Source organism: Paenibacillus faecalis (genome assembly GCF_900289175.1).
Lineage (GTDB): Bacteria > Bacillota > Bacilli > Paenibacillales > Paenibacillaceae > Paenibacillus_AQ > Paenibacillus_AQ faecalis.
In genome coordinates this window covers 4,446,276-4,503,946 of record NZ_LT985747.1, presented here as the reverse complement: position 1 = coordinate 4,503,946, position 57,671 = coordinate 4,446,276, and the positions used below count along the sequence as shown (strand labels likewise).

Below are 57,671 nucleotides of genomic sequence, written 5' to 3'. Positions count from 1 at the left end.
GATCTTCAAATCAAAATGGCAGCTACTGAAAACAGTCCAGAAGTTGAACAAGTGCTTACGATGTTGAAGAACGCTGAGTTGACTTTAACTGGGGTGCATCAAGCTGAGCCCCAACAGACTGAAATGCAAATGGGGATTAATCTGAAGGGCGATATGGCCATGAGTTTCAACATTGATATGGTCATGACCCAAGACAAGATCTATATAAAGATTCCAAGTATCCCATTTCTTCCATTCCCTGAGGATATTGTAGGTAAATACCTTGAAATGGACTTGAAAGAACTTGCTGAAGAATCTGGGCAAACATTTAGTCCCGATGCTATGGATGTAGAGAAGTCCCAGAAATTCGCTGCTGAGGTGTTGAACGCTTTGATTGCTGAGTATGATCAAGCGAAATACTTCAAGGAAATCGAAGCGAAAGATGCAAACCTTCCCGAAGGTTTGGATGTGAAGCAAGTTGTACAATTCTATATCACTAATGATAACGTTAAAGAAGCATTGGATATCTTCGTGAATAAGTCTATGCCAAAGATTATGGATATTGCAGGCAAAGATGAGTACCGTGAATTGCTCGGTATGACGAAAGAAGAGATTGAGCAGGCGAAGAAAGAAATCAGCTCGTTGGATCAAGGTCAATTTAAGGAAGGTCTGGAAGAGCTCCAGAAATACCTGAAGATCAACACATTTAACATTACAACTGCAATTGACAAGAAAGATTTCCCTGTATATCAGGAGCTTGTTATGAATGTTGACTTCACAGATCCTGAAACGAATGACGTCGTGAAGCTGGCTATTAAAGGTGATACACAATACAGCAAGATCAACGAAAAGCAAACATTCAAGATTGGTATTCCTAAGGATGCAGACATTGTTACAATAGAGCAGCTTGAGGAAGCCTTCTACCAAATGGAATCTTACTAATTACTAAATTTCATGATTGAACATACCCGGCCGAAGCTATAATGGCCGGGTTATTTAAATTTTCGAAAGATGCTGCACAATAGCACAAGCGATTCTTATTTGCCTCTTAAACGGCGAAAAAATTGGGTTAAGAGGGCTGCGCACTCCTCTTGCAGCACACCGTGGATCACTTCGGTGCGATGGTTGAACCGGGAATCCTGGAGGAGGTTCATAAGCGTTCCAGCGCAGCCTGCTTTAGGGTCTGACGTGCCGTAAACAAGTTGAGGCACTCTGGACTGGACAATGGCCCCTGCACACATTGGACAAGGCTCCAGAGTAACGTACAGACGGCAATCCAGGAGGCGCCAGGCACCGAGACGCGAGCTAGCATCGCGGATGGCAACCATTTCTGCATGCGCTGTCGCATCAAAAGTCGTTTCACGCAGGTTATAGCCACGACCGATAATCTTGTCACCTTGAACAATAACAGCGCCAATCGGGACCTCGCCTAGCTGTTCTGCTTTGCGCGCTTCGCGAATGGCCTCCCGCATCCAATATTCATGATCGTAATTATCCACAGCGTGCGGATCGTTAAATGGTGAAGTCAATCCAATATCTCCTTTCAAACCGGGACTAAAGTATTGGTTATACAACGAACGTCCATTCGTTTGTTAACATGATGTGGACACTTTTGTGGATAAATAAAAAGTTATACACAGAGTTATACACATAATCCACATAAATCATGTGTATTTGTTAGCAAGCTGTGGACATTTTTGTGGAAGAGCACAAAGATTTGTTTCTTTATTGTAGATAAAGAACTCATCAAGATCAACGATATGAATGTTCTTTTCGTAAGTAAGGATGATGTATATTCAAAAAATCTTTTCAAACCATCTGACTCACGTTATCATAAATGTGACAGCTATACCCGTTTATTGCAAATGAAGTGCTGAAAGGTGTAGGTGCTTTTGTCTATTAAAACAAAATTATCGTTGATGATGTCCTTATCAGTGCTCTTTATATTGCTGCTTAACATTTCGCTTAATTATTATACAACGCAAGAAAATTTAAGGCAGGACAGTGAGAGCAAGATGGTTATGACCGCCACCCAGATCGCGATTACTCTGGAGCAGACCGATTTTAGTTCAAGATATGTGGATGGTGTATTTGGGGATCTGCTTCACGTCGCTGCGAAGAATGCTGCCAAAATGCTCGATCCTGACATTGCCAACATAACGAATGAAGAACTTGTTAAGCTTAGTGAAGAGCTTGGGGTGACCCATATTTCACTTTTGGTTGAAACGGACGACGATATTGTTGTTGCCCGTTCTACAGATGCTGAAGAAATTGGCTTGTCAACCCGGTCATGGGGATATTGGTATACGGCTCTCCAAGAGCTGCTTATGTATAACGAAGTGCGCTCGGTTAAACAAGGGCAGACGGAGAAGCATTTCTGGTCCGGGCCATTTGAATACTCAACGGCTAGACCGGAGTTTATTAGTAAATGGGGATATTATTATGATGGCAAGCGTAATTACATTATCGACCCTTATATCCGGAGCACAGACATTCAGGATTTTATTAAAATATCCAGTCCGGATATTGTCATAGAGCAGACGATTAAAACCAATCCTAACATATTGGAAGTAACAGGCATTAATCCGGATACTTTCGGCAATATGTTTATGGAGAAGGATGGAACGGATAGAGTCCATTTTAAACTGCGCAATCGTCCGATCAAATTCGGGACCTATAGCTATGGCCTTCTGGAGGAAGATCAGGCTGCCGTTAAAGAAACCGTGACAACGAATAAGAATGTCGTTTTTGTCAGCACGGTAAACGGAAAGAAAGTGATGAAAAGCTTTATTCCGATTAAAATTGAAAATAAGGCCCCTTATGTGATCAGCATCGTTTTGGATTATGATGCGATCTCTTCGGTGGTTCGGGAGCAGATGATCAGCCTGGCTGCGATTTCCCTTGTTTTGCTGGAAATCGTCATTTTCGGAAGCTACATTGTTGCTGCGTATTTTACTAAGCCTATTCAAGCTATACTGGGAACGGTAAATGAGGTTGCCGATGGAAACTTTGACAGGCGTCTTGAAGTGACTAGCCGGGATGAGCTGGGGCAGTTATCTGGACGAATTAATGCGATGACGAGCAATCTGGGGCATTATACAAGCCAGTTGAAACAGATGGTGGATGAAAACCAGTCGGTTAAGGAGTATCTCGAATCTGTTATCAATCAGACGGCCGATGCGATTCATACGACAGATATCCACGGTACGATTATCAGTGTTAACAAGGCGTTTGAACAGTTATACGGCTGGAAAAGTCATGAGGCCATCGGAAGAAGGCTGGAGCTGGTACCGGCCGAGTTAAAGGATGAGGAGAGGGAACGGTGGAGACGACTGAGGGCTGGAGAAAGGCTTGGATCGGTCGAGACCGTTCGGCTGCGTAAAGATGGGAGTATAATTGAAGTGAGCATCAGTACATCTCCAATCCAGGACAAAATGGGAAATATAACATCGATGGTCAGTGTATCAAGGGATGTGACAGAGCGTAACCGAATGGAAGAACTGTTGCGTCAATCTGAAAAGCTGACAACCGTTGGCCAGCTGGCTGCCGGTGTAGCTCATGAAATCCGCAATCCGCTGACAACGCTCCGCGGCTTCTTGCAACTTCAACAGCAGACTCATAAGGTTAATTCGGAACATATCAGCCTGATGCTGTCTGAATTGGATCGAATCAACCTGATCGTCAGTGAATTTCTCATATTGGCTAAACCGCAAGCGGTTTGTTTTCAGCAGAAAGACCTGCGTGATATTATGAATGACGTCATCTCCTTGCTGAGCAGTCAGGCACGCTTATATGATATTGAATTTAGCTTCCATTACATGAATGAACCGGCGCTAGTACACTGTGAGGAGAATCAACTGAAGCAGGTGTTTATCAATGTCATTAAAAATGCGGTAGAAGCTATGCCGGATGGCGGTTATGTTACGATCGAAATCGCTCCGCATTCGCCGCAGCAGGTGGCGGTCCGAATTATCGATCAGGGAGAGGGAATTCCGGAAGACTTGCTACCTCATGTAGGAGAACCGTTCATTACGAGTAAAGAGACCGGTACGGGCCTTGGGCTCATGGTGAGCCAGCGAATTATACAGGGTCATCAGGGCATATTGGAGATTGAGAGCGAGGAAGGGCTTGGTACGACGGTAACGATTTTGCTTCCGACTGCTGTTAAAAGTATAACGACATAGATCTTTTATATTACGTCTAGATGAAAAGGGTGACATCTTGAGAATTAATAAATTTATCAGTGAGACGGGGTTTTGTTCCCGTCGGGAAGCGGACAAGCTTGTAAAGAACGGCCAGGTCACGATTAATGGAGTGAAGGCTGAGCTGGGCAGTCAGGTGGAGGAGGGGGATGATGTTCGGGTAAATGGTCGCAAACTCAACGAAAAGAAGTCTCAGCACGTCTATATTGCCCTCAACAAGCCTGTAGGCATTACGAGTACTACAGAGTCCCACATCAAGGGGAATATCGTTGATTTTGTTGGTCATACTGAGCGCATCTTTCCGATAGGCCGTCTGGATAAAGATTCTGAAGGCTTAATTCTGCTAACAAGTGACGGAGATATTGTCAATAAAATATTACGTTCCGAAGGCAGACATGAGAAGGAGTATATCGTTACGGTCGACCGCCCGATCACAAATGCTTTTATTAAAGGCATGTCCAGCGGGGTAAAAATTTTAGGGGAGATGACGCTTCCTTGTACCATTACCCGAATGTCTGAGCGCGTGTTTCGTATCATTTTAACGGAAGGGAAGAACCGTCAAATTCGGCGGATGTGCAGCGCTTTCGGCTATAGTGTGAGAAGGTTGCAGCGTATTCGAATTATGAATATACGTTTAGGCGGTCAGAAGACAGGAACTTGGCGTGATCTTACAGAGCAGGAAAAAGAGGAGCTCGGAAAGCTCCTCGATTATAAACTCATTTAATGATCTTAGCAAGAAAACAACCGGTTTCTTAGGGATACGCCCTGAGAACCGGTTGTTTGTTAGTCAGATGAGTTAGACGAGTTAGACGACTTATCTTGTGATTTGCTTACATTTGTATACGTATTATGGCTCGAATATTTTCGGATAATGGATACTTCTACCCGCCGGTTTTTCGCCTTGCCTTCAGGTGTCTTGTTGCTTGCGATCGGATGGTACTCTCCATAACCGACCGACATAAACCGTTTCGGATCCAGCGCCTCATTTTGTAGGAGGATCTTCATAAATTGCATCGCCCGATCAGCGCTAAGCTCCCAGTTGGACGGGTATTTGCTGCTGTTCTCCGGAAAGTCGTCCGTATGACCGGATACAATGACATCGTAGTCCGGGAATTCCTGAAGCAGGTTCGATATTTCTTTGGCCAATGCACGAGCTTCGGGCTTGACCGTCGCTTCACCTGGTGCAAACAGCGCATTATCCCGAATTGTAATCATCAGCTGTGAGTGATTCAGCTGGGTGCTTAATTCGGTACTTAAACCATTGTTCTTAATATAAGAGTCCAGCTGTTTCTTCAGTTTTTCCATATCTTCCTGTTCTTGCTTCATCAGCTCAGCACGCTTCTTTTCTTCGGTTTTCGAAGCCGGGATATTCAGTGCCTCATTACTACCTGAACGGTTGCTATTGCTTGGTTCTATTTTGTTATATTCAAGAACGCCCGTACCTCCGGTCAGGACAACATTGAACGCATCGCTCATTTCCTGAAACTTCTTGGCGTCAGTTGAACTCATCGCGTATAAGACTAGAAACAAGGCCAGCAGTAGAGTCAGCAGGTCTGCATACGGAAGGAGCCAGGATTCGTCAGCATGTTCTTCGTGGGGCTCGTGTCTAGTCTTTCTGCTCACTAGAACCAGCCTCCCTTTCGATTATCTTACCACGCTCAGAAGGAGTCAGGAATACAGACAATTTTTGGCTGATTGCAATTGTTGATACACCCGATTGAATGGAAAGCAAACCTTCCACCATCATGAGCCGGATTTCCATTTCACGTTTGGACAAGCGTTTTAATTTGTTGGCCAAAGGGTGACAGATGACATAACCGGTAAAAATACCAAGCATGGTGGCGATAAAAGCAGAACCAATCGCATGAGCAAGGGCGGTCATGTCTTCCATTTCGGCTAGGGCAGCAATCAAGCCAATAACGGCACCGAGTACCCCCAGAGACGGAGCATACATCCCGGCCTGGGAAAAAATAAGGGCACCCGCACGGTGGCGTTCTTCTGTAGCGTGAATGTCCTCCATCAACACATCACTAACAAACTCCTGATCGTTACCGTCTATAATCATGCGCATTCCGTTACGGAGAAAAGGATCGTTGATTTCATCAACTTTTGACTCCAGCGCCAGCAAACCTTCGCGGCGGGTTATGGAGGCAAATTCCATAAAGAGGGCGATCAAGTCAGCTTTATCCATCAGTTTTTGTTTTGAGAAAGCTATTTTGATAAGCTTGGGAAATTTTTTGAGCTCCGACATCGGGAAGCCTATGAACAATGTAGCTGCGGTTCCGCCAATGATAATGACATATGCAGCAGAGTTAGCTAAGGCAGTCAGCGAAGCTCCCTTTAAAAACATTCCCAAAAGTACAGATATAACTCCAAAGACCAAACCAATAATTGTAGAAATTTCCATAATACACCTCATCCATGAGAAATAATTAACGAATCCTTTCGTTTTGCCCCCCTTTGGGTAGACATCATTGTGTAAACGAGCGCATTAAACTATTTATCGTCAGGTTAGCCTTTTTTTTTTAGCCGTAATTTCCGGTATAATAGAAGGAGAAGAACTTGCAGGTATAAGGGACAGAAGGGAGTGAAAGTGGTTGGGAGTTCGACATGGGCGTGATTACGGTGAAATTTTGACAGAATTAACCGCAGCGGTTGGGCGAATTGCGGACAGCTATATATTTTTTGAAATGGACCCGAAGGAATGGAACAACCTTGATGATTCAGAGAAAAATGAGGTTCATGAAGCGCTGGCGGAGGATTTATTTTATGCTCTAGGGACAGAGCCTGTCATATCTGTTGGGAGCGGGGTTGTTATTCATGATCAGACAAACTATCGGATCAATATTTTAATCGGGGAAGAAGAATTGGCGTTTGTAGCTCTCGTCTAGCTTAAGTAATGAAACTGAGATCCATGGAATACAATTAGATGAATCATTGGTCCCGCACTGGTGGGAGAGGTTTTTTTGGGGAGGAAGATAAGATGCTGTATACACAGCAGGAAGTTGAAACACATCTGGAAAGACTGGAAGGCTGGGAATTGGAGCAGGGGCGGTGGATTATCCGCAAATACACGTTTCCTGCGTTTATGAAAGGAATTGCTTTTGTGGATGAAGTCGCTGCGATTTCGGAGGCATTCGGTCACCATCCCTACATTACGATCGACTACAAAACCGTGACACTGCGACTGACTTCATGGGACGAGGGCGGTATTACGGCTATAGATATCAAAGAGGCACAGCAGTTTAATGAGGCATACGAAAAAAGCCGTTCCAAAGACAGTAAGGAGCTGCAGTAAGCCGTTTGTTTTTTTACAAAAGATAAGAATTATAAAAACACGCTTGAAGCAGGACATCCCTGTTCAGGCGTGTTTTGTGTTTTCTTTGGAGAAACGTCGCCGCCCTTAAAAAAGGACGACGAGGGTATTTCTCCGTAAAATTTAAGAAAGTAGCTACTGTATTATTTCTTCTCGGATAGATAAAGTGCAAGATTGGCTATTTCCTCTGGACTCAATTGATCTTTAAAGGGAGGCATGCCATTACGGCCTTTCGAAATTACGTTGAACAATGCTTGAGTATCCATCTGTCCGCCTACTTGCTGGAGAGCTGGCGCTGCTCCGCCTTGAAGCTGGTCACCGTGACAAGTAATACAGCTGGCTTTCAAAGTAGCTTCAGCTGCAGCAGGGTCCAAGGTTACTTCAGGCATCGAAGGTTTTGCTTCTTCAGCTACTTGTTGTTTCCCTGGAAGCGTAAACATTAGTACGAGGGCTAACCCGCATGCGACGAAGAACAAACCGCTCATCACCCATTTTTGCATCGTCATATCGTCCTTTCTTATGTATACTGCAATTGCTTCTATTATAAACGAACATATAAAGACATCATAGCAGTTATGACAAAAAAAGCCAATAAAAATAACGTTTTTTAAAAATAAAATATATAGTTGATATCGTACACTGTTTTCTAAACATTGGGGAGCGGCTTATAGACCATGCAATAAAATAGATCTTTACCCGTTGGGGTCATCTTTTCGTAAGTATCCGTAATCTCAAATCCGGCTTTAACGTATGTACGGATCGCACGTTTATTCCACGTTAGAACTTCCAAGTCAATTTCGTCATCTGGGCGGCGCCGTCTGGCTTCAGTCACAATAGACTCTACAAATTGTTTGCCCATGCCAAGTCCGCACCATTCGGGCCGCATACCAAGGCCGAGACGTGTAACGCCCTCTAAAGGGAATAACTGCGCAAATCCCCACAGCCGTTGCTTTTCATCGAGAATGGACAAATACTGCTGCTTCCGAATTTCGGGATCGCCAAATTCAATGGCCAGCTCTTTCATTTGCTCCCAGGGCAGCCAGCCGTAGATATTGTATGGAGGTGGGTAAGTCCAGCTGCAAATTTCAGCTGCATGGTTCGAATTCATAGGAACGGCATATAGCCGGTGGGCCTTAGGAAGCATTATAAGTTCTCCTTACATCATATGATTTACTTCTGAATTACTGCTCATTATTTGCAAAATTGATGTTTTTCACATCTTTAGATGGGGTAATTGATATTAAGGTGCTGCAAGAGAGGCAAGTAATGAACTGAAATTATTTTTTTAATTTCTTTTTCGTAAAAGTAAAAACTTTTTTATCGGTCTATGCGTTATAACAGTATAAAGAAAAAGCCGCGAAAGAGATAGAAAGAAATCTCACTCGGGCTTAGGTCAATTACATTTATGAAATTCGTTTAATTGTAGTTCACTGTGACATCTTTATATTTGCTCGGGCTCATAACCCGCTTGGCCCCAATATAACGCTTGCCGAAATAGCTTGAGTTTACCGGGGTAATCGTGACACCTTTAGAGGTTGAGGAATGTGCGAATTTTCCGCCGCCTACGTAAATCCCTACATGGGAGACACCTCTGCCTGACGTATTAAAGAATACAAGATCGCCTGGTTTCAGCTGGCTTTTTGGCACGGGAGTCCCAACTTTATATTGGGCTGCCGATGAGCGCGGCAAAGTCATTCCAAGTTGCTTGAACACATAGCTTGTAAATCCGGAGCAATCAAATCCTTTGGTTGTCGTTCCACCCGCTTTATAAGAGACGCCGATGACTGGTTTGATTGTCTGATGTAGCTTGGAGTCTGCGAAAGCGCTTCCGGTACCTAATGTAAGAGCGATGGCCAGGCCAAGAGAGACGGCAGTTAACTTCTTTTTCAAGGGATAATCTCCTTCCATACCTGCGAGGTTAGCTTAAGGGTTCGGTTGAAGGTTAGCCTATGATCCCTCTGTTGCGAGATCAATTCACCCAAAGACGGTTCCCCCGCTTCCCGATTACAACGGGAATTCGGCTTTTAAAATTGAGTTTATAAGTCATACGATTATGAATTCTTATGAATTAGTTACAGTAAAGATGACAAAGTTGTTACTAACACACTGGTTATTTTAACAGAGGATTAACTATTTGGCAAACGAGGAAAGAATATTTGAACCAAAAAATCCCGTTCTTCCTTGGAATGAACGGGATTTTTTTATTTTTTGACTGGATATATTCATTGTTTATAGCTTGACAGTATGAAATGCTATATGATTTCGAGGGTATAATTGTCTTTTTTTGATGGAAACAAGGGATACAATTTGATAGTGAGAAGGTTTTTTTATGGATATGTGAACACTTTTTAACTTTGATGTTGATGAGTATGCCATACATGATATTGGGCGGTAACGCCCCACAGCTGAAATAAACTGCTGATAAAGTAAGAAGCTTGTTGGATGATCAGTCCGATCAGACCAGCCCAAAGTAAAGAAAGACCACTAAGCAGAAGGAGAACGAGCATCGCGGTTCCGCCGATCATAACCGACATGTGTACCGCCTTTTTCATATGACGGATGCAGATGGTTAGAGCGGACAACATACTTATACCGGCCGTTTTTCCGAACTGCATGTAAAGAAGAAACAGGTGAATAAGATATGCATACAACAGCCAGCAGAACAGATAAGGAGCGAGCTTTAATAAAGCTGACGGGTCACGGATGGCATCTATAAGTAAAGGCAGCATTTTCGGGATCAGCCAGTATGCAGGAGCAAAAGTTAAAATGGTTTCAGCGAAATAAAATAAAGTTACAGGTTTCCACAGTTTGCGAATCCCTTTGAAAAAGAACAGACCTCGCTCGCCTCTTGCTTCTTGATGAAGATTGTAAAATATACCGGCATGAATCAGAGGAGTTAAAATCATACGGACCATCAGCATGCCGAGCAGTAACCAGGCATAGGTATGAACGTCGTTGCTTTGGGCCAGGGCCATTTCGCCCTCGTAAAAATACAGCAGCTTGCTAAGCTCATTTGGAGCAGGGTCCGGAAATCGCAGCAGAAGGGGGATAACGGCTGATTTTACGAGCCGATATAGAAAGTATCCCCACAGCAGACGATACAAAAACAGAAGTATAATAACGTAAAATTGATCTTTTACACTGGTCCAGCCTTGGCCTGCGTAGCTTTTCATGTGCTCCCTCCTTACCATGATAGGCTGCCGAACAGTGTTTCCACCAGCTTGGTGACGCTCAGGTTCCAGCGTGTGGCAACTTTCGGGTCCATTCCCGCCTTCATATAGTTATTGATATGTTTGTTCTCAAGCACGATGGAGTACTTCGGATCAACCATTACCCAGAGCAACGGAGATTTATGCTGGATTTCATACTTGGTTTTTCCGTTTTTGCCATCCCACACCTTCTCGATCTTCTTCCCGTTTTCAAATGCAAACCTGATCGGGATATCGGAGACATCGCCCCCTTTGCTGACGATGTTCACTACTGTTTTATAGGCGGGTGCTTCCGAGGTTCCGGTATTTTGGGTATGGATGCTCTCTACAGCAACATCAGCCATTTGGTTACCGTATATATACTGATCAAAATAAGCTTGCCATGGCTGCTTGGTTACTTGCTCTACAACCTGTTGAAAGTTTTTGGTTGTCGGGTGTTTAAATCGGTATTTCTTGGCATAAGTCATCATGATTTTGTCCATGGTCTGCTTGCCGACGATTCGTTCAATGTCTAGCAGCACCAGTTTACCGCGTGTGTAGACGTTTAAAGCATATTTTTCATGAGAGCCGAATTTCCACGATTCCTGTGTCAACGGCTGAGGCGAGGTGATGGCTGCAGCTTGTGCAGCTGTATTTGGAATCAATCCATATTCTTGCTCCATAACCCGATCCTCTGCATAGGAGGTGAAGCCCTCGTCAAGCCAAGCTTCCTCAAACTCATTGCTTGCAATCATTCCGTAGAAATATTGATGACCAATTTCATGAATGATCGTACGTTCCAGCTCGTACCCCGGTGAATCGTCCTTGGCTCCAAACGCAGTCACCAAAGTCGGGTATTCCATACCGCCTGCTCCGTTACCAGCATCTGGAGGTACTACAATCGATAAAGTGGAGTATGGATAAGAGCCATACCATTTTCCGAAAGAGGCTAGAGCCGTTCGAGCAGCGTCAAAATATCGGTCTTTTAAATCTTTATGCACTGGATCGAGGTAAAGCTTAATGCGGACGCCGGGTACACCGGGTGCTGAGAAGGCTTCTTCCGCTACGACAAAATCAGGCGAGGCCGCCCAGGCGAAATCATGAACATCGTCTGCATAGAAGTGGTAGACCTTCTCTCCGTTTTCTTTTACAGCTGGCTTGGTCGGAAAGCCGGTAGCCGCGACAATATAGTTTTCCGGTACCCGGATACGTACACTATAGATACCGAAATTGGCATAAAACTCGGAATTCCCATGGTATTGGTGAAGGTTCCAGCCTTCCTCAGTACGTTCACGTACGCCAACAGGCTCGTATACACTGATCTTCGGAAACCATTGTCCTGCCATCACAAAATCCCCTGCTGTACCCATACGCGCAAAAATTTTGGGCATATCCACTTCAAATTCCATATTCAGCGAAATGCTTTCGCCGCCTTTAACAGGGCGCGGCAATCGCAGCTTTACCAAGCTTTGATCTTTCACATTCCCGTCGTCAGGCTGAACAAATTGAAGGCGGTGGAGCAGAGACACCCCTTGGGTCGTTTTGATTCCTGTAATTTTCATTGAACCGTAGCCGTTCTCCGGCATCCGATCCGATCGAAGCCGTCCGTCTGATTCCTTCATAAATGTAGTGTCTTTAGAGGAAAAAGCGTTAGGGTACAGATGAAAATAAAGCTCGTTTACAGCTTTTTTACCAGGATGAGTCCAGGTTAACGTCTGTTTTCCCTTCAATTTGTTTTCGCTCGGCTCAAACCTGACATCCATGTGATATTCAACCAGTCTGTTGCTCAGTGCGGGAGCGGGTACATCGTACTGAGCTTTAGGTGGAGATAAAGGAGCTTTCTCCACAACAGGCTTGCCCATATTTGGAGCGAGAACAGATTCTGAAGCACGGCTCCCCTGCAAAAGAAACAGCATTGACCCTCCAAGAAGAGCAAGGGCGAGCAGGGATGAAAGAAAGACTTTGGCGCGTGGTGGGACCATATCGAACAACCTCCCGTTGACAAGCATCTACAGCATGTATATGTTTGCTTTTAGATGATTATTAGTTAAAATGAAATTATTGAGGTCAGTTGTAAGAAGAATGAACTAGGCGGGGCTTTTTTCCGTCCTTATATAGGAGGTTTACCGTAATGGAGAATCAGGAGAAGAAGAGCAAGAAGCCGATTGCCCTTAACATTATAAACAGCAAGAGCAAGCATAAAGGGTTCGGCGCAGGTTCCATTGATCTGAACAGTATTTCTCCGGTCATCATTGATGGCGGGGAGGCGAGAATCGAGATCGGTGCGATGCACGCGAAGAGCAAGGTAGAGCGCGGCATCCGATTTTCTACGAACCGGGAAGATGTACCAAACGGTCGCCAAGTGTGGATTGTATGGGTGTGTGTGGATCGCACGGCCGAGGGACAGCGTTATGTTGGTATGACGGCGTGCGAGATGCTGATCGATAAGGAAGCACGGCGGGGGTGGAAAATTCTCGCGGACCATGTAAATAAGATGGACTTGGCAATGAAAGGGAAAGTTATTCTTGATGGATTAGGTAATGTGGAGAAGCAAGCGCTGAAGGATTTGTTAATCTCCAAAAATGAAGAATGGTGGAATGCCTCTTCCGATGAAATCAAGAAGGCGCTCGATATAGAATCGTAATCATAAATATTTAAAGGCCCGATGCGGAGTTTTTCGCATCGGGCTCTTTTTTGGGGAATGATAGAATCGTTTTTTTGTTAAAAAGGAAGCTTGTACGTAAACGTCTTCCCTTTGTCCACGAATGGGTGACTCCATTTGAAGGTTAACATCTGATTTTTATATCCGGTATATGTGAGTCCATCGCCAACATAGCCGGCTTCAGTATAAGGATACTCTTCAATTAACTTTTTTGCTTCATCATCTAACGGAAGTTTTTTGTAGATCTGAATGGATTTTTTCGCTGTAGGATGAACAATAAAGAGCGTTGCGTCTTTATAAGGACGAACTAGCAGAAATTCCGGTTCGATCGCCTCCACCGAGAAATCATCTTCTACACCGGTAATTTTGGCCAGATCATATGTTTTGACAACTTTCCCGGTAGGATGAACAAGCTGCAGGACACTGCCATTCATGATCGCTACGTTTCCTTTGTAGCCGTTGATGTCCGGATTTACACTGCGACCGCTAAAATTAGAGTAATTGGTGGTACCCTGTTTCACGATTTTACCCTGATGGATGAGGACGCGCGTACGGGACTCATGAATATGCGGTTCCCCGTGAACATTGTTAATATCCACTACATAGCTGGAAGGATTAATTTTACGAGGTGTAATATGAAGCCGGTCAACATTTTGGATCGAAACCTTCCCAGCCTTTCTTGGGACACTACCGGCATGGCCCGTCAGCAGCGTTCCGTCCTTAGTGTTTAACCAGAAAATCTTGCCTCCGGCAGCTCCAGAAGCATATTCCTTGCTTCCTTGAAGCGAAACCGTGGATTTCCCCTTCCATTTGATCGGGATACCAAAACCCTTGTTCAGCAGTGAAACAGGCACATAAGTGACGCCGCGTTTTACAACTGGGGCAGCTCCAAGCGATAGGACGGTTCCTTTAGAGTTGATTGCAGTTGACTGTCCAGGCTTGATGCGGATTGACTCTCGCGGACTGCTAACATATAGATATTTCTTGTTCGGCGTGAATGTAACGATAAGATCCAAATATTCCGTCATTTCCTTGATTGGAACAAACACAACGCCGTTCTTTTTAAACGGGGCATTTTGTAATTCCAGTTCCCAGAATGTAGAGGGTTCTTGTTGGGAAGCTTTGGCGGACGCCGTCTGCTGCCATCCTGGAACAAAACCGGATAAGGGTGTGAAACCAATGGTCAGGGCCAGCGTCACTGCGCCAGCTATTTTGTATGGTTTTATTTTTTTCATAAAATACCACCTCCTCAGATTTAGACGCTCAACGATTGGAAAAAGTTTCAAGTTTATTCATTCCGAATGTTCACATGAACGGTATCTGGGGTGGTAGGTAACACGCTGCCGCCTTTAGGTTCGATACTTACAGCAATATGCTCGATTTCCTGGGGGATCTCCCCATTGACATAGAGATACGCTTTATCACGGTTATACTTGAGCAGGCCGATATTTGAGCGTTTGTCATTCGTTATGGCCCATACTTGATAATCATGATTCAGTGATGGTCTAATTCCATTGAGCAGGAATAGTAATTCATCGGAATTACCTTTAATCCATACAAAACCATCTACGTTTAATTGCGTATGCTGATCGATACGGTAAGCGACGGTTTGCGGATCGGATATAAGTGAACTGCCTTCGATATGGGTTACATCCTCCACCCAATCCGGCTGTGAAGCGGTCATAACCGAGCCTTTGGAATCCAACATATTGATAAGTAGGAATAATGCCAAACAAGCGGCAATCGAAACAGAAAAGATTGGACGCCGTCCGAGGATCTTCAATTTATGAAAAAGTGCATGAGCTAAAAGCTTTATTCTTATACGACTTGAGGGCATCAGAGATGTGTCATTTGGCTGAAGTTCGGAATCGAGCTGATGACCGGCATCATTCGGAGCCAGTGTTTGTCGCCATATCTGTATTTCATTGCTGCACGAATGACAACTTTGGAGATGAAGGGCTAATTGCTCGGATTTGGAATCGTCAAGTTTGTCCAATACGAAATCGATAAGCTCTTCTTCGTTCCAGCCACAATTTGTGTTAGTCATGTCGTATCACCTTCTTTTTCTTATCTATCCACCCTAAACTGGTCAACTGTTTGTGCAAATTATTCAGGCCGTAACGAACGAGCGATTTAACGGTACCTAATGGTATTTGCCGTTCGGCGGATACTTCCCGATGAGTTCTGGAGCCAAAGTAGACTTCAGTCACGACTTCGCTCTGTTTTTTAGGAATGAGCTGCAACGCTTCACGAATCGCTTCGTTTTGCAGATTCGCTAATACGGATTCTTCAACCAGCGCACCGCTTGACCTGTAGCTGATTGCGGATTCAACGGATTCTGAAAGCTCATCTGCAGTTGTTCTTTGTTTCTTTCGCAGTCGATCCATACAGCGGCTACGTGTCATTACAGCCAGCCATGCTTCCAGACTTCCTCGGGATGGATTGTACTGATCCGCTTTTCTCAATATTTCTAAAAAAACATCGTGACAAACATCCTCTGCTTCCATCTGGTCTTTCATCGTTCGAAGGGCGATTTGCAGTACAAAAGGTGCATACCTGATATAGAATCGATCGAAAGCTGTAATGGAGCCATTCTTCATCTCTTCTAACAGGCATAATATTTCGTTATCTGATTTGGACACAAATTCTTCCCTCCCATCGAAGATCTATATTTAAATACCAAAATGATAAGGTCAGCATACTTGGCCTCTATTTCTCGCAGAAACCCTGTTACCCTTCAAGAGGAATAACGAAATGTCTCTACTTAAATATGTACCAAATATTTTTGGTGATGTGAATATAAATCCATCGGGTCTCAATCGATTTAATGTTATTTTAAGGTTGTTTTAAGCAAATTTTTATCTAATACGATAAATCCAAAGTGGCCCTCTCGTTCGTAACTTTATTGTATAACATTTTAAGGAGGGTCATTATTATATGTTACGAGCAAGTAAGAAAAGAGTTGCATTACTGCTCAGCTTTATGCTGGCGATCGGGATTTTGGGGGCGATCCCAGGAATGAGCAATCAGGTGAGCGCTGCAAGTGGGGTGTCTTTATATACGCCTTATACAAGCCTCATTGCGCCGCCTGGAGAATCTATTAATTATTCCATCGATGTTATTAATAACACCGGTCAGATTCAGGATGTAGCGTTAAGCGTGGATACGGGAAAAAGTAAATGGAATTATGAGTTAACCTCCAACGGGCATAAAATTCAAAGAATCGCTGTCAAACCTAATGAGTCGCAAAATATAAATCTCCAATTGGATGTTCCTCTTGAAGTAGATAAGGGAGAATATGCTATCAAAGTGAACACCAATCTGGGCAGCGTGCTTAATCTGAAAGTTCAGGTTTCCGAACAGGGAACGTATAAAACAGAGCTTAGATCAGAGCAGCCTAGCATTCAGGGTCATGCTGAGACAACCTTTGACTTCAGTGCTACCCTTCGGAATCGCACCGCTGAGAAACAGCTTTATGCATTAAGAGCCAAGGCTCCTGCAGGTTGGGATGTTAAGTTTTCGGTTGGAGGCACGGATGTAGCTTCCGTGAATGTAGAGCCGAATGCTTCTGAGGAAATCACCATTTCAGCTGTTCCACCTAAACAGATCAAAGCAGGTTCATATAAAATTCCGATTGAAGCAACAACCAATTCCACTTCGGCTGAAACTGAGTTTGAAGTGGTGATTACAGGGACGTATGCGATGGAGCTGACTACGCCAAATGAGCTGTTAAGTACGTCCGTAACTTCCGGTTCATCCAAAAAGCTGGATCTGGTTGTCAAAAACACCGGTACTAGCCCATTAAATGATATTAACTTGAGCTCAACCGCACCAACTGACTGGGAAGTGACGTTTGAGCCCCAAACGATAGACAGTTTGGAGCCTGGTAAAACGGCAAATGTACAGGCTACCATCAAAGCTGATGAGAAAGCAATCGCAGGGGACTATGTAGTAAATATGTCAGCGCAGACGGCAGAGAAAACCGCAGATGCTCAATTCCGGGTTGCCGTAAAGACTTCCATGCTGTGGGGGTGGCTCGGAGTATTGATCATTTTGGCCGTTGCGGGTGGAGTCTACTATCTTTTCCGTACCTACGGGAGGAGGTAAACGGTGGGACAATCGATTATTGAACTAACAGGTCTGACCAAAAAATATGGTGAGTTGACAGCTGTCAATCAACTGAATTTATCGATTCAGGCGGGCGAAATATACGGACTTCTGGGGCCGAACGGAGCAGGGAAATCGACAACCATTTTGATGATGCTCGGCCTGGCTGAACCTACTTCAGGGTCTGTTCGTGTCTGCGGATACAATTCAACAAGACAACCGCTGGAGGTAAAGCGGCGAGTCGGCTATATGCCTGACGATGTTGGCTTTTATGAGGATCGTACACCTCTGGAGAATTTGATTTATACCGCAAGGTTGAATCGTATACCGCTGAAGGATGCCAAGGAGCGTGCCGAGAAACTCATTGACCGCGTCGGATTAACCGATGCGATTTCGAAAAAGGTAGGTACGTTCTCACGCGGGATGCGGCAGCGTCTGGGCCTTGCTGATGTGCTTATTAAAGAGCCTGAAGTTATCATTCTGGATGAGCCTACACTGGGGATTGATCCTGTAGGGGTACGCGATTTACTTCAACTTATACAAAGGTTAAGGGATGATGAAGGGATTACCATTGTACTGTGCTCACATCATCTGCATCAGGTACAGCAAATTTGTGACCGTGTCGGTCTATTTGTTAAGGGACAATTGCTGGCAGAAGGTGATGTGCCAAGCTTATCGGCAAAATTATTTGCCGGTGAACCGGTACGCATTCATGTTAAAGCCGACCCGATCTCTCCATCTTTATTCGAGTCGTTATGGGATCTGGATGGAGTATTGAACGTCAAGCAAACGAAAGAAGACCAGCTTGAGATCGATTGCCAGGGCAATCTGGCTGGTGTTATCGCCGGCATGATCATACAATCCGGTGCCGTGCTGACACATATTAGCACTAAAGAGTACGGGCTGGATGAAATCTATCACCGTTATTTTGAAGGAGGCGAATCCGGTGAATCAAATGCTGCACAAGCTAAAGCTGAAGCGACGAACCGAACGTGATTCCGTTCCTCATCCATTCTGGATAATGGTGCAAAAGGAAATGACCGATCACATCCGAAGCTGGCGATATATTATATTACTGGCTTTGATTGCGTTGACTTGTATCGGCTCGATCTATACGGCCGTTACGGCACTGAGCGGCACTGCTGGATCAGAGGAAGCGGAGACATCCTTTTTATTTCTTAAAATTTTTACCGCATCGGACGGGACACTTCCTTCGTTCGTTACTTTTGTCAGCTTCCTGGGTCCGCTGATCGGTATTGCGCTTGGTTTTGATGCCGTGAACTCGGAACGTAACAAAGGAACTTTAAGCCGGGTGATGTCTCAACCGATTCATCGCGACTATTTTATCAATTCCAAGTTTGTTGCCGCCCTGATCATGATTGCCATTATATTTTTTGCACTTGGGTTTCTTGTGATGGGCTTTGGCATGTTTACGATTGGTTATCCACCAACAGCTGAAGAATTTTTGAGGGTTATTCTGTACTTGTTTATGACGGTAGTTTACGTCGGATTTTGGCTAAATCTCTCCATTCTTTTCTCGATCTGGTTTCGTCAGGCCGCAACATCAGCGCTATTGTCTATCGCAACGTGGCTGTTCTTTTCGGTGTTTTTCGGGCTGATTCTTAATTTGATCGCCGGAATGATCGCACCGCCTCAAACAGCAGGGGTTGATCAAATTCTAAGCTATCAAAGTTCACTTCAGTTCATATCCCGATTATCGCCGGCACAGCTGTTTAGCGAAGCGACGATGACCTTGCTTATGCCGAATATCCGTGCGCTCGGACCGCTAACGATGCAGCAGCTTGTTGGAGCGATTCCGGACAGTCCGCTGCCGCTCGGTCAGAGTATACTGCTTGTTTGGCCGCAGCTGACGGCGCTGATTGCACAAACGGTTATTTGCTTCGGGCTTTCATATGCTTTATTTATGAAGCAGGAAATTCGCTCGCGCGCATAAGTCTAGAAGGGGAAGAAGATTGTTAGTAATCGGAGGATTTGATTCGTAACTTGAGCGTCTTTCATCAGACAAAAAGGGATGTCTTTTTGAGGCATCCCTTTTTATTTCTATATTTAAACGTATAAACAGACTCAGGCTATCTAGGTATGGTGAAAGGAGCAGCCTGCTTGTTAACCACCGAAACATACGGATTGCCTTGGATGTAAAAGCGCCACGGTACAAATGCATACTCTTCAGCATAAGGGATGTTAATACGAGATGCCTGAACGATAGAAAGATCGGTGATATCTGCGCCAGCCTCAAGATATAAAGGGCCATCCATTTGATTTAACAGGCAGCCGTTTAAGCTTTTGTCGATGGACAGAGCACGGCATAGCTTACCGGGCCCATTGCTAAGATTGGCAGGTTTCCCGGCAGGAAGCTTCCCGCGATATATCCGCATGAGTTCCGCGTCCCGAGGCGTTAAAGGTTCCACAGCCCGAATAAGGACGGCTTGCGGATCATCTTTGTCTCCCGTGACCACATTAAGACAGTGATACATGCCGTAAATCAAATAGATGTAACATGCACCGCCTTCTTGAAACATCGTCTCCGTTCGGGCTGTACGTCTGGCCCCATATGCGTGTGACCCTTTATCTTCTATACCTCCGTAGCTTTCTGTTTCAACGATTTTACACCGGATGTCGCCGTCTTCCGTGCGTCGTACCAGCGTCTGACCGAGAAGTTTTGGTGCGGCTTCAAGCGCGGTGACCTTGTAAATCGAGGGCGGCAGAGGTCGGACGTCATGATATATGTTATCTTTTTTATTTGAATTCATCAGAAAAATACCTTTCCTTGTAAATGATTAATCTTATATAAGATTCTTATATATAGTACACAGCAAATCAAGTATACTTCTTTGAACGCGCCTAGTTGTCGACAAGAAATTACTTCCATTCGCATAACACTCCATCTATACTAGTACCTGATATAGTGCTAGACCTCATATACGAAGATGTAAGGGCAATGTAGACTTAGGGCGGATATAGCATGTTCATATATTGGATTTTCTAAACAACTGATTGCTTAACCGAAATGTGCTGTACTCGCTTCATGCTTTCTACGAATGAACTATGGTGTAATTGAATAGGGAGGTAAGATCATGAACTGTAAAATCTGTGGTCACAAGAACACGGACGCTTCATTTTGTGAAAAATGTGGGACAAGGCTTGCATCCGAGGTGGTGGAGAGGAAGCCGGATCAGCCGGAGGTTTATCCAGAGTCAAATCAGTCAGAGGACAAGATGCCAACATCGAACATAACAAAAGGGCCTTTAGAGGAAACAGAGACGGTTCGGTACCAGGTTCCCATGAACAATATGTACACGGCTCCCAAGGCTTCCATGCCGCAAGACCGTTCCACGCCACACGAGCATTCCACACCTGGAACAGCGGGAAATGAACCTTCGCAGATTAAACCGTATTTGGAAAGTGCCAAGAAAAATTCAAAGATTTATTTTAAATATTTTGTGAACAGTTTAAAGAGTCCGCTTGCTGTCGCACAGAAAACAGGCAGTGAACAGTTATTAAACGGAATTATATCGTTGGCTATATTCTCGATTTTGCTTCCGCTCATGATTTACTTCTCTTTTCCTGGAAAAAGCTTGATGAGCAGTCCATTTGTGGACATTGTACTCAAGCCGGTGTTCTGGATAGCCCTGTTTATGTTTTTAATCGCTGTTTACACATTCGGGGCGGTAAAGTTGTCCACGAATCCAAAGGTAAGTTTAAAGGAAATTATAGCTCGTTTCGGTACACTGCTTGTACCGTTTATCGTTATTTTTTTAGCTGCTTTCTTCTTGTTGGTTATCGGAATCGGAATGGGGGGTCTGCTTCTGACTATCGCGATGATCGGCTCGATGTTTTCAATTCCGGTGTTGATTACGCTCAGCTACAAGCGGGAAGTTAACGGTGCGATGGATACGATGTATGCTATTTTGCTCGTTTATTTGGCTATATTTATTACGTTTTTTATTTTAGGGGATACGATAAGTTCATTGATGAGGCCTGGTAATTATTTTGGTTTCTAAAATAATGAGAGGAAATCTATGATATGAGTTTTTGTAAGGAATGCGGTTCTTCATTAACGGATCAAGCGCTATTCTGTAGGGAGTGCGGGACCACGGTGAGCCTGACTCATGTAGAAAATCAGTCTGGCAACTTCCCGGAGGGCAGAAGTTCGAAAAAGAATGCTGCCAAAACCGAAATCGCATCGAATTCGTTCGGCGGCACAGACAATGGCTCTGGATTAAAACATGAAGTAGATGTCCTTACACATGGAAGATTTTCTTTGGCTGCGGCTGAGAAAGAAAGTGCGGTTTCTGCCCCCGCTAAAGCATCTTCTGGATTAATCCGGGAAGAGGGAATGGCCGTTATGCCAGTACGGATGGGTCAGAGACAGAGAGTTTTGATTTTATCGATTGTATTTTTGCTGGCAGCTCTAGTTGTTGGGTATATAGCTGGAGCGTATTTTACATCCCCGGAACGGTTGATCAGCCGGTTTGAAAAAGCACTGGAGTCGAGCGATCATAAAGCCGTTGCCCAGCTATTGTCTTTTAGCAACAAAAATTTAGTTATTAATGAGCAGTCGATCATCGGGTTTATGAATTATATGGAGCAGAATCCCGGTCAAAAGGAACAGGTTATCTCTGTGCTGAAGGAACAGGCAGCGGCAGCAGAATCAAACTCCTCGGTTGCTGCTTCAACAACAGATGGTTTCAGAGGTGATGACCTAAGTGGCATCGTTAACATGGAGAAGGATGGGAAGTATCTTTTTTATAATCATTACATACTTACGGTCGATCCCGTATACCTCAATGTAAAGACAAATTATGCAGGTACAGTGTTGTATGTGAACGGACAGCAGGCGGCGGTGGCTAACATACCAAACTATGAAACCAAACTTGGTCCTTACATCCCTGGTTTATACGAGTTGGAGGCCAGATTCAAGAATGAGTTAATCGATCTGAAAGAAAGCACAGGGGTAGAACTGCTTGATCCGAATGATTCATACAGCATGTATTTGAAGCTGAACGGTCAGGTGGTTCGGTGGGATACTCGTTTTTCAGAGCGGCCGGATTTAAACGGTCAATTGTATATTAACGGTAAGAAAGTTGAAGTAAATCCTTTTCAGAATTCGGAGTTTGGACCGGTTACGATGGATGGGACCATGACCATTGCCGCCGAGGCTGACTTTCCGTGGGGGACCCTGAAAAGCGCTGAAGTTCCTATTGACAATGATTATATTCATTTCGACTTTACGGTGCAGGAGAGCTTTCAGCGAATGATAAAGGATACGGTCATAAAGCATGCAAAGGAGAACCTGGATGCATTTGGTTCGGGGGATATCGGCAAACTTACAGTTTCAACCGATAAATATAAGAATATGCTTCAGGATTTCATTTATCAATTCAAAGGAAGCGGTTACGCCTATAAGTCCAACTATGTTGGTATGGTCATAGATATGGGCTCTTTTGATCTGGATCATCGGAATGGAAAATGGTATTTGACACTGGTCACCAAGCCGTTGATTGAGGCAGCAACTTATGTTGAAGGCGAATCACCCTCTCTTTTCATGCAGGAAGCTTATAGTGAAACTGGTTTGTTATATGATGAGGATGAGGGTTTATGGAAAGTGGATTTCATCCATGACACCTGGGGGTTCCAAACAGATAACCTCAAGGAATATAAGGAAGACAAACCCGTTTCCTTTTAGTACGGAAGCTTGCTCATATTCGACGAAATGATGATAGGATTCCGTGTAGGCTATCATGGAGCATAGGGGCTGTACGGAATTGAGCCGGATCTCACATGCCTTGGCAAAGTGATTGGCGGCGGACTTCCAGTTGCCGTATACGGCGGTAAACAGGGTCGGCTCGCTGCTTTCTCCTTTTTTTACGGAACATGAGGTAGTGGATTATGATACAGCCAAATTATCCGCAGACCGATAACAGACAACGTGACATTTGGATAGGTACGGTGAAATTCGATAACTGTTGGTGGGAGCAAGTAATTGACAACAGTCAAAAGAACGCCAATTTTTAAGTTGCCTCTTTTTAAACCTTGTATCTCATTAATCGCGGCGTGTGCCTTGAGAGAGCTCATAAAACACATTGAAGCCGTAATCTTCTTGGGAGATATGGATACCCAGGATGGGGACTACAAAAGAATCATATACAGACCTCATGAGAAGCGAGAAGATTAAGATTTCATGGGAGGCAGGAAAAATCATGGAAAACTTATTAAGTAACATAACTTGGATGGAATCCAATGAGATCGTTGAATTGCTTAAAGCAAGTGACCTTCACATTACTGCATTGCCTTCTGGGCTTGAAGCTGACGTGTACAAAATAAGTGTTCATGATCGTAGTTTCGTTTTAAAAATATGGAACAAAGATTCAAAACCAGATATTCGGTATCAGTATAAATTGTTAGAAATCTTTTATAATCGAGGAATTGAAGTTTCAAAGCCTGCAGGCTGGGGAGTGGATAAACACAATCATCAGGTTTTGTTGATGAGCTTTGATGGTTCCCCTATTACGAAGATTAATAAAGATAAACTCAATGAACTTGCTAGGATATTAACAAGCATTCATAAAATTCCATTACATGCTATTGATGAAATAACCGTTCAAAAGCGTGATTTTATTGCCTATTTCTATCCAAGAATTGAGGAGCACGAAGACATTAAAAGCCTCTTATATCAACTCGTTGGGAGCGCTGAATATAGACCAGATTGTATCATTCATGGTGACTATAATTTAGGCAATATTCTGGAATCGGATCGCAATAAATTGACGATTATTGATTGGACCAATGCTCAGCTTGGAGACCCGAGATATGATATTGCTTGGTCCACCGTATTAATTCAAATTTATGTCGGGCAAAGATACGGTTCTTTATATAGAGCTGCCTTTTTATCGAAGGGGAAGTATTCAGATAATGAAATAGAATTATTTGAAGGCATCGCTTGCTTGCGTTGGGTGTTACTTAATCGGTTCGCAAATCTACCAAAGAACAAGAATACGATTGGTAATGTTCAACGCATATTGCATGCAAATAAATACTTACATGAAAATCTATTCATTTAATTTGGACAAAATTGAATTGAGAAATTGCGCGCGAGAACGAAAGACTCTTATTCAAAAAAAGCATTCGATCAAGTACAGCAGCTCATCAGCTTGGAATAAAGACATGCCCTGCGGCGGATTTTTCAGTTCCGGCAGGGCTTTTATGTTTTTACAGATGTCTTTTTTTATTCCAGCCACCAGCGCTTGAAGTCCGACCACCATGAACGTTCCTCTTGTTTCACAGCTTCCTCAGGCTTCACCTTTTTTGGCTTACCGCCATGATCGTCACAATATTGTTCAGGCTCTGTGCCCTTAATGAAGACTTCAAGTGATTTTTCGGGACAGTCCGCATCAGCCCGTCTTCCCGTCTCCGGGTCAATATAAACGCTAATGACGTTGTCCGGGATGGGGAAAATTTTAGGAGGGACATTTTCCAGCGCCTTTTCCGTGAATTGTGCGAAAATAGGGGCCGCCCGTCTTGATTCACTTGAACTGATCTTCCTTCCTTTGTCATATCCTACCCATACTGCGGTGGATAGTTCTGGCGTGTAGCCAACAAGCCATGCATCGGTGTCGGTTGTTCCGGTTTTGCCGGCAACCGGACGCTTCATGAGTGAAGATACTCTTCTGCCAGTACCTCCCGTCTCGAAAACGTCTTCCATCATGCGGGTCAGAACGTAAGCTGCGGCAGGATCTACGACTTGCTCGCCTTTAGTCTCTGGCGCGTTATAAACCGTTCTTCCGATCGCATCTGTAATACGAAGCACGGCGATGGGAGGAATACGCTGCCCGTTGTTTGCAAGGACCGCAAAGGCGGATGCCATCTCCAGCGGACTGATGGGTGAAGTCCCAAGCGCGAGTGACGGTACCGGCTCGAGAGGACTTGTGATGCCCATTTTTTCGGCCATCTTCACCACTTCTTCAGCTCCGATCTGCAAGATCGTATTGACCGCATAGATATTATCGGAAGCAGCAATCGCCTGGCGCATGTTGATTTCACCGAAATATTTGTCTCCAAAATTGCTGGGCTTGTACGTTTTTCGGTTGTTATCGTAATGAAAGAGAGTCGGCTGACTGTTAAACGTGGATATCCCCGTCAATTGGCCGGAGTCGAGCGCTGTTAAATACATGATCGGTTTAAACGCAGAGCCTGGCTGCCGTGTCTTGGCAAGGGCATGATTGTACTGGTTTTTGCGATAGTCCTTTCCTCCAACCATGGCTTTGATGTGCCCGTTGCGCGGATCTATGGATACGAGCGCTGTTTCCAGCTCGCTTTTGCTGTCCATTTCTTTTTCCACGATTTCTTCTGCTGCTTTTTGGGCTTGAGGATCAACAGTCGTATAGATATCCAGCCCGCCTTGTTCAAGCTGTTGCTCTGTAATATTGAACTCATTGATAAGAATTCCGCGCACATAATCACGGAAAAAAGATGCGATTCCCTTATTCTGCTGCCGATCTTTCGGCTGCAGGGCGATCTTTTCGGAGGCGGCCTTGTCGGCTTCTGAGCGTGTAATAAACCCGGTTTCCACCATGGCATGAAGCACGATTTTTTGTCGCTGAACCGCATTGTTCATATGGTTATACGGTGAATAGTAGGTTGGACCCTTAGGAATTCCAGCCAGCATGGCACTTTCAGCGAGGGTCAGGTCTTTTGCCGACTTATCAAAATACAGCTGTGCGGCAGACTCTATTCCGTAGGCTCCATGTCCATAATAAATTTCGTTTAGGTACATCTCAAGAATTTCATCTTTATCATATTTCATCTCAAGCTGGATCGCGAATTTGGCTTCTTTCAGTTTTCTAACCAGTGTTTTTTCATGGGACAGATACAGATTGCGGGCGAGCTGTTGGGTAAGTGTGCTTGCTCCTTGCTTGCTATCCATATGTTTCAGATTAACGAGCAGTGCCCGGGCCATGCCTCTAAGGTCAAACCCTGGATGGTCGTAAAATTTTCGATCCTCTATAGCCAGCGTGGCGTTGATAAGGAGCGGCGAGATATCTTCCAGCTGAATCTGTTCCGAAGTGTGACCATTAGAGGAGAAGGTAGCTATCACATTGCCACGGTTGTCCATCAGCCGGGAATAGCGCTGAGTTTCCGCCATCGGCAGCGGGGTAATATATAAATACGCCAACAAAATACCGCCAATGATAAGAAAGACTCCTAGAAGTCCGAATAGAGACATGGCGAGCCGATAGAGCATTTTTTTGCGTTTGTATGGTTTATGATGCTGTCCCGCCATAGAAGCACTCCTCTCGTCCTTTTGCTATACATTATGGGGTTCTGTAAGAAAGGATATTCATAGCGTGAGAATGCTTTTTTGCAGTTGGAACAAGAGTGCCGGATAATTTGATTGCAATTTGAGCTTGATTTAATATAATACATTTGTTTGGTACAATAGAAAAAGATGTGAAACTCACGGTTTTTCCCGGTTTGTTTTACGGCTTGGATCTGGATGGCTAAACATATATTCTAGCGGAAAGAAGGTAGAGACGATGGAATTATGGTTTACAGAGAAACAAACGCCGGCTTTCGGCATTACAGCGAAAATTCGGGAAACGTTTGTGCATGAGAAGACGGATTTTCAACAGCTGGATATGATCGATACCGAAGAATTTGGGCGTATGCTCGTCCTGGACGGCATGGTTATGACTACGATTAAGGACGAATTCGTCTATCATGAGATGGTCGCTCACCCCGCACTGAACACGCATCCGAATCCGAAGAAAGTGCTCGTAGTGGGCGGTGGAGACGGAGGTGTCATTCGTGAAGTGATTAAACATCCGGAAGTGGAAAAGGCTGTACTTGTTGAAATCGACGGGAAAGTGATTGAATACTCCAAGAAATATCTACCGGAGATTGCCGGCAAGCTTGACGATCCGAAGGTAGAAGTGATTGTTAACGATGGATATATGCACATTTTGAATAGCAAGAATGAATACGATGTGATCATGGTTGACTCTACAGAGCCTGTGGGCCCGGCTGCTCCTTTGTTTGAGCACGGTTTTTATCAAGGCATCTATGAGGCACTGAAGGAAGATGGTATCTTTGTTGCACAGACCGACAACCCTTGGTTCAAAGCAGACCTGATTCAGAAGGTGAACAAAGATGTGAAGCAGATCTTTCCGATAGTACGTGTATATGCGGCTAATGTTCCAACATACCCAAGCGGATTGTGGACTTTTACGATAGGCAGCAAAAAGCATGATCCGCTCGAAGTGGATGAGTCGGCTATTCAGGAGATGGATACGAAGTACTACTCACCTCGCCTGCATAAAGCAGCTTTCGTGCTTCCTAAGTTTGTAGAAGATTTGGTGAAGTAAGGGGAGTGTTTGCACATATGAAACTGGATCAGGCTTATTCCGGTAATGTATTTATTTGCAGCTCTGACGATTATGAGAAGTCGAAAGCTGTTATTTACGGTATGCCGATGGATTTTACGGTCAGCTTCCGACCTGGATCGCGTTTTGGTCCTTCCCGGATTCGTCAGGCATCCGTTGGATTAGAGGAATACAGTCCATATCTGGACAAAAGTATTGAGGATATCACCTACTTTGACGCTGGTGATTTATTGCTGCCGTTCGGTAACGCAGGGCGCAGCCTGGATATTATCGGGGATTATGTAGGCCAGCTGCTGGACGATGGCAAATTTCCGCTTGGTCTCGGCGGTGAGCATTTGGTCACTTGGCCGATTATCCAGAAGATGCATGAGAAGTATCCTGACCTGCTGCTTATTCATATTGATGCGCATGCTGACTTGCGTGAGCAATATGAGGGTGAGCCATTGTCTCACTCCACACCGGTCCGCAAAGCGGCTGAAATTATGGGCGGGAAGAACATTTATCAGTTCGGTATTCGTTCTGGCTCCCGTGAAGAATTTCAATATGGACATAAGAATATTCATTTCTACCCGTTTGAGGTGGCAGCGCCATTGAAAGAGGCTTTGCCGGGAATGGGGCGTCGTCCGGTATACGTCACGATTGATATTGATGTCCTGGACCCTTCGGCGGCACCAGGTACGGGTACGGCTGAAGCTGGTGGCATTACATCCAAGGAACTGCTTGAAGCTGTACATCTGATTGCAAATTCCGATGTGAATGTTGTCGGCTGTGATCTGGTGGAAGTGGCGCCGATCTATGATCCGACCGAGCAGACCCAGATCGTTGCAGCAAAGCTCATCCGTGAGATGCTGCTTGGGTTTGTAAAATAGCTTAGCCTAATCATTCCTTCCTTGCGTCCTTGCGTTTTTTTCGTTGAGAGTTCTCAACTTTACCAGGTATGGGTACGGCTGAAGCTGGCGAAGGACTTTTTGAAGGACCTCAATGGATTCGGCCTTTTGAACAGCCTTAGTTTATGCTTGCTGGAATCGCGGCCTAATGGGGGCTGGTCATGAGCTCTCAAGCGTGTGGTGTGAGTCGCATGGCACGGTACTCAATCGCATGGTGGATATGAGCTAAGGTAGCGTTCTTGTTCGGCTACTTCTCAAGGGCGATCCTTCGGGTATCGGGTTCGCCCTTGAGTAGCCTTTCGTGCGAGAGCTGGCCTTTTCGTTGCATTGGTTATGCGAAACTGTGTACGAGGAAAATGGTTGCTGTACAAATAATCCTTACACTTCGTACGCGCTTATGTGTGGATGTCTTGGCAAACTTGGTTTGTATAAACATCCCTTCCGCGTTAATTAGCCAGGTCTGTCAAAACTGTCCGCCTTAAAGTAAAAGTATTTCTTAAGTGCAAAAGTACATATTCCCGTCTTCTCCTCTCTTTAGTGCAAAAATACATTTAGTATCATCATATTTCCGCATTCTCACCTCGTTAAATGCAAAAGTACATTTAGTTTATCTAAAAATCGAGTTTACCGCCAAAAAGGTTGTTTTTACCTGCACTTTCTCCACGGCCCCCTAATTGAATTGGAGTCCACCCCAACAATATATTATTGTATTTCTAGGGGGGATGAACAGGATGAGACGGTCAAGCAAGTTGTACGAGGAAGTGCGTCTCGAGGTGGTGCGCGAAGCCATGTCCGGGATCAAAGTGGGGGTACTCGCCCGAAAGTACAACCTCCACCCGGAAACGATTCGTACCTGGATTCGAACGTATCGGGATCAAGTAGATATTCACGAACTGCCGCCAGCGGATCATCAGTTGCAAGAACTGAAGCGGCTTCAGGTCGTGGAAGAGAAGTACGAAAAAGCGGTGAAGATGCTTGGCGAAAAGGAACTTGAAATTGAAATTCTGCGTGAATTGCTAAAAAAGAAGAACCCTGCTTATCCGAAAAATTCGAAATAGCCGACCACTTTATTAAGCAGGGAAATGCAGCAGTCCTTGTGCTGGGTATCTTAGGCCTGGCAGAATCCACTTACTATGAACGCCTCAAACGCTCGAAGCAGCCCGCAGAGGCTGCTGGTACCATCAGAAGAGGACGTCCTTGTCCCGGGTACTCCCTTACGCTGCAAGGTCACAAGGTAAGTGACGAGCAGATCAAGGAGTGGCTGCTGGAGCTTGTGGAAGGCGAAGAGCACATCTACGGCTACAAGTTGCTGGCTCAGTGTTTGCGCAATGAGCATGACTTGATACTCGGTAAGTCGAAAGCATATCGTCTCTGCAAGGAGTTAGGCATCCTTCAGCAGCAGCGAAAGCCAACGTCCAAGCACCCGAGGAGACTGGCTCGAAACCGACTCGTCACCGGTCCGAATCAGCTGTGGCAAGCGGACATTAAGTATGGATATGTTGCCGGCCGCGACCGCTTCTTTTTCGTTTTCAGCGTGATCGATGTGTTCGACCGCGTCATTGTCGCCTACTACAGAGGCGCCGTTTGCGAGGCCAAGCATGTGTGTCAGGCTTTAGGACGGGCGATAGAGAGTCGATGGCGACCGGGGAAGGAGATGCCCGCGATCCGCACCGACAACGGTCCTCAGTTTGTGAGTGTGCTGTTCGGCGATACTTGTGAAAGCTGGGGAATGCTCCATGAGCGTATCCCGCCGAAGACACCAAACATGAATGCCTACATCGAGTCGTTCCATAGTTTGATGGAGCGCGACCTATTGACCAAGGAAACATTTGAGACCATGGATGATGCGTATGCCGCCGTTGATCGTTACATGGATTTTTACAACAACCGTAGAATGCATGGCAGTTTGAAACGCAAGGCGCCCATAGTATTCAGCAGTTGGGTGATGCAACAGAAGGAAGAAGATCGGGCCAAGTTCCATCGAACGTTGTAAGAATTTGAAAAAATGAGTGTTCATACGACAAACATTATTTTTACGGTGTAGACTCCGGAATTAGGGGGCCTAGCCGCTCTTGCAGTTAAACACTAAATTTCAGACTGAATTTGTAACTTTAAATGCACTTTCGCTGTTCACCCAGATCGTGAAATGCTTTATGCAAATCCGCCAGCCTAACATTTATATTGTACAAAGTTTATATCAAAACCTATGGCAGCGACGCTAGCAATCGGGCTGCCTCGGTGTACCAATCCTGCATATCTCTGGACCCATGACCGATAATATCCCCATGGTCGTAGGAATCCATAAGGCCGAGATCATTCCATTCCCCACGATTCGGTGTCCCGTCGTAGGGTACGATCAAATCGGTCGATCCCCGTTCGGGGCCGTCCATTGAGATCGTGTTGACGACGCCGTCATTTTGCCACCATTGACTGTCTATGAACTCGTCGTTCGTATAGGAACCAAGAAACAGACTGGTCATACTAAAGAGCGGATTCATCCACAACTCAGGGACCTCATAATCGGTTAAGGCAGAGCGATACGTCTGCTCTGTGCTTACCGAGAAATAATATACCTCCGGCTGCGCCCGCACCCATCCGTTCAGCTCCTGCGCTCCGGCGGGACTTAAATCCCACTGCGCAGTATCTTTGCTTGTTTGCCATATTGGGCTATTATACACCCTTTCCTTGTAGCTGCTGAATGATTCCCCAGGCTGTCTTTTTAATCCCCAATGGTCTAACTTAAAGTCATAGACATCAATCTCCGAAATCCCGGTCGCGGCAGCAGCCAACCCGAGAATTTGCTGCGAATAGGGAATGATTCCCTCTACAAGCTCAGTGAGTGAAGTGCCGTCATGAGGTGTAGATATTGTCAGCACACTGTGCACCATCCCTTTGCCGTTTCCTTGAAACAGCGGCGACAATTCACTTGCCGGTGTCTGATCCCGTTCAGCAGCGCTTCCCTGCGACAGCAGCTCGATCAATACACGTGCCGTCTGACCTCCCTGGCTATGGGCGATGAGGTGAATGCGGTTTTGCTGTCCGTTGTTCTCGTTCACCTCACCCCATTGCGGATAAAGCCCGGGATACGACTTGCCGTAGCGCTCATGACCATGCTGTTGAGAGTGGACAGCTCCATAATCGACGACTCCGCCTTTAATTTGCGCATACAACTCACAAGCCCGATCCCAGTTGCTGGATATAGGACCAACTGAGGCAGTATATGTTTGATATCCCTCCTGACGCAAAGAGCTTTCAATGTCGTCAAAACCGCCCCAATACTTATACCCGAACATTTCCTCCCTTCCCCAGCCGCTGAATCCGTGAACCAGCACGAACGGGTGGTCGTTCTGCCGCTCTCCTTGCATAAGGACCGGAAATGATTGTACCTCCTCCGAGCCACTGTTCTCCGCTACATCCGCGTAAGCTGTCTGCCCCGCTCCAATCGGCCCTAGACTGGCCACCAGCCATAATAAACAAATAAGCAATGAAAATTTTCTTTTCACAACAGACGCCTCCTATTTTCAATTGATAGCGCTTACAATAACACTTGAAAATACAGAACCACGCTGCTACTGCTTACTGCAATTTAAAGCTACATCTGAAAAAATGTGTTAATTTATTAAGCTCAATCCTACCATAGACTCACCCCCGTCCTTTATGCTCATCTATTACTTCGACACGAGCTTGCTAAATTACTTCAAAAAAACAAAAAATCTCCCGAAAGTTCAGGGAGACTGAAGTAGAACGGATCAACATCTATTTTTTCAAATCTTTTACCAAATAAATGACCAAATCATCATCCACTTGCACCGTTGCACCGGGATCGACGCGAACGTTGTTATAATAGATGCCGTTACCGTCAAGCATATATCCTCGCTTGCAGTACATCATCTGGGCTTTACCATAATCCTGGTATAGTCCGACACCAACACCGATACGCCCGGTGCGAGAAGAGGCAATCGCTTCAAACTCATCAAACAGCCTGCTTGCAATACCCATTCGCTGAAATTCCGGGAACACGTGCAAGTCATTGATTTCAGGAATGCCCTGCTCTTGAAACGGCGGGTAATCAGACTTCATCTTTAAATGTGAGCATCCGGCCACTTGTCCGTTTACATAACCTATGAAGGTAAAACGGGACTCATATTCATTTTCGTGAAAACACTTCTCGAAATAGCCTTTCGGCCGTTGGATACCTCTGCTCCCATATGCATCATAAAGCTGCTGAATCTGCACTTCCTCGCGAAATGGTAGGATCGTAATCGTGGCGTTCATATCGTCTCTACTCCGTTCTTCTTTTTTACATTAAACCGAGATGCTTCAAATAAAAGAGAATGCAGCGGAAATAGTATCCGACCGAGTCTATTGGACCACGGATCGTCTGATAAGCGGCAAACGGTTGGATACATTCCACTTCGAATTCTGAGTCAATTATGAATCTAGTCCGTACTGCTTCATCTTATAATATAATGCCCCTCTGGAAATACCCAGCTGTCGTGCCGCCTTCGCTTTGTTGCCCTTCGTTCGCTGCAGCGTCTCAAAAATGAGCGAACGCTCCATTTCCTCAGAATGAGCGCTGAGCGGCAGTTCGGGCTGCGTCAATTCAGTGAGTGTCGTCAGCCTCGCATATTCGGGAAGCTCCCGCGCCGTAATCTTGCCCGTACCTTGCGCTGCAATGACCGCGTATTCCATCGCGTTGCGCAGCTGAGGCAAATTGCCGGGCCATTCGAACGCGGTCAGCGCAGCCAGCGCGTCGGAAGCAAGCGTGGGAGCCGGAATTCCTGCTTTCTGCGATGCAGCCGCCAGGAATTGGCGACAAAGCTCAGGCACATCCTGCTTTCTCTCCCGAAGCGGCTGCAGACGCTGAATCTGGAATGTATAATACAATTCCTCGATCAGCCCTGCATGCGGCTCCTGCATAGCCGCTTCCGGAATGGAGGCAAAAATGCGGCACTGGAGCGGAATGAAAGCAGTTCCGCCCTGACGGCAGTAACGGCGTTCGTGGGCAGCATTCGCCAGCTTCTCCTGCAACCGCTTCGGAAGCGCATGAATATCTTTCAAATAGATGCTTCCATCCTGCGCCAGGTCCAGCTTGCCCGGGCGCTCCTCATCTCCGTGATAGCCGAACAATTCCGCCTCAAGCAATCCATCCGGCACAGCGCTGCAGTTAATGTATACGAAATGACCTTCGCAGCGTTCACATCGGTGCAGCCACTCAGCCAACGACTTCTTCCCGACGCCCGGTTCTCCGAGCAACAGAATCGGGCTCGCCATACGGCTTACAGTCGCCAAATGCTTCCATTGCTCCGGTTTCAGTGAGAACACAGCCAAAGACAGCTCCCGTTCCCCGACCCTGCTGTACATCTCAGCGCTCAGCTTCACATATTGTGTCACATCACGCTCAATGGAGATCGCGCCGATGAGGGTGTTATCCCTATTCCGCACCGGCTGCGCCGTAATCATCACATGCATACCTGGACGCGGCTCATGATAGACTTCGCGAACGGCACGCCCGCTTTCCATAACGTGAAACAGCATAATGGACTCCCGCTGAAAAAAATCTCCTATTTTCCTGCCGATAATATCATTCCCGCTAATTCCGTAAGTCATCTCTGCTGCCTCATTCCAATAAAGAACGGTCCCCTCCGTATCAATGATCGTGACCGCGTCGTTCGTCGTTTGCAGCAAACATTCGAGAAATGCCTGTATCTCCTGTAGTAAAATCATTCGAACCACCGATTTTCGTAGAGTTGAATTGAAACATATCCTTCTTTCATGATCGTTTATTTTCTTAAATTATGGCAAACCGATTCTGTAAAAGCAATGAAAAAGCGAATGCAAGATCTCAAACAAGATAATTACCATATCATCAAAAGAAAGTGTTTACAATTCCAATTATATATGATTATAATTAATCAAAAAACGAATATGTGTATATTTTTTGAACACTTTTGAGACGCCGGAAGGGAGCATCACGGACATGGAAAGCCTGATGAGAAATGTATTCCTATTTCTGTCGAAAAATCGGATAGCCAACCGGACCGCAAAAAAATATGGACTGCGGTTCGGAGCTAAGCGATTCGTTGCCGGGGAGCAAATTGCGGAAGCGATTACAGTCGTTCGAGAGTTGAACGAGCGCGGCATCGTAGCGACACTCGACCATTTGGGGGAGTTTATCTACACCAAGGAAGAGGCGACGGAAGCAGCCGAATATTGCATCGCCACCTTAAATGCGATCGCTGAGAGTCAGGTTAAGGCCAATCTGTCACTCAAGCTGACGCAGCTCGGCTTGGACATTTCGCGTGACCTATGCTTGAACAACATGCGTTCCATTCTAGAAGTGGCTTCGCGCCATAATATCTTTGTGCGCATCGATATGGAAGATTACGCGCACAACGAAGCCTCCATCGCGCTGTTCTGCCAGCTTCGCGAAGAGTTCGGCAGCACGATCGGAATCGTCATTCAAGCATACCTGTATAAGAGCGAAGAGGATATCACCAATCTTCATCGGTATCGGCCGAATTTGCGCTTAGTAAAGGGAGCATATAAGGAGCCACCCGAAGTCGCTTTTCCGAAAAAGGAAGACGTGGACAACAATTTCATCCGCATCATCGAACAGCATCTCAGAAACGGCGATTACGCAGCCGTTGCCACCCACGACGATCTCATCATCAACCACGTCAAGGCATTCGCCAAAGAACATAACATCCCTACATCCCAGTTCGAATTCCAAATGCTATACGGCATCCGTACCCAAGCGCAGCAGCAGCTTGCGGACGAAGGCTATACCATGCGCGTCTATGTTCCATACGGTAACGACTGGTACGGTTATTTCATGCGCAGGCTGGCTGAACGCCCGGCGAATGTCGGATTTGTCGTCAAGTCTATGTTTAAATCCTAAGTTATTATCCATTTTTAAATTCGAATGAAGGAGGCTTTTTCATGACTTTAGTACAATTCCGCAATGAACCGTTTACTGACTTTACGCAAGAGGACAATCGTCAAGCCATGCTGCAATCGCTCGAGCGCGTTGGACAGCAGCTTGGCCGCACTTACCCGCTCGTTATTAATGGCGAGCGCATCACGACAGAGAAGCTAGGCACATCGATTAATCCCGGCAACGTCGATCAAGTGATCGGGCTGATGTCTCAGGCAGATGAGGCTCTGGCTGAACAGGCCATTGCTTCGGCAGATGCCGCATTCAAAACATGGGCTTATGTGAGCCCTGACACCCGCGCCGGCTATCTGTTCAAAGCCGCAGCCGTTATGCGCCGCCGCAAATTCGATTACTGCGCATGGCTTGTGTATGAAGTCGGCAAGAACTGGGCCGAAGCGGATGCCGATGTGGCCGAGGCGATTGATTTCCTCGAGTTCTACGGTCGAGAAATGCTGCGGCTGAGCGGTCCACAGCCGTTGACGCCTCTTCCAGGGGAGGATAACCGGCTGACCTATATTCCGCTTGGCGTCGGCGTGGTCATACCGCCGTGGAACTTCCCGCTCGCCATTATGGCTGGCATGACGTGCGCCGCCCTCGTCGCAGGTAATACCGTCGTGCTGAAGCCAGCCTCCGCATCCCCGGTCATCGCAGCCAAGTTCGTCGAGTTGATGGAAGAAGTCGGCCTGCCGGCAGGCGTGATCAACTTCATTCCAGGCTCCGGCAGCGAAATCGGTGATTACATCGTCGATCATCCACGCACCCGGTTCGTGTCCTTCACAGGCTCGCGCGATGTCGGACTGCGCATTAACGAGCGTATTGCGAAGACACAGCCTGGGCAAATATGGATGAAGCGCTTTATCGCAGAAATGGGCGGCAAGGACGGCATCGTCGTCGATAAAAGCGCGAATCTGGAAGAAGCCGCGGCCGCGATCGTGCAGTCGGCCTTCGGATTCCAAGGCCAGAAGTGCAGCGCCGGCTCGCGCGCGATTATCCATCAGGACGTCTATGACGACGTACTGGAGCTTATTATCGCGAAAACCAAGCTGCTGCAAGTTGGTGCGGCTGACAAGAACGCTGCCATCGGGCCGGTCATCGATACGAATGCGTACGGAAAGATTCGCGAATATATCGAAATCGGTAAATCGGAAGGCCGACTCGTTGCCGGCGGCGATATCGCGGAAGGCAATGGATACTTTATTCAGCCGACCGTCTTTGCCGATGTCAGCCCGACCGCTCGCATCATGCTCGAAGAAATTTTCGGGCCGGTGCTTGCGGTATGCAAGGCAGACAGCTTCGAGCACGCTCTCGATATCTTCAACAATACAGAGTACGGCCTGACAGGTGCAGTATTCAGCCATGACCGCGAGCATCTGGAAAACGCCAGACAGCGCATGCATTGCGGCAACCTGTACTTTAACCGTAAATGTACAGGGGCACTCGTCGGCGTCCATCCATTCGGCGGCTTCAACATGTCCGGTACGGATTCCAAGGCAGGCGGACGCGACTATTTGCTTCTGTTCACGCAAGCGAAGCTCGTTTCCGAGAAGTGGTAAAGGATTCTAGCCCTGCAAACGCGTAGAATGGTCTGCGCACCCAGTATGGAAAGCCCGTTAGCAATCGGCTATAATTCAATTATCTTATGACGAAGAACGTCCCTTTCTATCAGCAGATGGAGTGGGGCGTTTTTTTTGTTTTTCAATTGAAAGAGAGGTGCTAGAAAGATGGAATTTGAAGCTACTCATGCGAGGTGGATCGACGCTCATCTCGCTCAAAGGACTGGAGAACGAAAAGGTCGGCTTGAGCGGGGGCATCAACATGGAGAAACGCTGTTTTTACGCAACGTATGGTGGCCGCTTGTCGGGAATTTCGACCAACTTCATCCCGAATATGAAGTGTTGGACTGGAGAGGGCGATCCTATTTTGCCGATTTCGCCTGGCTGCCGGGGCATGTGAAGATGATCTGGGAGATTAAAGGATATGGCCCGCATGTGAGGGATATGGATCGCAAAAAATACTGCAACGAATTGAATCGGGAAATATTTTTGCAAAGTCTAGGATTTCGCGTTGTATCTTTCGCCTATGACGATGTAAATCAGCGCCCTGAGCTTTGCATCACCTTACTCCGGATGCTGTTGAGCCGTTACCAGCCTCGCCATGCTCCAGTGCAAATGGAGTCTGTAATACAAAAGGAAATCATTCTATTGGCATTCAGCTTAGCCCGACCGCTTCGGCCAATAGATGTTCAGACGCATTTAAGCATTAACCATCGAACAGCCGTGCGCCATTTGCAATCGCTGTGTGCAGTAGGTTGGTTTAAACCGCTGAATCGCCAAGGGACCAGAGTGCGTCAATATGTTCTTACGCGGTCTGCAATCGATCATTTCGAATGGTAAATAAAGAACTTGTCCAAGTTAACAGCGGTGTGAGATGTCTAACTGCAAAAGTGCACCTAACATTCGAGAAATCGCGGTAATGAGTCTGCTTAGCTGCAAAAGCGGCTAGGCCCCCTAATTCCGGAGTCTACACCGTAAAAATAATGTTTGTCGTATGAACACTCATTTTTTCAAATTCTTACAACGTTCGATGGAACTTGGCCCGATCTTCTTCCTTCTGTTGCATCACCCAACTGCTGAATACAATGGGCGCCTTGCGTTTCAAACTGCCATGCATTCTACGGTTGTTGTAAAAATCCATGTAACGATCAACGGCGGCATACGCATCATCCATGGTCTCAAATGTTTCCTTGGTCAATAGGTCGCGCTCCATCAAACTATGGAACGACTCGATGTAGGCATTCATGTTTGGTGTCTTCGGCGGGATACGCTCATGGAGCATTCCCCAGCTTTCACAAGTATCGCCGAACAGCACACTCACAAACTGAGGACCGTTGTCGGTGCGGATCGCGGGCATCTCCTTCCCCGGTCGCCATCGACTCTCTATCGCCCGTCCTAAAGCCTGACACACATGCTTGGCCTCGCAAACGGCGCCTCTGTAGTAGGCGACAATGACGCGGTCGAACACATCGATCACGCTGAAAACGAAGAAGAAGCGGTCGCGGCCGGCAACATATCCATACTTAATGTCCGCTTGCCACAGCTGATTCGGACCGGTGACGAGTCGGTTTCGAGCCAGTCTCCTCGGGTGCTTGGACGTTGGCTTTCGCTGCTGCTGAAGGATGCCTAACTCCTTGCAGAGACGATATGCTTTTGACTTACCGAGTATCAAGTCATGCTCATTGCGCAAACACTGAGCCAGCAACTTGTAGCCGTAGATGTGCTCTTCGCCTTCCACAAGCTCCAGCAGCCACTCCTTGATCTGCTCGTCACTTACCTTGTGACCTTGCAGCGTAAGGGAGTACCCGGGACAAGGACGTCCTCTTCTGATGGTACCAGCAGTCTCTGCGGGCTGCTTCGAGCGTTTGAGGCGTTCATAGTAAGTGGATTCTGCCAGGCCTAAGATGCCCAGCACAAGGACTGCTGCATTTCCCTGCTTAATAAAGTGGTCGGCTATTTCGAATTTTTCGGATAAGCAGGGTTCTTCTTTTTTAGCAATTCACGCAGAATTTCAATTTCAAGTTCCTTTTCGCCAAGCATCTTCATCGCTTTTTCGTACTTCTCTTCCACGACCTGAAGCCGCTTCAGTTCTTGCAACTGATGATCCGCCGGTGGCAGTTCGTGAATATCTACTTGATCCCGATACGTTCGAATCCAGGTACGAATTGTTTCCGGGTGGAGGTTGTACTTTCGGGCGAGTACCCCCACTTTGATCCCGGACATGGCTTCGCGCACCACCTCGAGACGCACTTCCTCGTACAACTTGCTTGACCGTCTCATCCTGTTCATCCCCCCTAGAAATACAATAATATATTGTTGGGGTGGACTCCAATTTAATTAGGGGGCCGTGGAGCTTTTGCTTTTATTTACTTTAATTTTTGCTTACTTGCTTGATTAAGCCCGAGTTTTTAGAAATAATACCCTCAAACTTTCCTTCATTAAATTTACATAATCTAAGTAAGGGTGTTATGGATAACTATCCGTAAGTTTATGGCTTGAGTAAGGCTGGATCAAGCAACGATAGTGCAGCAAGAAACGGTAGTTTCCCTGCCATAATAAAACAGATAAAAGCTTGATCCTTTGGATTAAGCTTTTTCTAATTTCCCCCATTTGATAATTATCTACAAAACTACAAGATCTAATGCTATATATAGATTTACCAGCTGTTTTAGTTCAATATATGGTTAGTCTATTGTATTTCTATGAAAATTTGCAGAAATCCTCAATTGAATTGCCGTGTCATACTGGATATAGTTATACAATAGGTAAGAAAAAAGGAGCGTATTATGTCACACCGCAAACAGGCAACGATCTGTATTCAGAGCCTTCATGAAGGTGAGAATACGGTACAGCAGCTTCCGGCAGAGGTATTTGCCAAAGGGAGTGCTCTATATGTGCGTTATGAAGAACCAAAGACGGGGCCGCACCAAGGAGAAACTCGCACGACTGTGAAACTAACTGCGGACGAGCTAAAGATTATACGTCATGGTGAAGTACAATCGGAGCAGGCTTTCGGACTTGGACGGAAATTACCGGGCTTTTACCGTTCCCCCTTTACTTCTTTTCATTTATCTACGCACACGCAGTATCTGAACATCGATCTCAACGGTATGTCCGGCAGTGCTTCGTGGGCGTATGATCTGTATGTGTTCGATGAGTTTTCAGGACACTTTTCAATTAGTTTGACTATTCAGGAGGCTCATGAGTCATGACATTAAATCCACTTGATAACATTAACCAGCTTGTTGTAGAAGCAGTCGCTGACGCGATCGTAGCGGCAGGGATTGTATCCCGTGAAGAACTGCCTGCCATCACGCTGGAAGTACCAAAAGATAAATCGCACGGTGATCTGGCTACCAATGCTGCGATGCAGTTGACCCGGATTGCCAAGAAGAACCCGCGTCAGATTGCAGAAGCTATTCTGGAGCACTTGGATACGGGTAAAGCATCGATTGAAAAGGCCGAAATAGCTGGTCCAGGCTTTATTAACTTCACGTTGAACAAAAGCTATCTCTATCCCGTTATCGGACTCGTGCAGCAGGAGGGCGAGAATTACGGACGGGTAAGTATCGGCCAAGGACAAAAAGTCCAGATGGAGTTTGTCAGTGCTAACCCGACGGGTAGCCTTCATTTGGGGCATGCTCGTGGAGCCGCTGTCGGCGATGCACTTTGCAATGTATTGGATTTTGCAGGTTACAAAGTGACTCGGGAATATTATATTAACGATGCCGGTAATCAGGTCGTGAACCTGTGCAAGTCGATCGAAGCTCGTTATCTGCAAGAGTTGGGACAAGATGTTGAGATGCCGGAGGACGGCTATCACGGAGAAGACATCAAAGGATTTGCTAAAGAACTGGTTGCTGAAAAAGGCGACTCCCTGCTATCCCTTGATTCTGAAGAGCGGACGGTCTTTTTCCGTCAATACGGTCTGGAGAAGGAGCTTGACAAGATCAAGCGCGATCTCAATCGTTTCCGCGTTCATTTTGACGAATGGTTCAGTGAAACCTCTCTTTATGAAAAAGGATTGGTAGAGAAGGTGCTTGAAGAGCTGAAGGCTAAAGGCGAGGCGTATGAGAAGGATGGGGCCACCTGGCTGCGTACAACGGACTACGGTGATGACAAGGATCGCGTACTTGTTAAAAATGATGGCACATACACTTACTTGACGCCGGACATTGCATATCACCGCAATAAGTACGAGCGTGGATATGACCGTATGATTAATATTTGGGGAGCAGACCATCATGGATATATCCCGCGGATGAAGGCCGCCATGGAAGCTCTGGGCAATGACCCGGATAAGCTGACTGTTTTAATCGCCCAAATGGTAAGCCTGTTCCAGGATGGCGAAAAAGTGAAAATGTCCAAGCGCACTGGCAAAGCTGTCACGATGGAAGACTTAATGGATGAGGTGGGCGTTGACGCAATCCGTTATTTCTTTACGATGCGCAGTATGGATTCGCATCTTGACTTCGATATGGATCTTGCTGTATCGACGTCTAATGAAAACCCGGTGTATTATGTGCAGTATGCTCATGCACGTATTTGCAGTGTGTTCCGCCAAGCGGAGGAACAGGGAATTGAGCTCCTTCCTTTGAAGGATATCAACCTGGGTCTTCTTACAACGGAGCATGAATATGATATTTTGCGGAAAATCGGCGAGTTCCCGCATGAAGTGACACTTGCTGCTGAAAACTTTGCACCCCATCGTCTAATTCGCTATGTATATGAACTGGCTTCACTGTTCCACAGTTATTACAGAGAGGAGCGCGTGATTACAGAGGATGCAGAGCGGACTCAGGCCAGATTTGCTCTGCTTGGCGCTGTTCGTACCGTTATATCGAATGTGCTGCGCCTTATGGGAGTATCAGCCCCGGAACGTATGTAACAGAACGGGTCGTTACGAACAGTTTTCTTAGCGAATTCGTACCGGGCGCAGGTTGCCAAACGCTTGGCGTCGTGCCGCATGGCGGTGATCAATCAGCGAATCGAAAAAACATGTTCCAAAACAACCTGAAAAGCCGCTTGCCTAATACAGGCAGGCGGCTATTTGCCATCTTAAAATGGATATCATCTATGAATATGGATTTATCAATCATACAGGATTAAGCTTTAATCCTTCACGCAGAAACTTTAATGTATGGACTTCACCGCCAGAGGATGAGGTTCGACCTTTACGAGTTCGCAGCGGCATTGAGGTTCGTCGTAGTAGCGACTTAATCACCGCGGGTTTTAACCCGGGGCTCTGAGCTAAAAGCAGGGCGATGGTTCCGCTGATATGGGAGGTTGCCATCGAAGTCCCGCTCATCTCATGGTATTTACCATGCAGCCAGGCGGAAATGATTTTGTCGCCAGGAGCATAAATATCGACATACGGACCCCGGTTGCTGAATGGCGGAATTCTGCGGTTTCGGTCGGTTGCGCCGACCGAAATGGTCTGGGTATAGCGAGCTGGATAATCTACAGAACGACGCTTACCGTCGTTGCCAGAGGAAGCTACAATAATGACACCGGCTTGATAAGCTTTAGTGACGATATCAAGCAGGGCGCGGCTGCGGTTTTGCATGCCGAAGCTCATATTGATAATATTAATGCCGGTGTTCACACACCAATCAATACCCATGACAATATCCGACACAAATGCTGATCCGTTGTGGTCGAATGCTTTTATAGGGTAAACGGTCGATCGTGGAGCAACTCCGATCATTCCACGGACACTGTTAGCAGCTGCGATCGTACCTGAGATATGTGTACCGTGGCCGTTATCATCATAGGGCGGTAAGCCTCGGTGGACCAGATTGATTCCTCTGGCCGTTGAATGCTGAAGGTCAGGATGACTATAGTCCAAGCCAGTATCGATAACTGCGATCTTGACGCGATGCCCGGTTGAGATCGACCAGGCCTGTGGGGCTTTGATCTGTTTGATTCCCCAAGGGATTCCCGGACCGGAGCTAATCCCTCCTGGAACAGCACGAATGTGTACCCGGTGGTCTTCTTCCACGGTTATATCATGTTTGAACTCCGATTCGAGTTGGGCAGTAAGGGAAGAAGAGGCGATAATCGAGTGAGCAAGTGAGGAATAGTTTATATTTTGCATGTGTAAGGCGGATTTGGACAACTCTTGCCATCCTTGAATGCAGTCGAAGTAGACCTTGGGATCATGAAACGTCAGGATTCGACGATTCTCTTCCCGGACGTGTTGCAGAGGGTCCGTCTTCAAAAGCAATGATTGCATAATCCGGGTGTAGTTCATGCCTGACAATCCCCCTTCGATGAACCGTTGCTGCAGTATTGTATGAATAGAAGAGATTGCCCGAATGGGACACTGCCCTTTTTTCAGGGAAATAGGCCCTGTTCGACGTGTCAATCGCTTATGGCGAACATAATATAGACAGAGGGAACTTTGAAGTTCTTTCACCCATCCCGTAAGGATGTAATCCTTGGGGCGGATACAGTCAGAAGGCGAAAGGAGTTTCTCTTTCGCCTTTTTCCAAAAAGGTAAGCCAAGTGGGACTTAATTTCTTGCTTGGCTTTTTTTGAATACTTGGGAAGCATAAGTTCGATTGCTAAAGCCGATTATGCGGGTACGAATAAAGAGTTTGATAAAAACTTGATTTTTAAGTCTAAATAGGTTTTACTTATTTTTGATAATGGAAATGTTGAGATTATGATGGTCATGTAAGGCGAAGATTGCGTGAGAGGAAGTGTACGTTAGTGAGTAATCCGCTCAATTTAAAAATCGACCCAGAAAAGATTCAGGAAATCCCAATGGTGGACCTGGCTTTTTTGGTACTCAAAACGGCAAATACGCCGTATTACTACCGTGACTTGATGAACGAAGTGGCCAAGCTTCGCGGTTTTACAGAAGCAGAAATTAACGAAACGATTGCTCAGTTATATACCGAGATTAATATCGATGGGCGTTTTGCCTGCGTTGGCACTAATTTGTGGGGCCTGAAGCGCTGGTATCCTCTAGAGCGTTCCGATGATCCTGTAGCAAATTCGAAGCGTCCGCGGATCATTAATGACGAGGATGATGAGGAAGATGAGTTCGTAGACGAGGAAGAAACATACGCTGTGGATGAACCGGAAGAAGATTATGACAGCGTGGATGAGGATTCTGAGGATATTTATTCCGATGATGACGATGCCGATGAAGAAGTCGATGAAGAAGTTGTTCTTGACGATGATGACTTGGAAGATGAGGACAACCTGGATGAGGATGAAGACGGTTTAGACGAGGATGAAGACAGCGATCTTGACCGTTAATCAGGCTGCTTTTCATTCTGTCATTTTTTGCCCTTGCTTTAAGCCGGTTTAGGGCTGGTTCTTCTCTTGACAAGGAGACAAGGCACAGAGTAAACTATTGCTTGGGCTTATGATTTAAGTGCTTAAATATAGTGAATTATAAAAGTGCCCCGTTACTTTTCGGGGTCACTTTTTTTGTTTGTATTAGGGAATTGATGCAATTGTTGTTTCTAAAGTTGCAGGTCTGAAGCTTCTAGCTTATAGGCTTATGATTCACCAAAATACAAGTCATATGTTAATCGGTCGGCTCGCTTTTTTATCATGGAAGCGGGCACCGTTCATTTTTATCGCTGTTTGATGATGAATCAGAAGTAAAAAAGGTAACTATAAACATCATATGTCGCCTGATTTTCGAATTTATTTAGGAGGGTTTTTACTGTGACAAAGTATATTTTCGTAACAGGTGGAGTTGTGTCTTCCTTGGGCAAAGGGATTACCGCAGCTTCGCTCGGCAGACTGTTGAAGAATAGAGGACTTAAGGTAACGATCCAGAAATTTGATCCTTACATTAATATAGACCCGGGTACGATGAGTCCTTATCAGCATGGCGAAGTGTTTGTAACTGATGATGGTGCCGAAACGGATCTTGATCTTGGACACTATGAGCGGTTTATTGATATTAATCTGTCGAAGAACAGCAATGTCACGACCGGTAAAGTATATTCCTCCGTTATTAGCAAGGAGCGTCGTGGTGAGTACTTGGGCGGTACTGTTCAAGTTATCCCCCATATTACGAATGAAATCAAGGAGCGCGTATTCCGCGCTGGACGCGAAGCAGATGTTGTTATTACAGAAATCGGCGGTACTGTCGGGGATATTGAGAGCCTTCCGTTTCTTGAAGCGATCCGTCAATTCAAGAGCGAAGTCGGTCGTGATAACGTAATGTATATTCACGTAACGCTTATTCCGTATATTAAAGCAGCTGGCGAAGTGAAGACGAAGCCGACCCAGCACAGTGTAAAAGAACTTCGCAGCATCGGCATTCAGCCGAACGTGATCGTATGCCGGACCGAGCATGAACTTTCTACGGAGATGAAAGCAAAAATCGCTCTTTTCTGTGATATTGATGCTGATGCGGTTGTAGAATGTCGAGATGCATCTACGCTTTATGAAATCCCTCTGAACCTGCGTGAAGAAGGTCTTGACGAAATTGTAGTAAGCCATTTGAAGCTGGATACACCACAGCCGGATATGACAGAGTGGGAAGCCCTTGTGGACCGTGTATCCAAGCTGGAGAAAACCGTTGAAATTGCCATTGTAGGAAAGTATGTTGCCTTGCACGATGCTTACCTCAGCGTGGTTGAATCGTTATCCCATGCTGGATTCGATGCAAATGCAGAAGTGAAGATCCGCTGGGTGAATGCAGAAGAGATTACCGAGAGCAATGTGGAGCAAATGTTGGGTGGAATCGGCGGTATCCTTGTACCAGGCGGCTTTGGTGATCGCGGTATTGAAGGTAAAATCACAGCCATTCGTTACGCTCGCGAGCAGAATATTCCATTCTTCGGAATTTGCCTTGGCATGCAGGTATCTGTTATTGAATATGCACGTGCGGTGATTGGTATGGAGGGCGCTAATAGCTCTGAAATCAATCCTGCAACAGAATATCCTGTCATTGATCTTCTGCCAGAGCAGAAGGACGTGGAAGACCTGGGCGGTACTATGCGTCTTGGTTTGTATCCATGTAAGCTGGTACCAGGCTCTTTGGCTATGTCTTGCTATAATGATGAGCTTGTATATGAGAGACATCGTCATCGGTATGAGTTCAATAACCAGTACCGCGAACAGATTGAAGAAGCTGGTCTGCGCGTTTCCGGTACTTCTCCAGACGGCAGATTGGTGGAAATCGTGGAGCTTCCAGGACACCCTTGGTTCCTTGCGGTTCAATTCCATCCGGAATTCAAATCGCGTCCGAATCGTCCACAGCCGCTGTTCCGTGAGTTTGTCAAAGCTTCGATAAAGCACCGGTCTTAGTCAAGAAGAAACGCTAGCGCCCTCCTTTTTCACAAGGCGCTGCATTTTTCATTAAAGCCTCCCTTTTTCGGGGGGCTTTATTTTTTTGAAAAGACGAAAGGGGCATCCATTTAAATTTTCATTTCCTTGCGGAAGAAAACATATTTTTCGTTATTTTTCCGATATAAGGAAGGAATTTGCTATTGTCAGGCGAATACAAGTAATGGTTAGTTCATGGAATGTTAGGAACTTTTCTTCCGTTTGATATATATAACACTGATCTTTATATAGGGAGGTTGTTGCATGAGTAAACATAAAGTGTTGATTGTAGATGATCAGAACGGAATACGTATTTTGCTGATGGAGGTTTTTAGCAGTGAGGGGTATGAGACATACCAGGCTGCAAACGGCAAGATAGCGCTTGATATTGTGAGAAAGCAAGAGCCGGATTTAGTATTGCTGGACATGAAGATTCCCGGAATGGATGGACTTGAAATATTAAAGCATATCAAACAGATGAATCCTGATATTAAGGTTATTATGATGACAGCGTATGGTGAGCTCGACATGATCAAGGAAGCGACAGATCTTGGTGCTCTTATGCATTTTACCAAACCGTTTGATATTGACGAAATGCGCCTAGCCGTGAATATGCAGCTCAAAAATAAAACAAATACGTGCAGCTAAGGTATGAATTCTGTGTAATGAGACAGAATTCTTTTTTGGGAGGATTATGTTTTTTACGTTCTACATAAATCATCTTATATAATTCTTGAAGAAATGGCGCTATCTTTTCTTTTAGTTAGTGTGAGAGGGAGCATAGCTTTTTGTCATTTGCTTGTTTAGTATTTATTACGCGATGTGGTATAATACTAAGGTATAAGATCGCGGCTACATATACTAGACATATCGACTATAGGAGGATGGGACCATGCCATTAGTATCAATGAAAGACATGCTTAACAAAGCCCTCGAAGGGAAATACGCAGTAGGACAGTTCAATATCAATAACCTCGAGTGGACACATGCAATTCTTGAAGCGGCAGAAGAAGAAAAGTCGCCGGTAATTCTTGGTGTATCTGAAGGTGCAGCACGTTACATGGGCGGTTTTAATACAGTTGTAAAAATGGTGCAGGGTCTTATGGAAGACTTGAAAACGACTGTACCAGTAGCTATTCACTTGGACCATGGTTCAAGCATAGAGAAATGTAAGGAAGCGATTGACGCAGGATTTACTTCTGTTATGATCGATGATTCTCACAGCCCAATTGATACTAACATTGAAACTACGAAACAAGTGGTTGAGTACGCACATGCTAGAGGCGTTTCTGTTGAAGCGGAAGTTGGTACCGTTGGCGGTCAGGAAGATGACGTGATCGGTGACGTTATGTATGCGAAGTTGGATGAATGTATCCGTATCGTAAATGAGACTGGTATCGATACTTTGGCGCCTGCACTGGGTTCGGTACACGGACCATACAAAGGTGAGCCTAACCTTGGTTTTAAAGAAATGGAAGAAATCCGTGATGCGGTTAAAATTCCTCTCGTTCTTCATGGCGGAACAGGTATCCCGAATCATGACATCCAAAAAGCAATTTCCCTTGGAACTTCCAAGATCAACGTGAACACGGAGAACCAGATTTCATTTACGAAAGCTGTTCGTGAAGTGCTTGCAGAGAAGCCAGAAGCTTACGATCCGCGTACATTCCTCAAGCCAGGCCGTGAAGCAATCAAACAAACGGTTATCGGCAAAATCCGCGAATTTGGCTCCAACAACAAAGCTTAATTCATTTTTAATGAGCCTTTTCTAGTAAAGTCACTTGTTTTTGATTAAACATATAATCAGGGCAGCCCTATCCCGGGCTGTCCAATTCCATAAATTTGGGATGGAAAGTACACCGCCGCAAAGCCGGTGTTTTTCCATTTTTAATTTCTGTGTCGTAAAGGCCATAGTTCTCTTTTTTCTTCTTCTCTTATTGACAAAGCCCGTCAACAGACGAAAAATATCTTTTGTCACTTGTTATAAAACCCAAAATACTGCCAATTATGAAACATTATCGGCTGCAAAGTGATGTAGGGGGACCCTTGAGCTTATGGAAAAATTGATGATCAGCGGTGGACGTCCATTACAGGGTACGGTCACAATCAGTGGTGCCAAGAACAGTGCGATTGCATTAATACCTGCGGCGATCTTGGCGGACACGGAAGTCGTACTCGACAACTTGCCGCTTTTAAGTGATGTAGCTGTATATGCTGAAATATTGGAAGAACTGGGCGCACAAGTTGTATGGGAAGATAATCAGATGAAAATCGATCCTTCCAAAATTAAATCGATTCCGATGCCGAATGGGGCTGTTAAGAAGCTACGGGCTTCATATTACATGATGGGTGCATTGCTCGGAAGATTTAACGAAGCCGTTATCGGTCTGCCGGGCGGCTGTAATTTTGAACCTCGTCCCATCGACCAGCATATTAAAGGGTTTGAAGCGCTTGGCGCGACCGTGACCAATGAACATGGCGCTATTCATTTGCATGCAAAAGAACTAAGGGGTGCAAAGATTTACCTGGATGTAAGCAGTGTCGGGGCGACGATTAATATTATGCTGGCGGCTGCCAAAGCCAAAGGCTCTACAATTATTGAAAATGCGGCTAAAGAGCCTGAAATTATAGATGTTGCTACTTTGTTAAACTCCATGGGAGCTGTTATTAAGGGCGCTGGTACGGAAACCATTCGAATTGAAGGTGTTTCTTCATTGCATGGCTGCCGTCACTCCATTATTCCTGACCGGATTCAAGCTGGGACCTATATGATCGCCGCTGCAGCGACTCGTGGTAATGTCGTTATTGACAATGTTATTCCCAAGCATCTGGAAGCTCTTACTGCTAAGCTGCTGGAGATGGGCGTTGGCATTGAAGAACTGGATGAAAGCATTCGGGTAATCGGGAAAGAGCGGTATGAGCATGTGGATGTGAAGGCGCTCGTCTATCCTGGATTTGCAACGGATCTTCAATCTCCTATGACCAGCTTGCTCACACAGGCGGAAGGTGTCAGTGTGCTTACTGATTTTGTATACAGTAATCGTTTTAAACATGTGCCGGAATTGGCACGTATGGGTGCGAAGATTCGTGTTGAAGGGCGTTCTGCCATTATTAACGGTGGAAGGCTCAATGCAGCCAAAGTCAAGGCTACTGATCTTCGTGCAGGTGCAGCACTTGTCATCGCCGGGCTGACGGTTCCGGAAGGCGTTACTGAAGTAAGCGGCGTGGAGTTTATTGATCGCGGTTACGATCATCTGGTTACTAATCTTCGGCAGCTTGGCGCCGATGTGTGGCGGGAGACAGAGGAAGGTTAGGCCCAGGCAAAATTCATGGGGGTACTGCATATCCCCCTCTGAATTGGGTAATCCTAAACTAGTGATGCAATCATAGATTTATAGACTTATATTTAAACGGCTGAAAAGCCTGATCCAGAATTAAAATTGAATAGGTGGTTTTTGAATGGACTTACAAATTGCCGATTTGGAAGGTATGAAGCTAACGGATTTGTATAAGTTGGCTAAAAAATACCAAATACCGTATTATGGTCACTTGAAGAAAAAAGAATTGATATTTGCTATCCTTCGAGCACAGGCAGAGCAGAGCGGCCTGATGTTCATGGAAGGTGTGCTTGAGGTATTGCCGGAGGGATATGGCTTTTTGAGACCGATTAATTATCTCCCTAGCACCGAAGACATCTATATTTCTGCATCTCAAATACGTAAGTTTGATTTGAGAACAGGAGATCTGGTCTCTGGTAAGTGCAGAGCTCCTAAAGAGAATGAGCGGTATTTCGGTTTGTTGCAGGTGAATGCCGTAAACGGTGAGAATCCTGCGAATGCAGCGGAACGCTTGCATTTCCCGGCCCTGACTCCTCTTTATCCGCAAGATAAATTAGTGTTAGAAACATCCCCTAATCAGTTGTCTACCCGAATTATGGACTTGCTTGCTCCTGTAGGTATGGGGCAGCGCGGCTTGATTGTAGCTCCGCCAAAAGCGGGAAAAACGCTCCTCCTGAAAGAAATTGCCAACAGTATCTCAACCAATTATCCCGAAATTGACCTGTTTGTACTGCTCATTGATGAACGCCCTGAAGAAGTAACCGATATGCAGCGCTCTGTAAAAGGTGAAGTGGTTGCATCGACATTCGATGAGTTGCCAGAGAACCATATCAAGGTTGCGGAACTGGTTTTGGAGCGCGCATTAAGGTTGGTTGAGCATAAAAAGGATGTTGTCATCTTGCTGGACAGTATTACACGGTTGGCACGGGCATATAACTTGGTCATCCCGCCTTCTGGAAGAACGCTTAGCGGTGGTATAGACCCTGCAGCATTTCATCGACCAAAGCGCTTTTTTGGTTCAGCACGGAATGTGGAGGAAGGCGGTAGCCTGACGATCTTGGCAACAGCGTTGGTTGACACAGGTTCGAGAATGGACGATATCATCTATGAGGAGTTCAAAGGAACCGGTAACATGGAGTTGCATCTGGATCGCAGATTTGCAGAACGACGTATTTTCCCGGCGATCGACATTCGGCGGTCTGGCACGCGGCGTGAAGAAGTGCTTTTAAATAAGGAAGAATTGGACACTATATGGGCGATCCGTAAAAGTATGAATGACTCTGCTGATTTTGTAGAAGGATTCCTTAAAAAAATGCGTGATTGCAAGACCAACGCCGAGTTCCTTGCTTCGTTCGATGTGAACGGTGGGAATAGCACCAACGGTTCGTCAGCATCAAGTCAGCCAGCCAGACGCTCCGCGCGAACTTCGACAGCTTCAGCTACACAAAGCTGAAATGTTTAAGAACTAACCGTAGAATAGGAGAACGACATGTATTTGGTTTATGCAGATGAGCAAGGTAATGTCTATGATCATTCCGAGCTGTTTGGGCTTGCCCGAAGCGGGGATATGATCGTTGAAATATTGGAGGATGAATTGATTCCGATGCCGGAAGGCGCTACTTTGGTGGCATTGCCAAACACTCGTGCAATCGGCATGAATCCGGAAACGGGTGAGATGTCGGCACTGCCGGGTAACGGAACAGCTGTAGGTGCTCTTTTGCCTCAAGGCTATACACGTCTGTGTCTTCCTGGGTATGTAAAGACGGATAAAGAGTATAAGCTTCCGTTGTTCGGATATAGTGCTGTTGTATGGAAGGATGGAGGTTTCTATACAGCAGCCCGTTTAACGGATGATCCAGAAAAGTGGAATCCTGTTAATTGTGATCTAAAAGAGCTGGAGCTTGGCGTTAAGAAATTAACCGAAAAATATCCCGAGAATCGGCTTTATGAACATCTTTCCCACTGCGCGCTTAGCTATGAATGTCTGACGGCATCCAATACGTTTTTGAACCGCTGGGAAGGCGCTGTTCCGGTGTCTTATTCTTGTAATGCCGGGTGTTTCGGATGTATTTCAGAACAACCGGATGACAGCGGCTTTGTATCTCCCCAGACCCGAATGAACTTTCGTCCGCGAACGGATGAATTGGTGCAAATTATGCTGGAGCATTTAAAGACACCCGAGTCGATCATCAGCTTCGGGCAAGGCTGTGAAGGCGAGCCTTCTACCCAAGCGAAGATCATCATTGAAGCCATACGTGAAGTTCGTTCGATTACCGATATGGGGTACATCAATATTAATACTAATGCAGGATTAACCGATCATATCCGCGGTATTGTGGACGCCGGGCTTGATCTAATGCGTGTCAGCACGATCAGCGCGCTTGATGATCATTACAATGCATATTACAAACCGCGGGGCTATAACCTAGGCAACGTCGAGAAATCGCTGCGTTACGCAACAGATCAGGGTGTGTACACTTCCATTAACTACTTAATCTTCCCGGGTGTTACGGATCGCGAGGAAGAGGTTGAGGCGATGATCGAGTTCGCTCGCCGTACAGGTCTTCGACTGATTCAGCTTCGAAATTTGAATATTGATCCGGAGAGCTATCTTGAGCTGATTCCACCTGCGCAAGGCGAAATTGTCGGTATGAAGCAGATGATCGAGATTTTTCAGGCAGAATTGCCGGATGTCGTTATTGGATCTTATACACATGTACCGCCACTTGAGATGAGACGGCCTAAGAAGAAACCGTCTATTTCCAGATGATTTCGCGAGTATGATCAAATGGATATAAGTTTCTGATGCTGTTTTTCGGTGGACTATTGCACATTTAATGTCCCCGTGATATATTTTTTTATGTGTCCATTTTACTCTGGGTCCGCATGAGGCTCAGGGCGGAAAGAGGTGAAAGTCTAATGAAACAAGATATTCAACCGAAATATCATGTTACCACGGTAACTTGCGCGTGCGGTAACACGTTTGAAACAGGTTCCGTAAAGCCGGACCTTCGCGTAGAGATCTGCTCCAACTGCCATCCGTTCTTCACTGGGAAGCAGAAGTTTGTGGATGCCGGTGGCCGTGTCGATAGATTTAAAAAGAAATATGGTATGTAATCATCAGACCCTTCGTTATAGCGCGAGGGGTTTTTTGTTTTTAACCCATAAAAATTATTTTAAAAGTTTTTATCGTTATTGGCCGCTGACCGATGCTTCTGGAACGCTCGCCAAGTTCTTCCCTTGGTTGCATTTTGGACATATATACGATATACTTAATTTCGCCGTGCTAGACGGGGAGGTAGCGGTGCCCTGTAACTCGCAATCCGCTGTAGCGAGGTTGAATTCCTGTTAGAGGTATTGTTGATGTGAGGCTGGTCCCTGCGCTCGATGTTGACGGCTGGGTCCTCCGCAATGAGCACCTGTGAACCTGGTCAGGTCCGGAAGGAAGCAGCCATAAGCAGGCCCGCTTTTGTGCCGGAGGGGTGCCTAGCCCGAGTTGTTGCTCAGGGTTGCCGCTCGGATCACAATTATCAATAACGGGTGCACGGTATACATAAGAGTAAACAAGCATCTCTTCCACTTTGGACAGGGGTGCTTTTTTTCATGAATAAAGGTCCCTGATTTTTTCAGCGTAAACGTTTTGCTGGGCTGGGGAAATTAGTATAGAATGTAGTATAATAAGAAAAGCTTTTTTTGATGTATGGTTCCTAATCCATTAGGTGATGGGGAAGCTTGTTTTGAAATCGAAGCAAGTAAATGACGAATGACGATACTTGAATCTTAGCTTTTTGCGTGACAGCGAAAGCATGGTCAGTCATAAGCGATGAGGCTGCTTTCACCTTAGATATAAGGGAATGGCGAACTGTTGAGTGTTATGTTAACTTATATCTGGAAAAGCGGTTCTTAGTTGCAAAAGTGGAAGTTGTTGAAAGAGGGTAAGCAGAGTGGAACATATTGCGTTATATCGTGCTTGGCGGCCTCAGTCTTTTCAGGATATGGTAGGTCAACGGCATATCATCCAGACCTTGCAGAACGCGATCCGCGAGCAGCGAGTCTCTCATGCATACCTGTTCAGCGGTCCGCGTGGTACAGGCAAGACCAGTGCTGCTAAAATTTTGGCTAAAGCCGTGAACTGTGAGAATGGGCCGGCTGAGGAGCCATGCAATGAATGTGAAGCATGCCGGAGAATTACGACCGGTGCTGTTATGGACGTTCAGGAGATTGACGCGGCATCTAACCGCGGCGTTGAGGAAATCCGCGATTTACGGGAAAAAGTGAAGTACGTACCTACTGAGGTGCGGCGTAAAGTTTACATCATTGATGAAGTACACATGCTGACTACGGAGGCGTTTAATGCATTGCTGAAGACGCTGGAAGAACCACCGGCACATGTGATGTTTATACTAGCTACTACCGAGCCGCATAAATTGCCGGCTACGATCATATCACGTTGTCAGCGTTTTGATTTTCGAAGGGTTTCCCTGGAAGAGCAGAGTGAGCGTTTGGAGCGAATATGCTCAGAGGAAGGAATTGCCGCCGAGCCAGCTGCTTTACAGTATATTTCACGGTTGTCTGATGGTGGAATGCGTGATGCGTTAAGCATTTTAGACCAAATTGCTTCCTTTACGGGAGGCAAAGTGTCCTATCAACAGGTCTTGGACATGACAGGGGGCATCCCTTCCGAGCAGTTTGGCCGCTTGGCTACCGCGATTAAGCAGGCAGATGCGGGGCTGGTGCTTCAGATTGTGGAGCAATTTATGCAAGAAGGCAAAAGTGCGGATAAATGCATGGAAAACCTGCTGTATTACTTCCGTGATTTACTTATGATCAAAATGGTTCCGGAAGCCGACAAATTAACCGATCGCGTACTGAATCCTGCTGACTTCAAGGAGATGGCGGAGGCTTTTTCCAAAGAAGAGTTGTTCCGGATGATCGATACACTTAATCGTTACCAGAGCGATATGAAGTATGCTTCGCAGCCACAAACATTGTTTGAAGTGGCTTTGCTTAAGCTGTGCGGAATACCGCAAAAAGCCGGCGATATGTCTGGACAGGAAGTTTCAGCGGGAAAGGCCGCCGATGCAGGTGAGCTTAACCGTTTGCGACAGCAGGTAGCTTCGCTTGAGAAAAAACTAGAGCGTATTTTGCAAAAAGGTGTGCCTGCAGCAGGTCGTGATACGAAACCAGCTCCCCGGACCCCTGCCCCTCAAATTGCATCAACCGCTAGGAAGCCACAGCATATGGACCGGTATGTGGCGTCGAGAAACGATGAGGCATTTTTAAATGTACAGCGGCAGTGGGGCCAAATCCTTCAAAGCGTGAAAGAGGAAAAGATCACCGTTCATGCCTGGTTTATGGATGGAGAACCTGTATCCGTATGGGAAGATAATGTTTTAGTTGCTTTCAAAAATAATATCCACCGCGAAACAACCGAGAAGCCTGCCAATAAGCAAGTGATCGAGGGAGTGCTGGAATCTCAGCTCGGTAGTCCTTACCGACTGGTGACCATGATGCTTCGGGACTGGAATGAAGCGATTGAAGGGGCTGGCAAGCCTCAGGCGGAGGAATTGAAGCTTGAGCACGAAGAAGCTGAAGCAGCTGGCGGGGAGAAGCCATGGATTGATGAGGCGATCCAATTATTTGGTGAAGACCTCGTTGTCATAAAAGACTAGCACGTTTTTCGTGCATTCCACAAAGGAGAGATAAACTTATGAATAATATGAACCAAATGATGAAGCAAGTTAAAAAAATGCAAGAGCAAATGCTAAAGGCTCAAGAAGAGCTTGGCACTAAAACAGTTGAAGGGACTTCGGGCGGAGGGGTAGTTACCGTTCAAGTCAACGGTCACAAACAAGTGCAGGCTATTAACATCAAGCCTGAGGCTGTAGATCCGGACGATGTTGAAATGCTGCAGGACCTCGTTATGACGGCAGTCAATGATGCACTTGCAAAAGCTGAGGAACTTGCCAACGCCGATATGGGCAAATTTACGGGCGGTATGAAAATTCCTGGCTTGTTCTAATTTAGAGGCAGAAGGAGTAGTTTAGACTTGTACTATCCCGAACCGATCGCGAAGCTGATCGATGCATTTACAAGATTGCCGGGTGTGGGGCCGAAAACGGCTGCCCGCCTGGCTTTTCATGTCCTTAATATGGAGGAAGATGACGTCATTGATTTTGCCAAAGCGCTGGTCAGTGTAAAACGCAATCTTCATTACTGCTCGGTTTGCTGTAATATTACCGATACCGATCCTTGCCGTATTTGTCAGGATAAAACCCGGGATTCATCGGTCATTTGTGTGGTTCAAGATGCCAAGGATCTTGTGGCGATGGAACGCACCAAGGAGTTTGATGGGTACTATCACGTACTCCATGGAGCCATCTCTCCAATGGAGGGGATTGGCCCTGAAGAAATCCGGCTGAAAGAGCTGCTTACCCGGCTTAGCGACGAACGGGTAAAGGAACTTATTTTAGCAACTAATCCGAATATTGAAGGCGAAGCCACCGCAATGTACATTTCACGGCTGGTTCGCCCCTTCGAAATCAGAGTTACTCGTATAGCTCATGGTTTGCCGGTAGGCGGGGATCTGGAGTATGCGGATGAAGTGACGCTGTCCAAGGCCTTAGAAGGCCGAAGAGAGCTTTAATTGAAGGTTTTTGCACATATTAAATGAATTGATTAGAAGTAAAAGGAGTCCTTGGGGCTCCTTTTTTTGTTCTAAGTTTGTCCTTCTCTTGATATGTATGTTACAGGCAGTGTTTTCGTAAATGCTCCGGTAATACATATATGGGAGGAAGATTCATATGATTTGGTGGAATAAGTCTGCGAAGGCCGACCAGGAACCAGCGATCACCGCTGAAGATCAAGAAAAAATGTGGAATGTATTTTTGGATGTACAGAAATCTCAGATGGAATGGGAACGAGCGCATCTAATGTTTCAGGAAGCTATCGGACAAGACCAGATTGATTATGCGATTTACGTGTTAGAGGCTGCTGAGCGGAAATATCAGATGAATCTGAAACAAGCCAAAGAGTTGAAGTTGAACAGTAATCATATGCGTGAAGAAATAAGAAAACGGCAAAACGGGGAATAACAGTAGCATGAATCACGACGCAGATCACCTAAATCGGAGGGATGGCCATGAAATTCATAGTAGCTGGAGTCCTGTTCATATCACTTCTGCTGCTTGTGATTATTGTTTTTAAAAAGAAGTTGGGCCTGAGTTGGCTTACTGCTTTTGGTGCTCACTTGGTACTTTCAGCAATAGTGATTTACATAGTCAATTTTTCGGGTTTTTCGGCTGACACCTATATTCCGCTTAACCCTATGACGATAGGCACGGTGATGGTTCTTGGTGCTCCAGGTGTTGGACTGCTGCTCGGTCTGAAATTAATTTTAATATAGTGGTTGACGCCATATGGTTATCCATGATATATTATTCTTCGCCCGTTTGAATAGGGTGATTGAAAAAAAGAGATGGTTGAGAGAAATTGATTGAAAAAGATTTAAAAAAACTCTTGACCGGAAATAAGATACTATGATATATTATAAAGGTCGCCGCTGAGATATGGCGAAGACGAAAAAAGTAGTATTGATCTTTGAAAACTGAACAACGAGTGAGTTAAACCGATCTTGCATTAGCAAGATCATAGAGAAGTAAAATTCTCGTCAGTTTTTCTATAATGAGCTAATCGCTCTTTCAATTTATTGGAGAGTTTGATCCTGGCTCAGGACGAACGCTGGCGGCGTGCCTAATACATGCAAGTCGAGCGGAGTTTTTAAGGTGCTTGCACTTTAAAAA

General features: G+C 45.8%; 54 protein-coding genes, 1 other RNA gene, 2 pseudogenes and 1 riboswitch (1 of these 58 only partly in view). Of the genes and pseudogenes, 36 read left to right on the top strand and 21 right to left on the bottom strand.

Going from position 1 to position 57,671, the window contains the following annotated elements; translation table 11 throughout:
* Positions 1-921, top strand: the 3' portion of a protein-coding gene (locus C8268_RS21050; protein WP_106769504.1) for a hypothetical protein. The gene continues 165 nt to the left of window position 1, outside the view; the window shows 921 of its 1,086 coding nt (coding positions 166-1,086); the start codon falls outside the window, past its left edge; the stop codon is at positions 919-921.
* A 95-nt stretch (positions 922-1,016) separates the two neighbouring features.
* On the opposite strand, the gene tadA is transcribed toward C8268_RS21050, so the two are convergent.
* Positions 1,017-1,508, bottom strand: a complete 492-nt coding sequence (tadA, locus tag C8268_RS21045) for a tRNA adenosine(34) deaminase TadA (RefSeq protein ID WP_420094256.1) — start codon at positions 1,506-1,508, stop codon at positions 1,017-1,019.
* 363 nt (positions 1,509-1,871) lie between these two features.
* On the opposite strand from tadA, the gene C8268_RS21040 reads away from it, so the two are divergent.
* A complete protein-coding gene (locus C8268_RS21040; protein ID WP_106769503.1) occupies positions 1,872-4,163 on the top strand; it encodes a PAS domain S-box protein in 2,292 nt (763 codons plus the stop codon).
* A 37-nt stretch (positions 4,164-4,200) separates the two neighbouring features.
* Positions 4,201-4,905, top strand: coding sequence for a 23S rRNA pseudouridine(2604) synthase RluF (gene rluF / locus C8268_RS21035; RefSeq protein ID WP_106769502.1), 705 nt, complete (start codon positions 4,201-4,203; stop codon positions 4,903-4,905).
* 59 nt (positions 4,906-4,964) lie between these two features.
* On the opposite strand, the gene motB is transcribed toward rluF, so the two are convergent.
* Positions 4,965-5,804: a flagellar motor protein MotB gene (gene motB, locus C8268_RS21030; RefSeq protein WP_106769501.1), complete on the bottom strand. Its 840-nt coding sequence runs from the start codon at positions 5,802-5,804 to the stop codon at positions 4,965-4,967.
* A complete protein-coding gene (gene motA / locus C8268_RS21025; RefSeq protein ID WP_106769500.1) occupies positions 5,788-6,588 on the bottom strand; it encodes a flagellar motor stator protein MotA in 801 nt (266 codons plus the stop codon). The genes motB and motA overlap by 17 nt, the downstream gene beginning before the upstream one ends.
* Positions 6,589-6,778: 190 nt before the next feature.
* On the opposite strand from motA, the gene C8268_RS21020 reads away from it, so the two are divergent.
* Complete coding sequence (locus C8268_RS21020) at positions 6,779-7,072, top strand: hypothetical protein (RefSeq protein WP_106769499.1); 294 nt, start codon at positions 6,779-6,781, stop codon at positions 7,070-7,072.
* A gap of 92 nt (positions 7,073-7,164) precedes the next feature.
* Entirely contained in the window at positions 7,165-7,479 is a 315-nt protein-coding gene (locus tag C8268_RS21015) for a 4a-hydroxytetrahydrobiopterin dehydratase (protein WP_106769498.1), read from the top strand.
* Between the two features lie 161 nt (positions 7,480-7,640).
* Here C8268_RS21015 and C8268_RS21010 read toward each other — a convergent pair whose 3' ends face one another.
* The 5 genes from C8268_RS21010 to C8268_RS20990 form a co-directional block, all read right to left on the bottom strand.
* Entirely contained in the window at positions 7,641-7,997 is a 357-nt protein-coding gene (locus C8268_RS21010) for a c-type cytochrome (RefSeq protein WP_106770052.1), read from the bottom strand.
* A gap of 146 nt (positions 7,998-8,143) precedes the next feature.
* Positions 8,144-8,641, bottom strand: a complete 498-nt coding sequence (locus tag C8268_RS21005) for a GNAT family N-acetyltransferase (RefSeq protein WP_106769497.1) — start codon at positions 8,639-8,641, stop codon at positions 8,144-8,146.
* A 272-nt stretch (positions 8,642-8,913) separates the two neighbouring features.
* On the bottom strand, positions 8,914-9,387 hold the full coding sequence (locus tag C8268_RS21000; RefSeq protein ID WP_106769496.1) for a C40 family peptidase: 474 nt from the start codon (positions 9,385-9,387) through the stop codon (positions 8,914-8,916).
* Positions 9,388-9,390: 3 nt separating this feature from the next.
* A riboswitch (cyclic di-AMP (ydaO/yuaA leader) is annotated at positions 9,391-9,530 on the bottom strand.
* Positions 9,531-9,845: 315 nt separating this feature from the next.
* Positions 9,846-10,670, bottom strand: a complete 825-nt coding sequence (locus tag C8268_RS20995; RefSeq protein WP_106769495.1) for a hypothetical protein — start codon at positions 10,668-10,670, stop codon at positions 9,846-9,848.
* 11 nt (positions 10,671-10,681) lie between these two features.
* Positions 10,682-12,667 (bottom strand): M1 family metallopeptidase, encoded by a 1,986-nt coding sequence (locus tag C8268_RS20990; protein WP_106769494.1) that lies wholly within the window; start codon positions 12,665-12,667, stop codon positions 10,682-10,684.
* Between the two features lie 149 nt (positions 12,668-12,816).
* On the opposite strand from C8268_RS20990, the gene C8268_RS20985 reads away from it, so the two are divergent.
* On the top strand, positions 12,817-13,329 hold the full coding sequence (locus tag C8268_RS20985) for a YwhD family protein (protein ID WP_106769493.1): 513 nt from the start codon (positions 12,817-12,819) through the stop codon (positions 13,327-13,329).
* A gap of 77 nt (positions 13,330-13,406) precedes the next feature.
* Here C8268_RS20985 and C8268_RS20980 read toward each other — a convergent pair whose 3' ends face one another.
* The 3 genes from C8268_RS20980 to C8268_RS20970 are packed head-to-tail and all read right to left on the bottom strand — an operon-like array spanning position 13,407 to position 15,989.
* Positions 13,407-14,582 carry a copper amine oxidase N-terminal domain-containing protein gene (locus C8268_RS20980; protein WP_106769492.1) on the bottom strand — a complete coding sequence of 392 codons (1,176 nt, stop codon included), beginning with the start codon at positions 14,580-14,582 and terminating at the stop codon, positions 13,407-13,409.
* 53 nt (positions 14,583-14,635) lie between these two features.
* The gene (locus C8268_RS20975; protein WP_106769491.1) at positions 14,636-15,394 is read right to left on the bottom strand and encodes an anti-sigma factor; all 759 of its coding nucleotides are present in this window, start codon (positions 15,392-15,394) and stop codon (positions 14,636-14,638) included.
* The gene (locus tag C8268_RS20970; protein WP_234032926.1) at positions 15,387-15,989 is read right to left on the bottom strand and encodes an RNA polymerase sigma factor; all 603 of its coding nucleotides are present in this window, start codon (positions 15,987-15,989) and stop codon (positions 15,387-15,389) included. The genes C8268_RS20975 and C8268_RS20970 overlap by 8 nt, the downstream gene beginning before the upstream one ends.
* A 295-nt stretch (positions 15,990-16,284) precedes the next feature.
* On the opposite strand from C8268_RS20970, the gene C8268_RS20965 reads away from it, so the two are divergent.
* The 3 genes from C8268_RS20965 to C8268_RS20955 are packed head-to-tail and all read left to right on the top strand — an operon-like array spanning position 16,285 to position 19,408.
* On the top strand, positions 16,285-17,454 hold the full coding sequence (locus C8268_RS20965) for a COG1470 family protein (protein ID WP_106769490.1): 1,170 nt from the start codon (positions 16,285-16,287) through the stop codon (positions 17,452-17,454).
* A gap of 3 nt (positions 17,455-17,457) precedes the next feature.
* Positions 17,458-18,450 carry an ABC transporter ATP-binding protein gene (locus C8268_RS20960; RefSeq protein ID WP_106769489.1) on the top strand — a complete coding sequence of 331 codons (993 nt, stop codon included), beginning with the start codon at positions 17,458-17,460 and terminating at the stop codon, positions 18,448-18,450.
* Entirely contained in the window at positions 18,410-19,408 is a 999-nt protein-coding gene (locus C8268_RS20955) for an ABC transporter permease (protein WP_106770050.1), read from the top strand. The genes C8268_RS20960 and C8268_RS20955 overlap by 41 nt, the downstream gene beginning before the upstream one ends.
* Before the next feature lie 136 nt (positions 19,409-19,544).
* Here C8268_RS20955 and C8268_RS20950 read toward each other — a convergent pair whose 3' ends face one another.
* A complete protein-coding gene (locus C8268_RS20950; protein ID WP_106769488.1) occupies positions 19,545-20,225 on the bottom strand; it encodes a DNA-3-methyladenine glycosylase in 681 nt (226 codons plus the stop codon).
* A gap of 324 nt (positions 20,226-20,549) precedes the next feature.
* Here C8268_RS20950 and C8268_RS20945 point away from each other — a divergent pair, with 324 nt between their 5' ends.
* The 3 genes and pseudogenes from C8268_RS20945 to C8268_RS20935 all read left to right on the top strand — a co-directional run.
* Entirely contained in the window at positions 20,550-21,476 is a 927-nt protein-coding gene (locus C8268_RS20945; protein WP_106769487.1) for a hypothetical protein, read from the top strand.
* 95 nt (positions 21,477-21,571) lie between these two features.
* On the top strand, positions 21,572-23,161 hold the full coding sequence (locus C8268_RS20940) for a zinc ribbon domain-containing protein (RefSeq protein ID WP_106769486.1): 1,590 nt from the start codon (positions 21,572-21,574) through the stop codon (positions 23,159-23,161).
* Positions 23,162-23,314: pseudogene (locus C8268_RS20935) on the top strand (aminotransferase class III-fold pyridoxal phosphate-dependent enzyme); the annotation flags it as partial.
* Positions 23,315-23,382: 68 nt separating this feature from the next.
* Here C8268_RS20935 and C8268_RS23265 read toward each other — a convergent pair.
* Positions 23,383-23,563, bottom strand: a pseudogene (locus C8268_RS23265) (LysR substrate-binding domain-containing protein); the annotation flags it as partial.
* A gap of 112 nt (positions 23,564-23,675) precedes the next feature.
* Between C8268_RS23265 and C8268_RS20925 the strand changes: the two are divergent.
* On the top strand, positions 23,676-24,536 hold the full coding sequence (locus C8268_RS20925) for an aminoglycoside phosphotransferase family protein (protein ID WP_106769485.1): 861 nt from the start codon (positions 23,676-23,678) through the stop codon (positions 24,534-24,536).
* A 51-nt stretch (positions 24,537-24,587) separates the two neighbouring features.
* Here C8268_RS20925 and C8268_RS22805 read toward each other — a convergent pair whose 3' ends face one another.
* The gene (locus tag C8268_RS22805; protein WP_158702796.1) at positions 24,588-24,737 is read right to left on the bottom strand and encodes a hypothetical protein; all 150 of its coding nucleotides are present in this window, start codon (positions 24,735-24,737) and stop codon (positions 24,588-24,590) included.
* A complete protein-coding gene (locus C8268_RS20920; RefSeq protein ID WP_106769484.1) occupies positions 24,701-26,755 on the bottom strand; it encodes a transglycosylase domain-containing protein in 2,055 nt (684 codons plus the stop codon). The genes C8268_RS22805 and C8268_RS20920 overlap by 37 nt, the downstream gene beginning before the upstream one ends.
* A gap of 253 nt (positions 26,756-27,008) precedes the next feature.
* Between C8268_RS20920 and speE the strand changes: the two genes are divergently transcribed.
* The 4 genes from speE to C8268_RS20900 all read left to right on the top strand — a co-directional run bounded on the left by speE (position 27,009) and on the right by C8268_RS20900 (position 30,734).
* On the top strand, positions 27,009-27,836 hold the full coding sequence (gene speE / locus C8268_RS20915; RefSeq protein ID WP_106769483.1) for a polyamine aminopropyltransferase: 828 nt from the start codon (positions 27,009-27,011) through the stop codon (positions 27,834-27,836).
* Positions 27,837-27,853: 17 nt separating this feature from the next.
* Entirely contained in the window at positions 27,854-28,723 is an 870-nt protein-coding gene (gene speB, locus C8268_RS20910) for an agmatinase (protein WP_106769482.1), read from the top strand.
* 749 nt (positions 28,724-29,472) lie between these two features.
* On the top strand, positions 29,473-29,799 hold the full coding sequence (locus C8268_RS20905) for a helix-turn-helix domain-containing protein (RefSeq protein ID WP_158702701.1): 327 nt from the start codon (positions 29,473-29,475) through the stop codon (positions 29,797-29,799).
* A 38-nt stretch (positions 29,800-29,837) separates the two neighbouring features.
* Complete coding sequence (locus C8268_RS20900) at positions 29,838-30,734, top strand: IS3 family transposase (RefSeq protein WP_158702700.1); 897 nt, start codon at positions 29,838-29,840, stop codon at positions 30,732-30,734.
* 211 nt (positions 30,735-30,945) lie between these two features.
* On the opposite strand, the gene C8268_RS20895 is transcribed toward C8268_RS20900, so the two are convergent.
* The 3 genes from C8268_RS20895 to C8268_RS20880 form a co-directional block, all read right to left on the bottom strand.
* Positions 30,946-32,244 (bottom strand): esterase/lipase family protein, encoded by a 1,299-nt coding sequence (locus tag C8268_RS20895; protein ID WP_106769481.1) that lies wholly within the window; start codon positions 32,242-32,244, stop codon positions 30,946-30,948.
* A 253-nt stretch (positions 32,245-32,497) separates the two neighbouring features.
* On the bottom strand, positions 32,498-33,016 hold the full coding sequence (locus tag C8268_RS20890; protein WP_106769480.1) for a GNAT family N-acetyltransferase: 519 nt from the start codon (positions 33,014-33,016) through the stop codon (positions 32,498-32,500).
* Positions 33,017-33,172: 156 nt separating this feature from the next.
* Positions 33,173-34,468 (bottom strand): sigma 54-interacting transcriptional regulator, encoded by a 1,296-nt coding sequence (locus C8268_RS20880; RefSeq protein ID WP_106769479.1) that lies wholly within the window; start codon positions 34,466-34,468, stop codon positions 33,173-33,175.
* Positions 34,469-34,721: 253 nt separating this feature from the next.
* On the opposite strand from C8268_RS20880, the gene C8268_RS20875 reads away from it, so the two are divergent.
* The 3 genes from C8268_RS20875 (at position 34,722) to C8268_RS20865 (ending at position 38,071) form a co-directional block, all read left to right on the top strand.
* Entirely contained in the window at positions 34,722-35,642 is a 921-nt protein-coding gene (locus tag C8268_RS20875) for a proline dehydrogenase family protein (RefSeq protein WP_106769478.1), read from the top strand.
* Between the two features lie 41 nt (positions 35,643-35,683).
* A complete protein-coding gene (pruA, locus tag C8268_RS20870) occupies positions 35,684-37,231 on the top strand; it encodes an L-glutamate gamma-semialdehyde dehydrogenase (RefSeq protein WP_106769477.1) in 1,548 nt (515 codons plus the stop codon).
* A 168-nt stretch (positions 37,232-37,399) separates the two neighbouring features.
* The gene (locus tag C8268_RS20865) at positions 37,400-38,071 is read left to right on the top strand and encodes a hypothetical protein (RefSeq protein WP_106769476.1); all 672 of its coding nucleotides are present in this window, start codon (positions 37,400-37,402) and stop codon (positions 38,069-38,071) included.
* A 178-nt stretch (positions 38,072-38,249) separates the two neighbouring features.
* On the opposite strand, the gene C8268_RS20860 is transcribed toward C8268_RS20865, so the two are convergent.
* On the bottom strand, positions 38,250-39,146 hold the full coding sequence (locus C8268_RS20860; RefSeq protein WP_158702677.1) for an IS3 family transposase: 897 nt from the start codon (positions 39,144-39,146) through the stop codon (positions 38,250-38,252).
* Between the two features lie 38 nt (positions 39,147-39,184).
* On the bottom strand, positions 39,185-39,511 hold the full coding sequence (locus C8268_RS20855; protein WP_158702676.1) for a helix-turn-helix domain-containing protein: 327 nt from the start codon (positions 39,509-39,511) through the stop codon (positions 39,185-39,187).
* A 506-nt stretch (positions 39,512-40,017) separates the two neighbouring features.
* Between C8268_RS20855 and C8268_RS20850 the strand changes: the two genes are divergently transcribed.
* Positions 40,018-40,443 (top strand): YwiB family protein, encoded by a 426-nt coding sequence (locus tag C8268_RS20850; protein WP_106769475.1) that lies wholly within the window; start codon positions 40,018-40,020, stop codon positions 40,441-40,443.
* Positions 40,440-42,119 (top strand): arginine--tRNA ligase, encoded by a 1,680-nt coding sequence (gene argS, locus C8268_RS20845; protein ID WP_106769474.1) that lies wholly within the window; start codon positions 40,440-40,442, stop codon positions 42,117-42,119. Before C8268_RS20850 ends, argS begins: the two co-directional genes overlap by 4 nt.
* A 207-nt stretch (positions 42,120-42,326) precedes the next feature.
* Here the strand turns inward: argS and C8268_RS20840 are convergent, their stop codons facing one another.
* Positions 42,327-43,484, bottom strand: coding sequence for a S8 family peptidase (locus C8268_RS20840; RefSeq protein ID WP_106769473.1), 1,158 nt, complete (start codon positions 43,482-43,484; stop codon positions 42,327-42,329).
* Between the two features lie 461 nt (positions 43,485-43,945).
* On the opposite strand from C8268_RS20840, the gene rpoE reads away from it, so the two are divergent.
* The 14 genes from rpoE to C8268_RS20770 all read left to right on the top strand — a co-directional run bounded on the left by rpoE (position 43,946) and on the right by C8268_RS20770 (position 57,274).
* Positions 43,946-44,500 carry a DNA-directed RNA polymerase subunit delta gene (gene rpoE, locus C8268_RS20835; RefSeq protein WP_106769472.1) on the top strand — a complete coding sequence of 185 codons (555 nt, stop codon included), beginning with the start codon at positions 43,946-43,948 and terminating at the stop codon, positions 44,498-44,500.
* A 417-nt stretch (positions 44,501-44,917) separates the two neighbouring features.
* Positions 44,918-46,513 carry a CTP synthase gene (locus C8268_RS20830; protein WP_106769471.1) on the top strand — a complete coding sequence of 532 codons (1,596 nt, stop codon included), beginning with the start codon at positions 44,918-44,920 and terminating at the stop codon, positions 46,511-46,513.
* A 282-nt stretch (positions 46,514-46,795) separates the two neighbouring features.
* A complete protein-coding gene (locus tag C8268_RS20825) occupies positions 46,796-47,179 on the top strand; it encodes a response regulator (RefSeq protein WP_106769470.1) in 384 nt (127 codons plus the stop codon).
* A gap of 244 nt (positions 47,180-47,423) precedes the next feature.
* The gene (fba, locus tag C8268_RS20820) at positions 47,424-48,278 is read left to right on the top strand and encodes a class II fructose-1,6-bisphosphate aldolase (RefSeq protein WP_106769469.1); all 855 of its coding nucleotides are present in this window, start codon (positions 47,424-47,426) and stop codon (positions 48,276-48,278) included.
* 307 nt (positions 48,279-48,585) lie between these two features.
* Positions 48,586-49,845, top strand: coding sequence for a UDP-N-acetylglucosamine 1-carboxyvinyltransferase (locus C8268_RS20815; RefSeq protein WP_106769468.1), 1,260 nt, complete (start codon positions 48,586-48,588; stop codon positions 49,843-49,845).
* A gap of 145 nt (positions 49,846-49,990) precedes the next feature.
* Positions 49,991-51,322 (top strand): transcription termination factor Rho, encoded by a 1,332-nt coding sequence (rho, locus tag C8268_RS20810; RefSeq protein WP_106769467.1) that lies wholly within the window; start codon positions 49,991-49,993, stop codon positions 51,320-51,322.
* Positions 51,323-51,358: 36 nt separating this feature from the next.
* Positions 51,359-52,639: a radical SAM family protein gene (locus C8268_RS20805; protein WP_106769466.1), complete on the top strand. Its 1,281-nt coding sequence runs from the start codon at positions 51,359-51,361 to the stop codon at positions 52,637-52,639.
* Between the two features lie 149 nt (positions 52,640-52,788).
* Entirely contained in the window at positions 52,789-52,986 is a 198-nt protein-coding gene (gene rpmE / locus C8268_RS20800) for a 50S ribosomal protein L31 (protein WP_106769465.1), read from the top strand.
* A 164-nt stretch (positions 52,987-53,150) separates the two neighbouring features.
* Positions 53,151-53,417, top strand: an RNA gene (ffs, locus tag C8268_RS20795) — signal recognition particle sRNA large type.
* Between the two features lie 396 nt (positions 53,418-53,813).
* Positions 53,814-55,541, top strand: coding sequence for a DNA polymerase III subunit gamma/tau (gene dnaX / locus C8268_RS20790; protein WP_106769464.1), 1,728 nt, complete (start codon positions 53,814-53,816; stop codon positions 55,539-55,541).
* A gap of 38 nt (positions 55,542-55,579) precedes the next feature.
* Positions 55,580-55,891, top strand: a complete 312-nt coding sequence (locus tag C8268_RS20785) for a YbaB/EbfC family nucleoid-associated protein (protein ID WP_106769463.1) — start codon at positions 55,580-55,582, stop codon at positions 55,889-55,891.
* Between the two features lie 27 nt (positions 55,892-55,918).
* Positions 55,919-56,515 carry a recombination mediator RecR gene (recR, locus tag C8268_RS20780; RefSeq protein ID WP_106769462.1) on the top strand — a complete coding sequence of 199 codons (597 nt, stop codon included), beginning with the start codon at positions 55,919-55,921 and terminating at the stop codon, positions 56,513-56,515.
* A gap of 157 nt (positions 56,516-56,672) precedes the next feature.
* Complete coding sequence (locus tag C8268_RS20775) at positions 56,673-56,963, top strand: DUF2508 family protein (RefSeq protein ID WP_106769460.1); 291 nt, start codon at positions 56,673-56,675, stop codon at positions 56,961-56,963.
* A gap of 47 nt (positions 56,964-57,010) precedes the next feature.
* Positions 57,011-57,274, top strand: coding sequence for a pro-sigmaK processing inhibitor BofA family protein (locus C8268_RS20770; protein WP_106769458.1), 264 nt, complete (start codon positions 57,011-57,013; stop codon positions 57,272-57,274).
* Positions 57,275-57,671: the final 397 nt, after the last annotated feature.

Coding starts and splice junctions, on each gene's coding strand:
- C8268_RS20775 (WP_106769460.1), top strand. CDS start 56,673: ATGATTTGGTGGAATAAGTCTGCGAAGGCCGACCAGGAACCAGCGATC.
- C8268_RS20925 (WP_106769485.1), top strand. CDS start 23,676: ATGGAAAACTTATTAAGTAACATAACTTGGATGGAATCCAATGAGATC.
- pruA (WP_106769477.1), top strand. CDS start 35,684: ATGACTTTAGTACAATTCCGCAATGAACCGTTTACTGACTTTACGCAA.
- rpmE (WP_106769465.1), top strand. CDS start 52,789: ATGAAACAAGATATTCAACCGAAATATCATGTTACCACGGTAACTTGC.
- speB (WP_106769482.1), top strand. CDS start 27,854: ATGAAACTGGATCAGGCTTATTCCGGTAATGTATTTATTTGCAGCTCT.
- C8268_RS20770 (WP_106769458.1), top strand. CDS start 57,011: ATGAAATTCATAGTAGCTGGAGTCCTGTTCATATCACTTCTGCTGCTT.
- C8268_RS20955 (WP_106770050.1), top strand. CDS start 18,410: ATGCTGCACAAGCTAAAGCTGAAGCGACGAACCGAACGTGATTCCGTT.
- C8268_RS20980 (WP_106769492.1), bottom strand. CDS start 14,582: ATGAAAAAAATAAAACCATACAAAATAGCTGGCGCAGTGACGCTGGCC.
- C8268_RS20920 (WP_106769484.1), bottom strand. CDS start 26,755: ATGGCGGGACAGCATCATAAACCATACAAACGCAAAAAAATGCTCTAT.
- C8268_RS20975 (WP_106769491.1), bottom strand. CDS start 15,394: ATGACTAACACAAATTGTGGCTGGAACGAAGAAGAGCTTATCGATTTC.
- C8268_RS20855 (WP_158702676.1), bottom strand. CDS start 39,511: ATGAGACGGTCAAGCAAGTTGTACGAGGAAGTGCGTCTCGAGGTGGTG.
- C8268_RS20880 (WP_106769479.1), bottom strand. CDS start 34,468: ATGATTTTACTACAGGAGATACAGGCATTTCTCGAATGTTTGCTGCAA.
- C8268_RS20985 (WP_106769493.1), top strand. CDS start 12,817: ATGGAGAATCAGGAGAAGAAGAGCAAGAAGCCGATTGCCCTTAACATT.
- C8268_RS20995 (WP_106769495.1), bottom strand. CDS start 10,670: ATGAAAAGCTACGCAGGCCAAGGCTGGACCAGTGTAAAAGATCAATTT.
- C8268_RS22805 (WP_158702796.1), bottom strand. CDS start 24,737: ATGGTGGTCGGACTTCAAGCGCTGGTGGCTGGAATAAAAAAAGACATC.
- C8268_RS20865 (WP_106769476.1), top strand. CDS start 37,400: ATGGAATTTGAAGCTACTCATGCGAGGTGGATCGACGCTCATCTCGCT.
- C8268_RS20825 (WP_106769470.1), top strand. CDS start 46,796: ATGAGTAAACATAAAGTGTTGATTGTAGATGATCAGAACGGAATACGT.
- C8268_RS20905 (WP_158702701.1), top strand. CDS start 29,473: ATGAGACGGTCAAGCAAGTTGTACGAGGAAGTGCGTCTCGAGGTGGTG.
- rho (WP_106769467.1), top strand. CDS start 49,991: ATGGACTTACAAATTGCCGATTTGGAAGGTATGAAGCTAACGGATTTG.
- C8268_RS20890 (WP_106769480.1), bottom strand. CDS start 33,016: ATGAACGCCACGATTACGATCCTACCATTTCGCGAGGAAGTGCAGATT.
- argS (WP_106769474.1), top strand. CDS start 40,440: ATGACATTAAATCCACTTGATAACATTAACCAGCTTGTTGTAGAAGCA.
- C8268_RS20840 (WP_106769473.1), bottom strand. CDS start 43,484: ATGAACTACACCCGGATTATGCAATCATTGCTTTTGAAGACGGACCCT.
- C8268_RS20785 (WP_106769463.1), top strand. CDS start 55,580: ATGAATAATATGAACCAAATGATGAAGCAAGTTAAAAAAATGCAAGAG.
- C8268_RS20965 (WP_106769490.1), top strand. CDS start 16,285: ATGTTACGAGCAAGTAAGAAAAGAGTTGCATTACTGCTCAGCTTTATG.
- motA (WP_106769500.1), bottom strand. CDS start 6,588: ATGGAAATTTCTACAATTATTGGTTTGGTCTTTGGAGTTATATCTGTA.
- C8268_RS20990 (WP_106769494.1), bottom strand. CDS start 12,667: ATGGTCCCACCACGCGCCAAAGTCTTTCTTTCATCCCTGCTCGCCCTT.
- C8268_RS20815 (WP_106769468.1), top strand. CDS start 48,586: ATGGAAAAATTGATGATCAGCGGTGGACGTCCATTACAGGGTACGGTC.
- C8268_RS21015 (WP_106769498.1), top strand. CDS start 7,165: ATGCTGTATACACAGCAGGAAGTTGAAACACATCTGGAAAGACTGGAA.
- C8268_RS20805 (WP_106769466.1), top strand. CDS start 51,359: ATGTATTTGGTTTATGCAGATGAGCAAGGTAATGTCTATGATCATTCC.
- C8268_RS20950 (WP_106769488.1), bottom strand. CDS start 20,225: ATGAATTCAAATAAAAAAGATAACATATATCATGACGTCCGACCTCTG.
- C8268_RS21010 (WP_106770052.1), bottom strand. CDS start 7,997: ATGCAAAAATGGGTGATGAGCGGTTTGTTCTTCGTCGCATGCGGGTTA.
- fba (WP_106769469.1), top strand. CDS start 47,424: ATGCCATTAGTATCAATGAAAGACATGCTTAACAAAGCCCTCGAAGGG.
- C8268_RS21005 (WP_106769497.1), bottom strand. CDS start 8,641: ATGCTTCCTAAGGCCCACCGGCTATATGCCGTTCCTATGAATTCGAAC.
- C8268_RS20850 (WP_106769475.1), top strand. CDS start 40,018: ATGTCACACCGCAAACAGGCAACGATCTGTATTCAGAGCCTTCATGAA.
- C8268_RS20945 (WP_106769487.1), top strand. CDS start 20,550: ATGAACTGTAAAATCTGTGGTCACAAGAACACGGACGCTTCATTTTGT.
- C8268_RS20875 (WP_106769478.1), top strand. CDS start 34,722: ATGGAAAGCCTGATGAGAAATGTATTCCTATTTCTGTCGAAAAATCGG.
- speE (WP_106769483.1), top strand. CDS start 27,009: ATGGAATTATGGTTTACAGAGAAACAAACGCCGGCTTTCGGCATTACA.